General features: G+C 43.8%; 49 protein-coding genes. 25 read left to right on the plus strand and 24 right to left on the minus strand.

Going from position 1 to position 46,294, the window contains the following annotated elements; translation table 11 throughout:
* The first annotated feature begins 226 nt into the window (after positions 1-226).
* The 3 genes from ACTHRG_RS21525 (at position 227) to ACTHRG_RS21535 (ending at position 2,843) form a co-directional block, all read left to right on the plus strand.
* Positions 227-688, plus strand: a complete 462-nt coding sequence (locus ACTHRG_RS21525) for an Imm30 family immunity protein (RefSeq protein WP_076261445.1) — start codon at positions 227-229, stop codon at positions 686-688.
* 122 nt (positions 689-810) lie between these two features.
* Positions 811-2,274: a T7SS effector LXG polymorphic toxin gene (locus ACTHRG_RS21530; protein WP_440231960.1), complete on the plus strand. Its 1,464-nt coding sequence runs from the start codon at positions 811-813 to the stop codon at positions 2,272-2,274.
* Between the two features lie 5 nt (positions 2,275-2,279).
* Positions 2,280-2,843: an SMI1/KNR4 family protein gene (locus ACTHRG_RS21535; RefSeq protein WP_076261444.1), complete on the plus strand. Its 564-nt coding sequence runs from the start codon at positions 2,280-2,282 to the stop codon at positions 2,841-2,843.
* Positions 2,844-3,206: 363 nt separating this feature from the next.
* On the opposite strand, the gene ACTHRG_RS21540 is transcribed toward ACTHRG_RS21535, so the two are convergent.
* From ACTHRG_RS21540 to ACTHRG_RS21565, 6 genes are all read right to left on the minus strand, one after another.
* A complete protein-coding gene (locus tag ACTHRG_RS21540; RefSeq protein ID WP_440231962.1) occupies positions 3,207-3,956 on the minus strand; it encodes an ABC transporter permease in 750 nt (249 codons plus the stop codon).
* On the minus strand, positions 3,957-4,718 hold the full coding sequence (locus ACTHRG_RS21545) for an ABC transporter ATP-binding protein (protein WP_440231963.1): 762 nt from the start codon (positions 4,716-4,718) through the stop codon (positions 3,957-3,959). It lies immediately after the preceding gene.
* 380 nt (positions 4,719-5,098) lie between these two features.
* On the minus strand, positions 5,099-5,431 hold the full coding sequence (locus ACTHRG_RS21550) for a DUF1048 domain-containing protein (protein WP_440231964.1): 333 nt from the start codon (positions 5,429-5,431) through the stop codon (positions 5,099-5,101).
* Complete coding sequence (locus tag ACTHRG_RS21555) at positions 5,428-5,781, minus strand: DUF1048 domain-containing protein (protein WP_440231966.1); 354 nt, start codon at positions 5,779-5,781, stop codon at positions 5,428-5,430. The genes ACTHRG_RS21550 and ACTHRG_RS21555 overlap by 4 nt, the downstream gene beginning before the upstream one ends.
* Positions 5,782-5,816: 35 nt before the next feature.
* Positions 5,817-6,149, minus strand: coding sequence for a DUF1048 domain-containing protein (locus ACTHRG_RS21560; protein WP_440231967.1), 333 nt, complete (start codon positions 6,147-6,149; stop codon positions 5,817-5,819).
* 18 nt (positions 6,150-6,167) lie between these two features.
* On the minus strand, positions 6,168-6,494 hold the full coding sequence (locus ACTHRG_RS21565) for a PadR family transcriptional regulator (protein ID WP_076261434.1): 327 nt from the start codon (positions 6,492-6,494) through the stop codon (positions 6,168-6,170).
* Positions 6,495-6,716: 222 nt separating this feature from the next.
* Here ACTHRG_RS21565 and ACTHRG_RS21570 point away from each other — a divergent pair, with 222 nt between their 5' ends.
* The 3 genes from ACTHRG_RS21570 (at position 6,717) to ACTHRG_RS21580 (ending at position 9,180) form a co-directional block, all read left to right on the plus strand.
* Entirely contained in the window at positions 6,717-7,163 is a 447-nt protein-coding gene (locus ACTHRG_RS21570; protein ID WP_076261432.1) for a DUF4385 domain-containing protein, read from the plus strand.
* A gap of 79 nt (positions 7,164-7,242) precedes the next feature.
* The gene (locus tag ACTHRG_RS21575; protein WP_076261431.1) at positions 7,243-7,791 is read left to right on the plus strand and encodes a DUF488 domain-containing protein; all 549 of its coding nucleotides are present in this window, start codon (positions 7,243-7,245) and stop codon (positions 7,789-7,791) included.
* Between the two features lie 174 nt (positions 7,792-7,965).
* The gene (locus ACTHRG_RS21580) at positions 7,966-9,180 is read left to right on the plus strand and encodes a TerD family protein (protein ID WP_440231968.1); all 1,215 of its coding nucleotides are present in this window, start codon (positions 7,966-7,968) and stop codon (positions 9,178-9,180) included.
* A gap of 105 nt (positions 9,181-9,285) precedes the next feature.
* On the opposite strand, the gene ACTHRG_RS21585 is transcribed toward ACTHRG_RS21580, so the two are convergent.
* The 3 genes from ACTHRG_RS21585 to ACTHRG_RS21595 form a co-directional block, all read right to left on the minus strand.
* Positions 9,286-9,633: a hypothetical protein gene (locus ACTHRG_RS21585; protein WP_440231969.1), complete on the minus strand. Its 348-nt coding sequence runs from the start codon at positions 9,631-9,633 to the stop codon at positions 9,286-9,288.
* 48 nt (positions 9,634-9,681) lie between these two features.
* A complete protein-coding gene (locus ACTHRG_RS21590; RefSeq protein ID WP_222500645.1) occupies positions 9,682-9,996 on the minus strand; it encodes a YciI family protein in 315 nt (104 codons plus the stop codon).
* Between the two features lie 120 nt (positions 9,997-10,116).
* Positions 10,117-10,668 carry a GNAT family N-acetyltransferase gene (locus ACTHRG_RS21595; RefSeq protein WP_440231970.1) on the minus strand — a complete coding sequence of 184 codons (552 nt, stop codon included), beginning with the start codon at positions 10,666-10,668 and terminating at the stop codon, positions 10,117-10,119.
* Between the two features lie 305 nt (positions 10,669-10,973).
* Here ACTHRG_RS21595 and ACTHRG_RS21600 point away from each other — a divergent pair, with 305 nt between their 5' ends.
* Positions 10,974-12,182, plus strand: a complete 1,209-nt coding sequence (locus tag ACTHRG_RS21600) for an ATP-binding protein (RefSeq protein ID WP_440231971.1) — start codon at positions 10,974-10,976, stop codon at positions 12,180-12,182.
* A 64-nt stretch (positions 12,183-12,246) separates the two neighbouring features.
* Here ACTHRG_RS21600 and ACTHRG_RS21605 read toward each other — a convergent pair whose 3' ends face one another.
* The gene (locus ACTHRG_RS21605) at positions 12,247-12,726 is read right to left on the minus strand and encodes a GyrI-like domain-containing protein (protein ID WP_335688628.1); all 480 of its coding nucleotides are present in this window, start codon (positions 12,724-12,726) and stop codon (positions 12,247-12,249) included.
* 105 nt (positions 12,727-12,831) lie between these two features.
* Between ACTHRG_RS21605 and ACTHRG_RS21610 the strand changes: the two genes are divergently transcribed.
* A complete protein-coding gene (locus ACTHRG_RS21610) occupies positions 12,832-13,794 on the plus strand; it encodes a helix-turn-helix transcriptional regulator (RefSeq protein WP_335688627.1) in 963 nt (320 codons plus the stop codon).
* A gap of 66 nt (positions 13,795-13,860) precedes the next feature.
* Here the strand turns inward: ACTHRG_RS21610 and gdhA are convergent, their stop codons facing one another.
* Complete coding sequence (gene gdhA, locus ACTHRG_RS21615) at positions 13,861-15,240, minus strand: NADP-specific glutamate dehydrogenase (RefSeq protein WP_076261413.1); 1,380 nt, start codon at positions 15,238-15,240, stop codon at positions 13,861-13,863.
* Between the two features lie 172 nt (positions 15,241-15,412).
* Between gdhA and ACTHRG_RS21620 the strand changes: the two genes are divergently transcribed.
* The 3 genes from ACTHRG_RS21620 (at position 15,413) to ACTHRG_RS21630 (ending at position 17,131) form a co-directional block, all read left to right on the plus strand.
* Positions 15,413-16,315, plus strand: a complete 903-nt coding sequence (locus ACTHRG_RS21620) for a LysR family transcriptional regulator (protein ID WP_076261411.1) — start codon at positions 15,413-15,415, stop codon at positions 16,313-16,315.
* A 192-nt stretch (positions 16,316-16,507) separates the two neighbouring features.
* Entirely contained in the window at positions 16,508-16,942 is a 435-nt protein-coding gene (locus tag ACTHRG_RS21625; RefSeq protein ID WP_076261409.1) for a GNAT family N-acetyltransferase, read from the plus strand.
* Between the two features lie 48 nt (positions 16,943-16,990).
* On the plus strand, positions 16,991-17,131 hold the full coding sequence (locus ACTHRG_RS21630; protein ID WP_175609149.1) for a hypothetical protein: 141 nt from the start codon (positions 16,991-16,993) through the stop codon (positions 17,129-17,131).
* A 3-nt stretch (positions 17,132-17,134) separates the two neighbouring features.
* On the opposite strand, the gene ACTHRG_RS21635 is transcribed toward ACTHRG_RS21630, so the two are convergent.
* A complete protein-coding gene (locus ACTHRG_RS21635) occupies positions 17,135-18,034 on the minus strand; it encodes an EamA family transporter (protein ID WP_076261407.1) in 900 nt (299 codons plus the stop codon).
* Between the two features lie 72 nt (positions 18,035-18,106).
* Positions 18,107-19,285 (minus strand): MFS transporter, encoded by a 1,179-nt coding sequence (locus ACTHRG_RS21640; protein WP_076261405.1) that lies wholly within the window; start codon positions 19,283-19,285, stop codon positions 18,107-18,109.
* A gap of 78 nt (positions 19,286-19,363) precedes the next feature.
* Between ACTHRG_RS21640 and yeiL the strand changes: the two genes are divergently transcribed.
* Positions 19,364-20,050: a transcriptional regulator YeiL gene (yeiL, locus tag ACTHRG_RS21645; RefSeq protein ID WP_076261403.1), complete on the plus strand. Its 687-nt coding sequence runs from the start codon at positions 19,364-19,366 to the stop codon at positions 20,048-20,050.
* A 219-nt stretch (positions 20,051-20,269) separates the two neighbouring features.
* Positions 20,270-21,700, plus strand: coding sequence for an aspartate ammonia-lyase (aspA, locus tag ACTHRG_RS21650; RefSeq protein WP_076261401.1), 1,431 nt, complete (start codon positions 20,270-20,272; stop codon positions 21,698-21,700).
* A gap of 54 nt (positions 21,701-21,754) precedes the next feature.
* Here aspA and gnd read toward each other — a convergent pair whose 3' ends face one another.
* From gnd to ACTHRG_RS21675, 5 genes are all read right to left on the minus strand, one after another.
* On the minus strand, positions 21,755-23,161 hold the full coding sequence (gene gnd / locus ACTHRG_RS21655) for a decarboxylating NADP(+)-dependent phosphogluconate dehydrogenase (RefSeq protein WP_076261463.1): 1,407 nt from the start codon (positions 23,159-23,161) through the stop codon (positions 21,755-21,757).
* A gap of 75 nt (positions 23,162-23,236) precedes the next feature.
* Complete coding sequence (locus ACTHRG_RS21660; protein ID WP_076261399.1) at positions 23,237-24,583, minus strand: GntP family permease; 1,347 nt, start codon at positions 24,581-24,583, stop codon at positions 23,237-23,239.
* A gap of 12 nt (positions 24,584-24,595) precedes the next feature.
* Complete coding sequence (gene gntK, locus ACTHRG_RS21665; RefSeq protein ID WP_076261397.1) at positions 24,596-26,137, minus strand: gluconokinase; 1,542 nt, start codon at positions 26,135-26,137, stop codon at positions 24,596-24,598.
* Positions 26,130-26,861 carry a GntR family transcriptional regulator gene (locus tag ACTHRG_RS21670; protein ID WP_076261395.1) on the minus strand — a complete coding sequence of 244 codons (732 nt, stop codon included), beginning with the start codon at positions 26,859-26,861 and terminating at the stop codon, positions 26,130-26,132. Before ACTHRG_RS21670 ends, gntK begins: the two co-directional genes overlap by 8 nt.
* 784 nt (positions 26,862-27,645) lie before the next feature.
* Entirely contained in the window at positions 27,646-28,551 is a 906-nt protein-coding gene (locus tag ACTHRG_RS21675; RefSeq protein ID WP_076261393.1) for a nuclease-related domain-containing protein, read from the minus strand.
* Positions 28,552-28,792: 241 nt separating this feature from the next.
* On the opposite strand from ACTHRG_RS21675, the gene ACTHRG_RS21680 reads away from it, so the two are divergent.
* The 11 genes from ACTHRG_RS21680 (at position 28,793) to ACTHRG_RS21730 (ending at position 42,242) form a co-directional block, all read left to right on the plus strand.
* Positions 28,793-29,734 carry a hypothetical protein gene (locus tag ACTHRG_RS21680; RefSeq protein WP_440231973.1) on the plus strand — a complete coding sequence of 314 codons (942 nt, stop codon included), beginning with the start codon at positions 28,793-28,795 and terminating at the stop codon, positions 29,732-29,734.
* Between the two features lie 86 nt (positions 29,735-29,820).
* A complete protein-coding gene (locus tag ACTHRG_RS21685) occupies positions 29,821-30,810 on the plus strand; it encodes a LacI family DNA-binding transcriptional regulator (protein WP_076261389.1) in 990 nt (329 codons plus the stop codon).
* 148 nt (positions 30,811-30,958) lie between these two features.
* Positions 30,959-32,368 (plus strand): sucrose-specific PTS transporter subunit IIBC, encoded by a 1,410-nt coding sequence (locus ACTHRG_RS21690; RefSeq protein ID WP_076261387.1) that lies wholly within the window; start codon positions 30,959-30,961, stop codon positions 32,366-32,368.
* 30 nt (positions 32,369-32,398) lie between these two features.
* The gene (locus ACTHRG_RS21695; protein WP_076261385.1) at positions 32,399-33,847 is read left to right on the plus strand and encodes a glycoside hydrolase family 32 protein; all 1,449 of its coding nucleotides are present in this window, start codon (positions 32,399-32,401) and stop codon (positions 33,845-33,847) included.
* Positions 33,848-33,859: 12 nt separating this feature from the next.
* Positions 33,860-34,801, plus strand: a complete 942-nt coding sequence (locus tag ACTHRG_RS21700; protein WP_440231975.1) for an aminoimidazole riboside kinase — start codon at positions 33,860-33,862, stop codon at positions 34,799-34,801.
* 274 nt (positions 34,802-35,075) lie between these two features.
* Positions 35,076-36,587, plus strand: a complete 1,512-nt coding sequence (locus ACTHRG_RS21705) for a malate:quinone oxidoreductase (protein ID WP_440231976.1) — start codon at positions 35,076-35,078, stop codon at positions 36,585-36,587.
* A 198-nt stretch (positions 36,588-36,785) separates the two neighbouring features.
* Positions 36,786-37,634: an iron uptake system protein EfeO gene (gene efeO / locus ACTHRG_RS21710; RefSeq protein ID WP_076261461.1), complete on the plus strand. Its 849-nt coding sequence runs from the start codon at positions 36,786-36,788 to the stop codon at positions 37,632-37,634.
* Between the two features lie 5 nt (positions 37,635-37,639).
* Positions 37,640-38,911, plus strand: a complete 1,272-nt coding sequence (gene efeB / locus ACTHRG_RS21715) for an iron uptake transporter deferrochelatase/peroxidase subunit (RefSeq protein WP_076261379.1) — start codon at positions 37,640-37,642, stop codon at positions 38,909-38,911.
* Positions 38,912-38,923: 12 nt separating this feature from the next.
* Positions 38,924-40,672 (plus strand): FTR1 family protein, encoded by a 1,749-nt coding sequence (locus ACTHRG_RS21720; RefSeq protein WP_076261377.1) that lies wholly within the window; start codon positions 38,924-38,926, stop codon positions 40,670-40,672.
* Positions 40,673-40,836: 164 nt separating this feature from the next.
* Positions 40,837-41,286, plus strand: coding sequence for a helix-turn-helix domain-containing protein (locus ACTHRG_RS21725; protein ID WP_076261375.1), 450 nt, complete (start codon positions 40,837-40,839; stop codon positions 41,284-41,286).
* A gap of 83 nt (positions 41,287-41,369) precedes the next feature.
* A complete protein-coding gene (locus ACTHRG_RS21730; RefSeq protein ID WP_076261373.1) occupies positions 41,370-42,242 on the plus strand; it encodes an AraC family transcriptional regulator in 873 nt (290 codons plus the stop codon).
* 34 nt (positions 42,243-42,276) lie between these two features.
* Here the strand turns inward: ACTHRG_RS21730 and ACTHRG_RS21735 are convergent, their stop codons facing one another.
* The 6 genes from ACTHRG_RS21735 to ACTHRG_RS21760 all read right to left on the minus strand — a co-directional run bounded on the left by ACTHRG_RS21735 (position 42,277) and on the right by ACTHRG_RS21760 (position 45,793).
* Positions 42,277-42,414, minus strand: coding sequence for a YvrJ family protein (locus tag ACTHRG_RS21735; protein ID WP_048010265.1), 138 nt, complete (start codon positions 42,412-42,414; stop codon positions 42,277-42,279).
* 222 nt (positions 42,415-42,636) lie between these two features.
* Positions 42,637-42,855, minus strand: coding sequence for a DUF2922 domain-containing protein (locus ACTHRG_RS21740; protein WP_076261371.1), 219 nt, complete (start codon positions 42,853-42,855; stop codon positions 42,637-42,639).
* 37 nt (positions 42,856-42,892) lie between these two features.
* A complete protein-coding gene (locus ACTHRG_RS21745; protein WP_076261368.1) occupies positions 42,893-43,111 on the minus strand; it encodes a DUF1659 domain-containing protein in 219 nt (72 codons plus the stop codon).
* Positions 43,112-43,182: 71 nt separating this feature from the next.
* On the minus strand, positions 43,183-43,992 hold the full coding sequence (locus tag ACTHRG_RS21750; protein ID WP_440231978.1) for a hypothetical protein: 810 nt from the start codon (positions 43,990-43,992) through the stop codon (positions 43,183-43,185).
* Positions 43,993-44,084: 92 nt separating this feature from the next.
* The gene (locus ACTHRG_RS21755) at positions 44,085-45,071 is read right to left on the minus strand and encodes a DUF3231 family protein (protein WP_076261362.1); all 987 of its coding nucleotides are present in this window, start codon (positions 45,069-45,071) and stop codon (positions 44,085-44,087) included.
* Between the two features lie 17 nt (positions 45,072-45,088).
* A complete protein-coding gene (locus ACTHRG_RS21760; protein WP_440231980.1) occupies positions 45,089-45,793 on the minus strand; it encodes a DUF421 domain-containing protein in 705 nt (234 codons plus the stop codon).
* A 162-nt stretch (positions 45,794-45,955) separates the two neighbouring features.
* Here ACTHRG_RS21760 and ACTHRG_RS21765 point away from each other — a divergent pair, with 162 nt between their 5' ends.
* Positions 45,956-46,105, plus strand: a complete 150-nt coding sequence (locus ACTHRG_RS21765) for a hypothetical protein (protein ID WP_175609151.1) — start codon at positions 45,956-45,958, stop codon at positions 46,103-46,105.
* Positions 46,106-46,294: the final 189 nt, after the last annotated feature.

Below are 46,294 nucleotides of genomic sequence, written 5' to 3' on the forward strand. Positions count from 1 at the left end.
CTCTATGGTAATATTATACATAATAAATAGAATTTTAAGTATATTCATATATTTAACCAATGAAATTGGATGAACCGTCATAAGTAGGTATGGTTATTTAATTTGATTTCAGTTAAGCCGGGGTACATGAAGGATGGTGTATATACACCTGAAATACTTCTACATACTATTAGAAAGAATAGGGATTTATATCCTGAGCTATTCAATAAGTGAGTGGGTGGAATGTATGGACATAAAATTGGAATTAACAAAGATTTACACAAATAGATTTCTTCAATCTCAAAAAGAAATATCTAATTTTGAAGGAGCGCTAAGCAATCTAATTGGCTTAGGAGATACGTCAGTAATTACCGACTTATGTATGGGATTTGACGATGATACTGAACAATATGAAATAATGTTTGGCTTAGTGCATGGGATAGAACATCTATATAAAGAAAATATTGAAGAAGGTTTATACTTTATAGCAAAAGCAGTCCCAAGTGTTATTGATAGAGCAAGAGAATGGATGGAAATTTTACATTACAGAATTCTAAATAATGACCAAGTAAGAAGTTTATACGGAGAAACACTATCTAAAGTAGATATCAAGACAAAAGAAACAATAATAAACTTATTGAATGATATAAAAAAGGAAGATCCAAACATCTTTGGCAATTCTGTAGATGAAGTATTAAAAGAAATATGATTATAACCTCAGCCTCAAGTAGTTTAATTTAAATTAATTGTATTTAAAGATCTGTATTATAAAAACACAGGTGCCTGCCCCCGACTAACGCTAGAGTGTAGGGGGTCAGGCACTTTTTTTACTTGCAATTCCTTGAATCCTGGATTGACGAGTATCAATCCTATTTAAAAAGTTTTATAGGTTCATTGAAAGCTCTTGAACCCTCTCCATCAGGCTTTATCCACCAGGAATTCCTGGAGCATGAACTCAAACAAGGACTGAAAAACACTCTTCAGGTCACTGCTGAGCTGACAGAGGAAGCGAATGGGATCATGAAGTCCGTTAGCGATATTGTTGCGCTTCCGCGGCTGGAGGATGGCCGCTTTATCCAGGCAACAAAGACCGCCGAGGACTCAAGCCGCGAAACCGCTGAGAAACTGGAGGACTTCGACCATCGGGAAACGGCTGCACTGGATCCTCTCCTGCAAGATCTATCCCACATGAACCAATACATCTTAAAAATCGCGGGCATGTTCCAAAGCGGCAGCTTATCTCTGGCTCAATATCAGCCAAAAACTCTTGCCTGGAAGGATATCCAGGAGGAAATATCGAATCCCAATCCAGAAGGCGGGCAAAGTATTTTTCAGGATATAGCTGAAGGAGCTATTGAAGGGGCATCCAAAGCCGTAGGGGATACATGGGATGGACTGAAGTCGACGTACGAGCTGGGCAGAACCATCATGGGGCCGTTCAGTCCACTGTTTTTGGGCAGTGAATTGCTGTTTAACCGTGACCAGCTGCTCGAAAACCAAAGGAAGCACCAGGAATTTTATTTGGGCATAGTAAATGACCCCATAGGAAAAGTGCGCCGGGCTGTGGATATGCCGAAATATATATGGTCCGCTGTCACCTGCGCCTGGGAGCGGGATGTCGTAAATGGAGACGCCAAGAGCCGGACAGCCTTCTTTACCTATGGCCTGACTTCCCTTGGAATTGGCATTCTGGGGGATAAGGGGATTGGGAAAGCTGGAACCATTGCCAAGACGGTTCGCCAGGCTGGTAAAGGGAAGAAGTCGATTTATACGCCAGTTCAGACACCTGCTCTGGCAGGAGGTGGACTTGCTCAGGGGCCGGTGCCTTATAATGTTCTATATGATCCGTTGACGAAGATCAAGATGTTAACGGAGAAAGCATTTGGAGTTAAGGGTTTAGGTAAGCCCAAAACAAGGGTGCCTAGAACAAATGGAAAATGGGTAGGAGAACCTGGAAATGGAACATGGTATTCAGATAAGCCAGAAGTTAATAAGGTAACTAATGGTGAGGGTGTAGAATTCCTTGATGGTAGACCTAATTTCACGCCATGGAGTAAAGGATCCATAAAATTTAAAGAAGGTATGTTAGATGGGTCAAAAAATGACTTTAATTTGGTTTATGAAAAAATTATGCAATTGAAAGGATATAAATCAATGAATCAGGCAAAGGTTTGGTTAAAAGAAAAAGGATTAACCCCTCATCATAAAAGTACTACTGAAATTGAATTAATCCCAACAGATTTGCATGGAAATATACCTCATATTGGTTCAGCGTCTGATTTAAGAGGAGGATAATAAAAATGAATCAAAAATTAAAGAGCGCACTAACTAAAATAATAGACACAGAAATAGCAGTTTCCCAAAAGAAAGATGCCTATAAATCTATTCATATGATTGAAAATTTGTATGGTGTAGATTTACCATCAGATTATAAAGAGTTTTTACTTGAATATGGAGGAAGTTTTATAAAAGATAATATAATGTATAAGCCAATTGAAATTACGCCCGTCACTCACAAGGATGGTTTTGATTCCATTGGTGGTTTTTATGGTATTACAGATGATAACTATAATATTGAATCGGTTATTAAAACCTACAAAGATGTTTTAGGGAAAGAATTGATGCCTATTGCAGATGCAGATGGGGGAGATTTATTATGTATAGGAATAAATGGTCGATATAGAGGTAAAATTTACTATTGGTATCATGAAGGAGAAGTTTCTAAAGATGGAAAAGAATATGTTTATCTCATAGCAAATTCTTTTGAAGAATTCATATTAAAATTTACCCCTCATCACCGAGAGCAAAATGTAAATTTAGATGATATCGAATTATTTTTAGATGAAGATTTACTAAAAGACTAAATTGTAATGAGAATACTTTATACCTGGGCTTAGCATTACTGCCATTAAGTTGACGAAATTATACGCAAATAAATAACAGCACCCTCTAAAGTTATAGAGTACAACCGGTGCCTGACCCCAACTAGAATACCGCTTTAAAGTGCCTGGGGTCAGGCACTATTTTTTAGTGACTTAATTTTTTGGAATGATGAGGACTTTTCTCCAGAGGAAGTAGTGGAGATTGCCTTAGCGTATAAGGAACAAAAATAATTTTATCTAGAGATCAATATCAACAGACCTTGTATGGCTATCTGCCATTCAAGGTCTATTTTGTGTGTAGCTCCATAGCGAATAACCTTTACTTAATCATAGATAATTGTGTACTTACCCTAATTGGCGTTTAAATGCTTTAGTGGCGAAGAAGTAACCGATGACCATGATGCCGATGCACCAGGAAAGCGCGATCCAGATATCATTGCCAACAGACCCTTCATACAAGAGGGTACGAATTGCATTCACGATTGAAGTCACGGGCTGGTTCTCAGCAAACGCACGAACAATTTTGGGCATGGTATCGGTAGGGACAAAGGCCGAACTGATAAACGGCAGGAAAATCAGCGGGTACGAGTAGGCAGTCGCCCCTTCCATAGATTTTGCTGTCAATCCAGGAATGACCGCAATCCACGTCAGTGCCAGCGTAAACAGCCCGAGTATCCCGGCTACGGCAAGCCAATCAAGGATATCAGCATTGGAACGGAAGCCCATCAAGAGGGCAACAAGGATAACCACCACGACAGTAAGCGCATTGGAAACAAGCGAAGTCAACACGTGAGCCCACAATACCGATGAGCGCTTGATAGGCATGGTAATGAAACGAGCCATCAGCCCGTTCTTTACATCGTTAAACAGCCGCAATGAAGTGTAAGCGACGCCGGATGCAATAGCCATCAGTAAAATTCCCGGCAATAAATAATTGACGTAGTTGTCAGTGCCTGTTTCTATGGAGCCTCCAAATACATAAACAAACAGCAGCATCATCATAATCGGCGTAATCGCCACCGTAATCATTGTATCCGGACTGCGCATAATATTGCGCATTAAACGCCCCAGTAATACCCCTGTCTTGCTTTTCATTTACATTTCCTCCTTTTTGCCGATGATTGCGAGGAAAATTTCCTCCAATGTCGGCTGCTTCTCGATATACTCCACTTTCGCTGGCGGGAACATCTCTTTAAGTTCGGAAAGGGTACCGGTCGTAATGATTTTTCCGCCATGCAGGATGGCGATACGGTCCGCCAGTTGCTCGGCTTCCTCCAGGTACTGGGTCGTCAGCAGGATGGTCGTGCCGCTGCCAGCAAGTTCCTTTATGGTATTCCAGACTTCAATACGCGCTTCGGGGTCAAGTCCTGTCGTCGGTTCATCAAGAAAAATAACGGCTGGCGTCCCGATCAGGCTCATGGCAATGTCAATCCGGCGCTTCATCCCGCCGGAATATTGGTCCGCCCGTCGGTTGGCCGCATCGGTAAGGCTGAATTTTGCAAGCAGATTGTCGGCGACTTGAGCGGGATTGGAAACTCCGCGAAGCTTGGCGATCATCATCAGATTTTCTCTTCCTGTCAGCATGCCGTCTAAGCTTGAGAATTGTCCTGTCAGGCTGATGCTCTGGCGAACATGATCCGGTTGATGCCGGGAGTCAAAGCCGCAAATAGCTGCTTCGCCGCTATCGGGCCTCATCAGCGTCGAGAGGATGTTGACCGTCGTTGTCTTGCCTGCTCCATTTGAGCCCAGCAATGCGAAAATTTCGCCACGCCACACTTCAAAATCCACCCCCTTTAAGACTTCCTTGTCTTTAAAGGATTTTTTCAGCCCTTTTACAGAAATCGCTGCATTACTCATACTTTTTTCCTCCTTATAAAAATGATGGGAGCTTGATTGCCTAAAATACCATCTACTTAGTATCACTGATAATCTGTATTACTTACTACTGGGATAAAAACATAACTGAATAGTGAAGGTGGCACCACATTTGTAACCAGCTATTCAGTCCGACTATTTATTAAAGTTACTTTTTTTAAAATAGATCTCATTCAAATCTTCACAATACTTGTCGATAAAGTTATTAGCGTTTGCCACTAGTACGCTGGCAAAGGACGTCAAGTCGAACCTGGGATGTCCAGGAGTTGTCTGTCTTCTACCGCACCGGATTCGAACAACTCAATTTATTCGTATCTATTTAATGGAAGAAGGAACGAGATAACATGTTTATTAAATTCCTTCTATTTTTTCATAGCCTTATCGACTTTTTGATTGATCGATTCTTGATAGAGATCAGCATAAGTTTTTGAATCATCAATAAGTGCATCACAGAAAGCAGCAACGTCAGTTCCTGTGACTTCAAGCACACCTTTCCCAGCTGCTGCCCCTTCTTCAAAGAAGCTGAGAATGTCAGAAAGCAGTCCGATACCGTTGTTTAGCTCAACAGGACCGACTTTGAAGAGATATTTTTGGATCTCTTTATAAACAATTTGGTAATCTTGTGGAAGCGCTTTGACACGTGAAACATGGGCTCTCCATTCTTTTTTGCCTTCAATGATTTTTTTGATGCTCATTTTAGTCCTCCTAATTTTCTTGCGACGTTCTTGTTGAGTTGGTCACGCCATTTATCTCGATAAGATTTTGCTCCCTCGCCACCAACAAGCGCTGCACAGAAGCCGCTGATATCATCTCCTAGTACTTCTTCGATGCTCTGGCCGTCTGCTGATGTAACTTCAAGCAGTTCAAGAGTACTGTCAAGGATGGGCATCAGACTACGACCGGTGATATCTCCATGAACCCAGAGATTACTTTTAATTTCTTGCCAGGAACTTTGATATTCAGCTGGCAAGACTTTTGCCCGCGCTTCAAAATCTTTCATTGCTTTCGTCATATCGCTGCCGGTTATTTTTTCTAAAAAGTTCATTGCAGTCTCCTTTAAGATACTAAAGTAAAGTTCTATTATTTAATCGTATCGTTGAGTTTTTGCCGTTGCTTATCAACCCATGATTTTGCATCAATGGCAAGATCATCACAGAAGGCTGCTACATCATTGCCAGTAACTTCTTTAACGCGCTTGCCATCGGCTGCGGCCTCTTCAAGAAGGTCGATGATGTGATTAAAGACGAATTTTGTTTCTTGCCAATCCATCACGCCGCCAGTGTTCCAGAGATATTTTTGCATTGCTTTGTAGGCTTTCCAGTAGTCTTCAGGTAAGGATTTTGCACGGTTTTCCATTTCACGCCATGCTTTCTTTTCGCTAAAATCGCCAAAGATTTTTTCAAAAATACTCATCATATTACTTCTCCTTTTTTATTTTATTTTCGTTTTGAGTTCGTCAATTTTGCCCGAGACGAAATCCCATTTTTTCCAAAAAATTTCAAGATGCTCTTGACCTGCTGCGTTAAGTGTGTAAAATTTTCTCGGAGGTCCCATAGTGGATGGCTTTTTCTCGATGTTCACCAGATTGTTTTTCTCAAGTCGCATGGTAATTGTATAAACAGTCCCTTCAACCACATCAGTGAAGCCAAGTTCCCGCAGCTGTTGCGTGATTTCATAGCCATAAGTTTCTCCGCGGCTGATGATCTCAAGCACACAACCCTCAAGCACCCCTTTCAGCATTTCTGTGATGTTTTCCAAATTCTTCATCTCCATTTTACCGGTATTCTGTGTTACTTATTACTAGTATATAGTATGACTAAATAGCTGAATTGTCAATAAAACTTTTCGTTAAAAAAGCCCGTTTTTATGTGTACAATGAACACCAGTACCACCCCATTGCTTCCTGAAAGCACTAAATAACCCTACTCTGCATACAAAAAGCCTGCCAAGGGTAAACCCAATATAAAAAGGGTGGCAGATATGGCTTTCGATTACGATTTGGATTTTGACACAATAGATTTTCGCAAGAATCCTGAACTGTATAGGGTTGGCAGGGGAGAACAGGGTGTGCTGCTGGTGGAGCCTTATAAGAGTGAAATCCTGAAGCATTGGCGATTTAAGACTCCGGTAATCGCTGAGGAGTCATCCGATAAAATTTATCAGATGTTTCTTGATTATAAGGAGAAAGAAGATTTTGTCGGGATGGACATGGCGAGGAAATTTCTGCAGATGGGATATACAAGAGCCCGCAGGTATACGAATTACAAAGGCGGGAAGAAATATGATGAGAATGGCAAGGTAAACGAAAGGCAGAATGATCCGGAGAAGGCAGAATCGGCTTCCATCTTTATGGAAAAATGGAAGCTCGCGCGGGAGGATCCGGATTATCTTAAGCGAAAAAAAGAGCATCAGAAGAAATATGGCTGAAGCAGCATGCCCTTTGCAATCAGCGTAAAGGATACAGCAACCTGAGCAACAGAGTCTTTGTTTTAAGGGGAAGATAATCTTGAAAGTCTATACGATTGGACATTATAACCATTCGATCGAACAGTTTTTAAAGCTGCTGGGAGCAGCTGAAGTTAGTTTTGTGGCAGATGTCCGGGCATTTCCTGCAAGCCGCAGGAATTCACACTTTAAAAAAGAAAACATGATCCAGTGGCTGAAAGAAGCGGGGATACATTATCGCCATTTTCCCGGTCTTGGCGGAAGAAGGAGAATGTCTGGCCAGGTAGGGGAGCAATTGAACGAAGGGTGGAATAACCGTTCGTTTCACAACTATGCGGATTATACACTGACAGATGATTTTCAGTCTGCTTTGGAGCAGCTCAAGGAACAGGCCGCAGAAACGACGCTCGTCTATATGTGTTCGGAATATCATCCGGCAAGATGCCACCGCCTTCTCATCAGCAACTGGCTGAAGGCAAATGGATGGGATGTGTGCCATCTCATTCCTGATGCTAAGGGAAATCCGAAGATCATCCCACATGAATTGGGGAAGTGGGGAGCCATGCCAATCATTGAAGAAGATGGGACTGTCGTGTATCCGAAGCTATAGAAGGAAACGCAGGGGCACAGGTGCCTGGCCCCCTTTTTGAAGCAGCTGCTGTATTGTGGCTGCTTTTTAATTTGCAGTAGTTTTCATCTATATGGTTTCAATAAAATGGTATAATTTACAGTGAGATTATCATTTTAATATAAAGAATCAAATAGAGAAACAGGAGTGGTTGAATTGAATTCAATGCTGCAAATGGGGGGAAATACAGTATTAAGTTCCCCAAAAGGTTATGTGACCGTTAGCTACGATATGTCTCATTTGATCGATATTTCCTTAACTGCTTTCCTTTTAACAGATTCAGATAAGGTACAAGGGGACAGCGGGATTATTTTTTATAATCAGCCAAAGAGCCCTTCCGGTGCAGCAGCCCTATTGCCGGCTGAAACTAAAGGGACCAGGAAAGTACATACTATTCAATTTGATATGAGTAAAGTTCCTGCAGGCATTCATAAAATAGCGATTACTCTGACAGAGGATAATCACATGGGGTTCTCGAATGTAAAGAATTTAAAAGCCGAGATATGTACGGGGCATACCACTATCGAATTAACGCCATCGAGTTTTACAAAGGAAAATGGGATTGTGGTTTTAGAATTATATGTAAGGAATGGACAGATAAAGGCAAAATCAATCTGGCGCGGATTTGAATCCGGGCTTGAAGGGTTATGTAAAAATTACGGTGTAGAAGTGGATTCCACTGAGGAAAATATGCCTGCTGAAACTAAGACCGTTCAGCCTCTTCCTGCTGCTGCCGAAAGCAAACAATTTCAAAACACGATCACCCTTGAAAAGGTGAAGGGCATAATCAGTCTCGACAAAGGTCAAAAGCCGGTGATCATTGAAAAAACACCACAGATTACGGCAACGGTATCATGGAAAACAGGAACGGATTATGATATCTATGCTCTGGTTTATACAAAGGATGGCAGGCAAATCGATGTCGCCATGTTTGGTGCAAGCGGCACACCGCCACTTAGAAGTTATGCAAACGGAGCAGTTGAACATATGGGGGATGTCAGAAGAGATTACAGTTCAACGAAGACAGAAGTAATTAAATTGAGACTGAATAATGATATCCTGGCAGTCGTGCCTGTCGTTTACTCTGCCCAGTCTAATGGAACGGGTTCTTTCTACAGATACAAAGTGTCCATGAGTATTGATAATCATAGCGGCACCTCCGTTACGATCTCAGCTAAAAATGCCAACAATGATGACCGCATTTATACCTGTGTGCCCGGAATCCTCCATAATACGCCAGATGGAGTAATCATAAGTCCATTGGAGCTGTACAGTTCACCGGATTCTGAGTATAGACCTAAACTCAGAATGGGGCCTGCCAATATGGTAGAGGTTGTAATGGATGCAGGTCCCAGAAATGATTACAAATAAAAGAAGAGATCGAAAAACATGTGTGCCTGTCCCCAACTGCCATTACGCTTTAAAGTGCCGGGGTCAGGCACCTTTTGGCTGTTTATTAAAATTCATCATAATCTGCTAAAGAAAAATCGTCTTGAGTGATGGGAGCGTTTTTTTCAGCTTAGATTCCTCAATTTTGGTTATAAAATTGTTAAGAATGGATTCAAGTGCGGCTTGTTCGTTCTTGCCATATCCAATGGCCCCTTCATATACTCCAACTGTGTCCTTTATTTTTAAGTTCATATAACTTAGATATCCATTTTGGTCGTCTTGAGTTTCATAGATTCTTACTTTAAATCCGGCATAAGGTATTACTTCACCTTCCTCAAACACATCACCCAGCAAACTAAAAGCAGAAACCTCAAATTCACTGACTAACTTTTCGATAGAATTAATCCCGGTTACTTTAACATTTTTCCAGCTCAATATTCATCCTTCCATTATTGTGTAGCTATTCGATCGTCCGGAGACCTTTTACCTCGACTTTCCTTCCCGCATCAATGCTACCCGATAAGGGAATAATTCCCCTTCCATCATACCCTCTGAAATTGCAGGATCATCTTTCATGAATTGTTCGGCACTCGTTTCATTTTCAGCTTCAAAGATAACAATTCCAAATCCGGTATCATCGTCATTCAGTGTTCGTCCTGCCAATATTACTTTTCCCTCTTCAGTATTTTCTTTGAGTTTTAAGAAGTGGCGGCTGATAATCTCTTCTTCCGTTTGCGTCCAACTTTCCCTTTTTAAGAAATGTGCTTTTAATCTTAATTTATATAAATATTGTTCCATGGAACTATCACCTCATTATTAATTCGAGAACGATTGTTTTAGCTAAATTTAAATCCAAGTGCCTAACCCCAACTGCATTACTGCTTTAAAGTGGAGGGGGCAGGTCCCTTTATTTAGTTTTCAGTGCATTAAAGGCTGGAATTCTTCTTTCAGCAGCCCCATCATGATGGTGTCATGAAATTCATGGTGATAATAGTGGTTTTTCCGCTTTATTCCTTCCTGCTTAAAGCCCAGCTTTTCGTATGCCTTAATGGCGCGCAGATTATAGGAATACACTTCAAGATCGAAGCGGTGAAGATTGTAGACACCGAAACCATAATCCAGCAGCAGCTTCATAGCTTCTGTTCCAAAGCCTTTTGAAAGGTAATTCCCATTTGAAATCTGGATGCGGATATTGGCTGAGCGGTTCATCCAGTCGATATCGTTTATCTCCACATCCCCTATCAGCTCATCATTTTCTTTGTCAGCTATAACAAGGAAAATTCTGCTGTCATCACTGCTGATTTTGGCAAAATACTCCCCCATGAACTCTTTCGAATAAACCTTTTTCAGCCCGGTGAGCGTCCTCGTATCAAAAATGTACAGCCCATTATAGAAGAAGTCCAAATCTTCAGGGTGGTAAGGTCTAAGGTACACCTTGTCGCCTTCTAAGAATCGTTCGTACTTTTTCATGTTCATGCCCCTTATGTTTTTTCTTTCATCATACCTGCGGATTTGCAAAGTAAGCATTGAAAATCGCTTCTCAAATCCTGATATAAGGTAATTATATACAGAATATTAACATAGTTACATCTGTAGAATTGGATCTGCCCTCCAAAAAATCACTAAATGCACTGCCTGACCGCGGCAAATGCTTAGATTCTTGCTGCGGTTTCACCCTTATGTTTAATGGAATACAAAATAATCCCATTTTCCCATCACAGCCCAAACCATGGTATATTTTAATAGGTACGATATAGATAACCAAAGGGGCATGTATGAAGGAGTTTAATAATAAAACCAATAAGAAAATCTATCATATTGTGGCGTTTATTATGATCGCCATTATGATCATGGGGCTTGTGGCGGGTAATCCGCGGATGGGTGACTTCGGGGCTGGCTATATGCTGAATCTGGTGCTGGTCCTCATTCTGTCGGCATGTCTGCTGCTGTATCCAAGGGTTGATACGTTTGTACATAGAGTGATAATCACGATTGTTTCGTCTGTTTACTTTTATACGCTGTTCTTTTTATATCCCGAGACCTGGTCGAACTTTATTTTTCTGTGTTTGATTCCTGCCCTTTCAATCTTGTTTTTTGATTCCAGGATTTTTTATTTTTCGCTGGTTCTCAATTGTATTGGATCGGTGCTTTTGTTTGGCTATATTGCGGCTGTGGACCACGGACTTCAATATGCCTATATACAGCAGGATTTAATAGGGAATGTAATTAACTTTTTTGCAAGCCAGGTTGTTGTTTTTTTTATTTTTTTCTTAACGAATGGGCGGATGAAAAAACAGCAGCTCTATTATGAACAAATTCAGCAGTCGGGGCGCTTGAAGGTAACGGGCCAGCTGGCAGCTGCGGTTGCACATGAAGTCAGGAATCCTCTGACCGTTGTGAAGGGTTTTCTGCAGTTATTTGAACAGGATACTTCCTTTTCTTCCAGTCGAAAGGGACAGATTTCGCTGATGGTTGATGAATTAAATACAGCTGAGCAGGTGATTTCTCAATTTCTGTCTGTTGCGAAACCAGAAAAAGAGATTGCATCTGAAACAGTGGAGGTCAAGGCTGTTCTGCAGAGTGTGGCGGATCTACTGTATTCGTATGGGCTGCTGCATGATAACCGGATTGAAGTAAATGTTCCGGATGATTGTCATATCGCCGTGAACCGCCTGGAGTTTAAACAATTGCTGATCAATATTATTAAAAATGCGATTGAGGCATCGGAGCTTGGGGATATCGTTCAGATCACGGCTGCAAGGGAAAAAGACTTTGTTGCCATAAAGGTTACCGATCAAGGCAGAGGGATGACCGAATCAGAAGTTGCCTCACTCGGAACGCCTTTTTATTCGCTGAAAAGCAAAGGCACCGGACTGGGTATGATGATTTGCTTTGCGATAGTGGAAAAATATAAAGGGACCATTCATTTCAAGACTGCTTTAGGGCACGGAACAACCGTCTTGATACGTTTTCCAGCCATTTAAATACAGGCGCCTGACCCCAGCTAAACTGCAAGTGCCGAGGGTCAGGCCCCTTTTGTTATATCCCCTATTTCTTTACAACAGGAATCCACATCTCACCGAATACCATTCCGTTTCGCTGCCCCATTTCAACAGAGGCATTGGGCCCGCCGACATAGGCGTAATCCGTTGCTTCCGGCAATGCTTGACCAAAGGCAATCCCCGTAAGCATATTGCTCAATTCCTCAGATGTCCCGGCTTCCCCTTTCACAACGAGGTATTCTCCCTCAGGAAACTGAATCAATCTGGTTGCTTCCGGAAGAGATGCCTCTGTCATGACGCCTGCATAATGCATCATCTTGTTATTTACGGCTTCGTTTACGACAAAAATGTATTCATTTGTGGATACGGCCTTTAATTTGTCCAGCCTTCCATCCTGTTTGACTGCCTGCCAAAAGTCAGCTTTCTCCTTATTTATGCCTGCATAATCTGTGTAATTGCTCTTCAATTCAGTTCCAATGCCTAAAACAGTAAAGCTTTCTTTTTCTTCCAGAGTATAATTCGCCATTTTCAAAACCAGCCTTTTTTAATTATTTCAAATGATTTGCCCATTTGATAAGTTTATAATAACGTTAAAACATGTCAAAAAATGATACTGTTTAGGGAGGCAGCAATGAAAAAAGTGGAACGGATCAATGTGATGATGCGGTATATCAACAACCGTGCACACTTTACTATCTCTGAAATCATGCGGGAATTTAACATTTCCCGTTCAACAGCGATTCGGGATATTCGTGAAATAGAAGCCATGGGGATGCCGCTTGTCGCTGAGGTCGGAAGGGATGGCGGTTATTTTGTCATGAATAATTCCGTCCTGCCCACTGTCCGCTTTACCGATAATGAGATCAAAGCTCTGTTTATTGCCTTTATGGCTACAAGAAATCTGCAGCTTCCCTATTTAAAGAGCCGTCAGTCTTTAGCTGAAAAACTGCTCGGCCTGATATCGGAAGCCCAGCAGGAAGACCTGGTTCTTTTAAATCAAATCCTGCTGTTTGAAGGTACCAACCCTAATAATCCCGATTTGCTTGATCTATCAGACCTCCCCCATCCGATGCTGGAAAAACTCATTGAATCTCTTATTTTGGATCGCTATTTAGTGATTACCGTAATAGAAGAGAAGGAAATCAGGTCTTATCCCATTTATCTTTTGCACCTTTATCGTGAAAAAAACATTTGGAAGGTGGAAGCCTTTGACTTAAAAGAAGAAAAGATACAAATTTTCCCCGTGGATAATCTAATCGATGTTGAAGAGTATCCTGTGAAAAAAAGAGTAAGCAGGAAAAATATTTTAGAAAAACTAAGCATGAAGGACGAGGCTATCAATCTTGTCTTAGAACTCGGTCCGCAGGCGATTGCCCAGTTCAAAAAATACCATCCGATTAAGGCTTCCATTGCCTATACAAATCCTTACCAGACCACAGCCATTCTAAAGACTTTTATCAATGTAAATAATTCGGAAGAGCTGACCGAAATAATCAATTGGCTGCTTTTCCTGGGTGAGGATATCCATGTCAGGGAAATGCCTGAAGAAGTTTTAGAAGGCCTGCAGGATAGATTAAGATTGTTCAGTCCATAAGAAGATAACTGTGTATCTAAATAGAAAAGGATGATGCTTTCTTAATAGCATCACCCTTTTTCATGGTTATATTACTCCTTGTGCGATCATGGCATCGGCTACTTTTATAAATCCTGCGATATTAGCGCCTGCCACCAGATTGCCTGGATAGCCATAATCCTCGGCAGCTTTGACGGTGCTCCGGTATATATTCGTCATAATTTGCTGCAGTTTTTCATCCACTTCTTCAAATGTCCAGGATATTCTTGAGCTGTTTTGGGCCATTTCTAATGCAGAAACGGCAACACCGCCTGCATTGGCTGCTTTTGCAGGCCCAAAGAGAACGCTGTTTCTCAGAAACTCATGGATGGCCCCTGAAGTGCATGGCATATTTGCTCCTTCACCAATGGCTCTAACTCCATTGGCAACAAGGATTTCTGCTGCGGCCTCATCGATTTCATTTTGTGTCGCACATGGCAAAGCGATATCACAGGGGATGGACCAGATGCCGGAGCATCCCTCAAAGTATTGGGCATGAGGATGTTCCTTCACATATTCCCGGATCCTTTCTCTCTCAACTTCCTTCAGCCTTTTTACTGTATCAAGGCTGATGCCGTTTGGATCATAAATATAGCCGTCAGAATCGCTGCAGGCCACAACCTTCGCGCCTAACTGTGCCGCTTTTTCAATCGCATAAGTAGAGACATTTCCTGAACCGGAGACAACGACAGTGCTTCCTTTAAAGGAAAGCCCTATTTCCTTCAGCATTTCCTGTACAAAGTAAACCGTACCGTAACCTGTCGCTTCAGTGCGGGTTAAGCTTCCGCCATACCCGATACCTTTCCCTGTCAGGACTCCAGCTTCATAGCCTCCACGGATTCTCTTATATTGTCCAAACAGATAGCCTATTTCCCTGGCGCCGACTCCGATATCTCCGGCAGGAACGTCTAAATCCGGCCCGATATGCCTGCTTAGTTCCAGCATGAAGCTTTGGGTGAATCTCATTATCTCCCCAACAGATTTCCCCTTAGGATCAAAATCAGCTCCGCCTTTTCCTCCTCCGATCGGCAGACCTGTAAGGGCATTTTTGAAAATTTGTTCAAAGCCCAGAAATTTGATGATGCTGGCATTTACAGAAGGATGGAATCGCAAGCCGCCCTTGTAGGGACCGATTGCGCTATTGAATTGTACCCGGAAGCCGCGATTCACCTGTACTTTTCCCTGATCATCCACCCAGGGGACTCTAAAGGTGATCACTCTTTCAGGTTCCGCTATTCTTTCAAGAATACTTTGCTCCATGTATACGGGGTTTTTCTCAAATACTGGAACGAGTGAATCAAACACTTCTTTAACGACCTGATGAAATTCACTTTCATTAGGATTGCGCTTTTTAACTGTTTCGAATACCGCCTGAACATAATCCTCCGCCTGTATTCGCTTCTCATTAATTTCTGTTAGTGCAGTCATGCTGCCAATGGACCTCCCTTAAGTCAAAATTAAATACTTCAATAAATTTCCAACTATTCAAAAATTGTATGATTCTCTCATTTTATAGTTGTAAATCAATCTAAACAATATGAAAATTAGATAATATTGATGCCGAAATTAGATGATTGGCAGAAGGGAGGGAAAAAATCACATGGAATTAAGGCAGATTAAATACTTTATTGAAGTGGCGAAAAGAGAACATGTAACCGATGCGGCTTTAGCTTTACATGTGGCACAATCTGCTGTGAGCAGACAGATTTTCAACCTTGAATCAGAGCTGGGGGTTAGTTTGTTTATCCGTGAAGGAAGGAATGTGAAATTGACGCCGATCGGCAAACTATTTTTAGAACAGATGGAAGAAGCCATAAAGGTAATCGATAATGCCAAACGGCAAGTCAAAGAGTATCTGGATCCGGAGCATGGCAGAATACGTTTCGGCTTCCCAAGCAGTCTGGCACTTTATACGCTGCCTTCCATCATATCTGCTTTCCGCGGGCGCTATCCTCATGTGAAGTTTGAGCTCAAACAGAGTGCTTATCATGATTTAATCAGCGGAGTGGCGGAAGGGGAAATCGATATGGCATTGATTGGCCCTCTCCCTAAGAAAGAGAAAAAGGTTAAAGGGGATATTTTATTCACCGAGAAAATGGTCGCTCTGGTTCCTGCTGCCCACCCTTTAGCAGACAAATCTTTATTGAATCTAAACCACCTGAAAGATGAATCCTTTATCTTGTTTCCTAAGGGTTATGTCTTGCGAGAATTATTCGATGATGCTTGCAGTCAGCATGGCTTTCAGCCTAAAGTGTCATTTGAAGGGGATGATATTGATACGATTAAAGGTTTGGTCTCAGCAGGTCTGGGGCTGACGCTTATTCCGGAATCTACATTGGTGGACAGCCTGCCGCGTTCCACAGTAAGGCTGCCTGTCATGCCACAGATTACCCGTGCGGTAGGAATCATTATTCCAAGTGAACGCCAGCTGCTGCCCACGGAGAAAATATTCTATCAATTCATTCGTGATTTCTTTGCCGTTTTGGACCAATTTCAAAACTGACAAAGGTCTAACAGGAGAAGAATGTCAAAAGGTATAGCCCTATGAGATTCTTTTTCTGGCCTTCATATATTTAATATATTCAATAAGAGGATTTCCCTGATGAATTAGCGAATTTGACCTCGATAGTGAAATGGCAGGCATGTTCCTGGAAAAAGGCCGGGGAGCTGCCTTTCCAAAGAGAAGGGGGCTAATATGATTGATTTTAGAGAGATAGACCGCCACAATTTTTTTGATGTCATTGATTTGCGTGTAGCGGAAGAACAGAAGGCATTTGTGGCGCCGAATGTGTTTTCGCTTGCGCAGGCTAAGGCGTTTCCGGAGTGTGAGTGCTTAGCGATTTATCATGATGATGTGTTAGTGGGTTTTACGATGTACTGCATGGATGATGACGATAAGGAATATTGGATTTACCGCCTGATGGTTGATGAGAAGCATCAGTCAAAAGGGTATGGGAAAGCAGCCATGGAAAAGCTGATTGAGCGGATTAAGCTGAATCAGGAGCATAAGGTGATTTATTTGAGTTTTGAGCCTGAGAACCATCTCGCGAAGGGGCTATATGAAAAACTCGGCTTTAAAGCCGATGGCAGGGTGATTGATGGGGAAATCGTATATAAACTGGCGTATTAATCAAAAGAGCTCCTGCTGAGGGAGCTCTTATTCATGGAGGTGAACCCATTGCTAAAAAAGAATAGCAGATGGATTGCAGTTTTCTTAATCCTAATTCTTTTGATTGCCGGCCTGCTTGATCTTAAGTATCAAGGGCTGTTTTTTCAGCTGCTGCCGGAGTCCGTTCAATCAAAACTGACAGGTGTCTGATCCTCAGGCACTTTCGTTTCGACGCCGGAAAAGGCCTGTCCCCAGTTCATTAAAAGCAATGGCAGCCAGTATAATCGCCGTGCCCAGCCACTGCATCGGGGTTACCGTTTCTGACAAGATTATGCTGGCTGACAGGATGGCAATTGGCAATTCAATGGAGGTTAGTATATTGGCAATTCCACCTGAAACCAAAGGCGCACCAGCCGCGAAAAACAGCGGAGGAAGGACTGCGCCAAATAGCGAAACCCCGGCGGCAATCGTCAGCAGATTTTCCTCCAAAGGCAGAACAGACGGGATATCACGCATGAACAGGATCAGCACCAGGATGGCTGATCCCGTCACCATCAATGAACTCCTTATCCAGGGATCCACATTCACAGCGACCTTGCCGCTGAAGAAAATGAAACCGGCATAAGTGATCGCGGAGAGGATTCCCAAAATAAAACCTTTAACTGGAAGGCCCTGTATGTCGCCATTTACAATGTTAGAAGCGAAAAAGACCCCGATTAATATCAAAATGATCGAAAGCACGGTGACAGGCGCCGGTTTTATTTTGCTGAAAACCCATTCTAAAAGGATCCCGATCCAGACAAACTGGAACATTAAAATGATGGCCAATGATGCAGGAAGATACTGCATGGAGCCATAATAGAAAATACTGGTTAAGCCGACAAAACAGCCGGTCATCATGATTTGCAGCACGTTTTTCGTATGGAGCCCTTTGAAACTGGAGCGTTTTATCAATGTGAAGGACCATAGCAAAATGAAGGAAATAACCATCTGCGCAATCGTAATCTGTCCCAGCGAGTAGCCATAACTAAACCCCAACTTTGCAAAAATCGGTGTAAATCCGAAAAAGGAAGCACCGAGCAGTATATATAAAATTCCTTTATTGATTTTCAATTTGAAACCTCCTTGATGCAAACGTAAAAAAGGTGCTACACATGTATCACCTTTTTTAACTTTATTGTGACATTAAACTGCCAAATGTCTGGTTTCCGCCTCTTTCTTCCCTTCCAATCTCCGGTAAATAAACGCAAGCAGCGCCGCGGGGATCGTACATACTACCATTCCGATAAAGGCAAACCTTGGTTCCATTTCATAAAGATACCCGCCGAAAATGGTGAAAAGGGCTGTGCTCCAGCTGAGGGCGAGTGCCGAGTAGACCCCTTGAGTAACGGGCACCTGTTCATGAGGAACATATTTAATTAAATATTTCATGAAGGCGTAATGTGCCATGGCAAATGAGAAGGCATGCAATGTCTGGCTAATGCTGAACATAATGACATGCGGGAAGGCAAATACGAGAACCCAGCGTGCAGTGGAGCCCAGTGCTGCCAGTGCCAGTAATGAACCGATTGAAAACTTCCGGAAAGTCCTTTCCGCAATGAAAAAGAAAAAAATTTCTGCAATCACGCCTATATTAATAATGGCGCCGATTAAATATTTTGGTGCTTGAATTTCCTGTAAGTAGATATAACCATAATTGTAATAGGAAGCATGCGCTGCCTGCAGCAGAATCACAATGATGAGCACAAGGCCGAAGTGTCTGATGCTGAATAATTTCCTTATGGCTCCTTTGGTCTGGCCGGGTTTCGGCTTTTCAGATAGTACTGCAGGTGTATTCATGAAGCCGAGACAAAGGACTACAAGCATGCCGAGTAATAACGCCCAGAAAATGGCCTCATCTCCGAACCCTCCTGTAAAGAAGGTCAGAATCATACCGGACACAACGAATCCGATCGATCCCCAGGAGCGGCTTTTTCCGTAATTCTTTAATTGTTTGTTTTGGACAAGAATGCCCGCAGCACTATCCAGTGCAGGCATCAGTGCCGGATAAAAGAAATGCAATAGCAGCGTTACCAGCAGCAGGCTGGCAAAAGAGTCGGCCGGAATATAGCAGAGAATGGCGATCAGGGTACCGGCTGACATCCCGTTCAGCAGGGTTCTGCTGCTGAATTTTCCTGATAGATAGGGAAAAGCAAAAAGTGTGGCAAGTCCCCGTACCGCCAGGCCTAAGCTCATGATCAAACTTGCCTGTGAAACCGTCATTCCTTTTATATGGATCATCCACCCTGTCCAATAAGGCAGGAAAATGCCCCAGGTCATAAAAAAGCTGAAAAACTGCCTGCTCATCCAGCTTTGTGTCTTCATAAAAATCCCTCCGATATTTGCATGATATCAGGAAGCTTCGTACAATAATATGAGATATCTCATATTTTGGGGTGGATGATGGAAACATACAAAGGGAAAAAAAGACAGCATTACCTGGAGAAGCACTCTATATCCCATTTATTTTCTTTTCCAATTGAGGAGTTTATAGAAGTTCGCGAATATAAGCGGGATGAGTGGATTATACGCGAGGGCATGAGGCCGGATTATTTGTATTATGTCATCGAGGGAAAAGCCAAGATTTACGTGACGTATCAAAATGGAAAGGTATCTTTGATTAATTTTATCAATGCCCATGATTATATCGGGGAGATGGAGCTTTTGCATGAAGTGTACTATACAAAGGGGATCCAAGCCTCAGCAAAGACAGTCTGTTTTGCGATTCCCCTGCACCACTGCCGCAAAAATCTGCTTGAAGACACCACCTTCCTCCGCGAGCTCACCAAGTTTTTAAGTGTGAAAGCAACCAAGATGGCTGAAAAGTATTCCCAGAGCCTATCCTTCCCGCTTGAAAACCGGCTGGCCGATTTCATCCTGCAAACCGCTGATGGGGATGTGTATAAAGAGAAACATGTGACCGTCTGTGACTTTTTAGGAGTGTCCTACCGTCATCTCCTGCATGTTCTTGTGCAATTTTGCGAAAAAGGCTATTTGCAGAAGGAAGGACGCCATTACCTTATTCGGCAGCCGGACGATCTGCACCGGCTTGCAGATGTGCTGAAAAATGGGTTGGAGACGGGCGGCTGAACCGGATATAAAGCAATGAAAATTCCCACTTAAAGGTAAGCGGTTTCATTCACTGAAATTACCAGCTTCCCAAGCATTCAGGCATACCGGGAAAAAGGTCTTTTTTATTGTGCCATAACCATTGCCAATTCATCCTTTCAGGCTTATAGTGAATACGAAGGATAAGCTATTACAAAACCTATATATATCTGAAAGGTTTATATAAAGGAGAAGAAGTCAATGTTAGCAGCAAAGAACAGCTACAGAATCGAAAAAGATTTTCTAGGCTCTAAGGAAGTACCGGCTGATGCCTATTATGGCGTTCAGACGCTTCGTGCGGTTGAGAACTTTCCGATTACAGGCTACCGGATTCATCCGGAGTTAATCAAGGCAATGGCCATCGTGAAAAAGGCAGCGGCCATGGCGAATATGGAAGTTAAGCGCCTTTACTCAGGCATCGGAGACCCGATTGTACAGGCAGCCGATGAAATGATTGAAGGATTATGGCATGATCAGGTGATTGTGGACCCGATCCAGGGCGGTGCCGGAACATCCATTAATATGAATATTAATGAAATCCTTGCGAACCGCGCGATTGAAATCATGGGCCATGAAAAGGGCGATTATTCCCATTGCAGCCCTAATACCCATGTTAATATGTCGCAGTCGACGAATGATGCGTTCCCGACAGCTATGCACATCTCAGTATTAAATCTGCTGGATCAATTAATCCTGACAATGGAAAATATGCACTCTGTTTTCCTTGAAAAATCAAAGGAATTCAGCCATGTGATTAAAATGGGCCGGACCCATTTGCAGGATGCTGTTCCAATCAGGCTTGGGCAGGAATTTGAAGCCTACAGCCGCGTCATTGCTCGCGACATCAAGCGCATTCAGCAATCCAAACAGCACTTATATGAGCTGAACATGGGCGCAACGGCAGTTGGAACAGGTCTGAATGCCATCCCGAAATACATTGACTTAGTGGTGAAGCATATTGCCGATATCAGCGGCCTGCCATTTAAAGGGGCAGAACATCTTGTAGACGCCACTCAGAATACGGATTCTTACACTGAGGTTTCCGGAGCACTGAAAATCTGCATGACCAATATGTCCAAAATCGCAAATGACCTGCGCCTGATGGCTTCTGGCCCAAGAGCGGGTCTTGGTGAAATTTCTCTTCCGGCAAGACAGCCGGGCTCATCCATTATGCCTGGTAAAGTAAACCCTGTTCTTCCGGAACTGATCAATCAGGTTGCCTTCCAGGTCATCGGGAACGACAACACGATCTCCCTTGCTTCAGAAGCGGGACAGCTGGAACTGAACGTCATGGAGCCAGTCCTGATCTTTAACCTTCTGCAATCGATCAGCATTATGAACAATGCGTTCAATACGTTTACAGAGCATTGTGTAAAAGGAATTGAAGCCAATGAAGAAAGAATGAGGGACTATGTTGAAAAGAGTGTCGGCATCATTACTGCCGTCAACCCTCACCTTGGCTATGAAGTCGTATCCAGAATTGCACGGGAAGCGATTTTAACAGGCCGTTCCATCAGGGAGCTGTGCCTGAAATATGATGTTCTGACAGAAGAAGAACTCGATTTAATCCTCGATCCATATGAAATGACGGATCCTGGCATTGCAGGCGCTGCGCTGCTTGAAAGAGATTAAGGTAAACAAAAAAAACGCTTGTCCCCGCAATAGGGGGGCAAGCGTTTTTGCTATCTATTCATTCCAATTAGTATGGAAAGTCCCTTCTAAATCAGTCCGCTCATACGTATGGGCACCGAAGTAATCACGCTGTGCCTGCAGCAGGCTGGCATTTGATCTTCCATTCCTGTAGCTGTCGTAATAGGAAAGAGAAGAGCTCAAGCATGGCAATGCGATGCCGGATTGAATGCCTTCGCAGACAATTTTGCGCAAGCCTGTCTGGTAGTCCCTGATTCTCTCTGCAAAGTAAGGGGAGACAAGGAGGTTTGCCAGGTTCGGCTGCTCCTGGTAGGCTTCGCTGATGACATTTAAGAATTCCGCACGAATGATGCAGCCGTCGCGGAAAATCAGAGCGATATCCTTTAAAGGCAGATTCCAGTCATTTTGCTCAGATGACATTTTATATTGTGTAAATCCTTGTGCATAGGCACACACTTTCCCCATATATAAAGCCTGTCTGATGTATTCAATCCAGACGTCTTTTTCAAGGATTATCTGATCCTTCTCAGGACCTGTTAAAAGTGTTTCTGCCGCCACACGCTCATCCTTTAGAGCAGAAATATAGCGTGCGAATAAAGATTCTGTAATGATCGAGGTTGGGATCCCATTATCGATCGCCTGCAGGCTGGTCCATTTTCCGGTTCCCTTTTGTCCGGCTTTATCAAGGATGACATCGATTTGCGGCAGCCCTGTGCGCTCATCTTTTTTCCTTAAAATAGCTGCTGTGATCTCGATTAAATAGCTCTTCAGCTCGCCTTGATTCCATGTTTCAAAGATATCCGCTATTTCCTCAACAGATAATCCCAGCTTTTCTCTTAAGAATATATAGGCCTCAGCAATCAGCTGCATATCTGCATACTCGATTCCGTTATGTACCATTTTGACAAAGTGGCCTGCCCCTTTAGGTCCGATGTAAACACAGCAAGGCATCCCGTCAACCTTTGCAGCGATCTTCGTAAGAATTGGAGCCGCTTTTTCATAGACATCCTGATCACCGCCAGGCATGATGGAAGGCCCTGTTAATGCTCCCACTTCACCGCCTGAAATGCCGATACCCAGATAGCCGATTCCTTTTGCTTTCAGATCATCATATCTTTTTTCCGTATCTTTGAAATGGGAGTTGCCCCCGTCCATGATAACGTCGCCCTCTTCAAGGAAAGGAAGTAAGCTTGCGATAACAGAATCAATGGCTTTTCCAGCCGTCACCATTAAAAAGATCTTTCTCGGTGTTTCCAGAGACTGGACAAAATCCTCTACTTCGTAATAAGGGCTTATGGCTTGCCCTTCAAGCTTTTGTACAAGCTGATCGGTTAAATCCCTTGTGTAATTATATACAGCTACCTTCTCGCCGTTGTTGGCCATATTTAAAGCGATATTGCTCCCCATTACGCCGAGACCAATAACACCAATTGTATTTTTCATAGTTCCTGCTCCTTCATTCAGAATAATAGGCAATGAAACCCTCTTATAAAGTAGGGTTTCATTGCCATAAAGTGTTTATACAAATAAGCTTAACAATAAAATAAATCCTAATCCAGCAACAGATATTATTGTTTCAAGCAAAGTCCATGTTGCAAACGTTTCCTTCATGCTCAAACCAAAGTATTCCTTGAACATCCAGAAGCCGGCATCATTGACGTGAGAAGCGATTAAGCTTCCCGCACCTGTTGCAAGCACCACTAAGGCAAGATTTGCATCCGTTTGGCCCAGCAGGGGAATGACTAATCCAGCTGTCGTTAATGCAGCCACTGTGGCAGATCCTAATGAAATCCTCAGGATAGCCGCGATAATCCATGCCAGTAAAATCGGAGACAGGCTTGTCCCTTTGAAAAGCTCGGCCACATAGTCACCGACACCGCCATCAATTAATACCTGTTTGAAGGCGCCGCCTCCTCCGATAATCAAAAGCATCATCCCGATATGGCTGATGGCCGTTGTGCAGGAATCCATCACATTTTTGATTGGGATTTTTCTTGCCAATCCCATGGTATAGATGGCAACCAATAAGGAGATCAGCATCGAAGTGCCGGCATCTCCAATAAAGCGGATGGCAGCAAGTAAGCTATTATCTTCAAATCCCATTGTTTTTTGAAGCAAAGTAATAATCGTTGCGATTGACATTAAAATAACAGGAAGCAAAGCCGTAAATACACTGATTCCAAAAGCTGGTGTGTCTTCAAGCTTAAAGGTTTTCTGCTCTCCCAGAGAAGCGATGTTTCCGCTTTTTGTGAATGAATCCGGAACGAGCTTTTTAGCGATTTTCGTAAAGACCGGTCCAGCTAAAATAACGGTTGGAATCGCAATGATGAAACCATAAAGCAATACTTCACCAATGTTTGCACCATATTCACCGGCAATAACAGTCGGACCCGGGTGAGGCGGCAGGAATCCGTGTGTGACAGATAAAGCCGCTGTCATCGGGATACCAAGATACAAAATAGAAATCTTTAATTCTCTTGAAATAGCAAATACGATCGGAATTAATAGAACAAGTCCCACTTCAAAGAATAAGGCAACACCAATAATAAAGGATGCAGCCACTACGGCCCATTGGATATTCTTTTCACCGAATTTATTGACAAGAGTCATGGCAATTCGCTGGGCGCCGCCAGAGTCGGCGATCAGCTTGCCCAGCATGGCGCCAAGTCCGAAGATGAGTGCCAGGTGGCCAAGTGTTCCGCCTAATCCGGCTTCAATGGTTTTGACAATTTGGTCGAGCGGCATTCCGAGTGCCAGCGCAACGCCAAATGAAACGATAATTAAAGAAATAAAGGTATTTAATTTTAAGCCCATTATCAGAATTAATAAGGCAACGATTCCAATTGCTACTATTAACAGCGGCATTGTTATTTCCCCCTAGTTATGGTGTATTAAGCTTCTTTGATAGTTGGCGATCGAAGTATATTCATCCTCAAGCGCTCTGGATAATTGGATGAAGATCGGCAGCAGCTGTCTGTATTCTCTTGCAGCCTCTTCCTTCGGTGTATGCTTGTAGGTATCGCCCACCATATCCGAAACGGCATCAAACGAGTCAATTTTTCCTGTGGCATACAATCCTAAAATACAGGCACCGAGACAGGAGCTTTCATAGCTTTCAGGTATGACGACTTCCGATTCAAAAATATCGGACATCATTTGCCGCCAAACCTCAGATCTGGCAAAGCCTCCTGTTGCCTGAATCCGGGTTACCGGACCGTCCATGCATTCCACTAATGCCAGGTACACGGTGTACAGATTATAAATGACGCCTTCAAGCGCTGCCCGAATCATATGCTCCTTCTTATGGGACATCGTTAATCCGAAGAAGGATCCGCGGACGTCCGGGTTCCATAAAGGAGCACGTTCACCTGCGAGGTATGGATGGAACAGCAGGCCATCAGCGCCCGGCCTGACGCGTTCGGCGATTTTTGTTAATACTTCGTACGGATCAATGCCTAATCTCTTGGCCGTTTCGATTTCAGATGAGGCAAATTCATCCCGGATCCAGCGGAGGACCATTCCTCCATTGTTCACCGGTCCGCCAATCACCCAATGATTTTCTGTTAAGGCGTAACAGAAAATTCTCCCTTTTTCATCGGTCTGGGGTTTATCAATAATGGTCCGTATCGCACCGCTTGTCCCGATGGTGATGGCGATCTCACCTTTTCTGATCGCATTCACACCCAGGTTCGAAAGCACACCATCACTTGCGCCGATCACAAAAGGTGTCTCTGGATCGATGCCCATTTGTTTGGCTAAAATAGGATGGCAGTTTTGGAACATCTTTGTCGTAGGAACGAGTTTGGATAGCTGAGAGCGGTTGATGCCCGCAATCGCTAATGCCTCTTCATCCCAGTCCAATGTCTTGAGATTCATCATGCCCATGCAGGAAGCAAGTGAATAATCGACAGCATATTCATCAAAAAGCTTTTTGAAGATATATTCTTTAATGCCGATATATCTTTTTGTCCTGTTGGCAATCTCCGGACGCTCATTCACAAGCCAGGTGATCTTGCTTAATGGGGACATAGGATGAATCGGTGTGCCGGTCCGTTTATAGACCTCATGTCCATTCCAGTCTTCTTTAATTTTGCGTGCCCAGGCTTCACTGCGGTTATCGGCCCAGGTAATGACCGGCGTAAGCGGCAGGTCATTCTCGTCCATCGCGATCACACTGTGCATCGCACTGCTGAAGGACACAAAGGACAGTTTTTTATCATGATGGTTTTTCGTAATATTCGCTATGGCTTGAACGACAGCAGAGAAAATCTCATCAGGATCCTGTTCTGCTGTGGAGATATCAGGAGTGTACAGCGGATATCCGATGTTTTCCTGCTGAATCACATCTCCTTTTTCACTGAATAACACGGCTTTTGTACTGGTGGTTCCAATATCAATCCCTAACATATAGCTAGTCATCTTGTTGTTTAACCCCTTTTGACAGCATTTGCTGTGACCTCCATAAATCGTCCACTTTCCCTTGAACATCATCAAAATTTTCGTGCAGCGACTGAATCATGAGGTCTCTGTCTTTTGTTTTAATTGCATCAATATATAGTTCATGATTTTTCACAATCCGATTAAGATCTTCATAATTTTCCTTAAAGCGCACGCGCATGGATAAAAGAATGAAGCCTTCCATCACGGGCTTTAAATTATTCCAGATCAGCTGGATATAAGAATGGCCAATAGATCCAATGATGATTTCGTGGAACAGAAGATCCTGATACGCAAACTCATCCGCATCCCGGTACTTGACAGCCACCTTCATCATCTCCAGCACCTTGCTGAGCTCCATCGCCAATTCATTTGTGTCCATGCTGATAAGACGTTCAAACACGAATGTCTCAATCATCAGACGGACATCGTATATTTCTTCTATTTCTTTTTCAGTTAACCCGGCAACCACCGCACCCGTTCTTTCCAGGCGGATGATATTTTCAGATGCCAGTGTCCTTAAAGCTTCACGAACCGGTGAACGGCTTACAGAAAAATCAGCGGCCAATTTATTTTCAGAAAGCGTGGTACCGCTTTCAATCAAACCGGCAATAATGCGCATCCTAAGCTCATACGCGACACGATCGCCAGAGGAAGCCTTAGACAGCCATTTTTGCGGATATAGAAATTCAGCAGAATCGTTCATGACATCACCTTTATGAAATGACATTTTGAGTATACGTGTATACTCGTATACAAGTATTATAATCCAAATGAAATAAAATGCAAACGCTTTAAATTTAAAATTGATTGGAATTATTGTTTGAATATGGGTTTGTTTATGGGTGGTGGAGCTGGGGGCGGGTGCATTCCCGAAACGGATCGGCTTCGGACAGAGGAAGTAGGCTTCCGGGAATTGGAGTCTGATGCTGGATCAACTTCGGTCACTTATAAATGGTCAAGATTTAGGTTAAACTGATATTGAGTCAAAATTAATTCCTCCACAATGATTTTTCGTCGTTGATAACCATTGTGACCATTAGGAATTAATTTGACTCCTTTTCTTTTTACACAATTATATGGGCTTAATCTAGAATTGAGGATTCAGAGTCGGAACCTAGGCTAACTTCGGACACAGAAAGAAGAAATCTGGGATCCAGAGTCAGAACCTGGTCCAACTTCGGACACAAAAAGGTAGAATCGAGGATTCAGAGTCAGAACCCGGCCCAACTTCGGACACAAAAAGGTAGAATTGAGGATTCAGAGTCAGAACCTGGTCCAACTTCGGACACAGAAAGGTAGAATCGAGTATCCATAGTCAGAACCTGGGCCAACTTCGGACACAGAAAGGTAAAATCGAGGATTCAGAGTCAGAACCTGGTTCAACTTCGGACACAGAAAGGTAGAATCGAGGATCCAGAGTCAGAACCCGGGTACACCACCGGACATAAGAACCCCGTACCCGCGTCACCTCCTCCCATCAACAACACTCACTCATAATAGGTATTACTGGTGCTGCCGCGCGCTGTAAAGTTTTTCTTTAATACCCTGGAGAAAGTTCTTTTGTTTATATTGGCATTACACCATTCATGGATGCCTTGGGTTGTCAGCTTTCGCTCGGGAAAGAGATGCTTGAACTCTTTTATATTCCGCAAAATACCCTGATCTATTTTTTCATGCCCGCCGCATTTTTTGCATACCAGATTCTTGTGTACAGGAGTAAGAAGAGAATGACAATCCATGCAATACATCCCTTTTTTCAGCTGGTCAAAGTGATAATCGGGCAAAATAGTATAGGGATTTTTGGTTTGATGGAGTGACAGTAATTGCTGGGCCAGTTTTCTGTGACCCTCATTTAGTTTGGACGGGGGATGATTCAAGTCTTTCAGGAATCGGTTTATTTGGGTTGGCAGGATAATGGGCTGGTCCATGGGAGCTTGGTATAAGGTGAATTCAGGGTTGATAAAAATAACGGAGGCTTCAACGGGAATGGTTTGCTTGAGGATTTGAAGCAGCTGGCGGAATAGGGCGGCACTTCTTTTTAATTGGTATACAGGATTCTTATATTCCCGGCCGGTAGTTACGGCAAATAGCTTGTCAGATTCCAGGTGCCAGTCTCCCTGGAAATTTTTTATTTCTATTAGATGGATCATTCTTTCTGAAATGATCAAGGTGTCAATTTGAAAATAGGAGTTGTTCACTTCCAGTAACAGATCATGAATCACCACCCTTACTTCGGTCAATTTTTCAGTCAGAAGGTCAAATTTCACCTCTCCTTCATAGCCTTTTTCAAGGTTGGCCCAGTGCTGCTTTTCTTTTTCGGTTAACTCCATTCGGGTGTTCAAATATCTCATATACCATAATTCATCTGACGGAAATCTTCTTTTTAATAACATTTTCCACTTCCTTTCTTTACCTCTAAATCTATTTTAAAATAAATCCTAAAAATTACAAATTCTATTCCAAGGCTTTCTTACCATTTGCCGATTTTCATGAAGCAGGAAACATAAAGATCAAATAAAGGAATACAATTCCAATGTTACTGGAATAAACGGGAGGGATCACTTTGGATATGGTTCTTTTAAAAAGAAAGCCAGATATAAATAACATTTTCATTCTGGCAGACGGGGTAAGAGTATGGCAATAAAGACAGCCGAACGATTGATGAAAATGCGCAAAGTCTGTGGTTATGGCGCTGCGATAGCGGTGACTCCTTATCTAATGATCAAAATCGCCTGGACGTTTGGCTTCTTTCTTCCGACTGAGCAAATGGGAGAAGCCAGCTGGCGGGGGATTAATGCAGCTACAGCGGTTATCGCTGCGGTCGGCATCCTGCTGGCAATGGCATTCTGCAGGCCTTGGGGTGAACGGCTGCCCGCCTGGATGGTGGCCCTGCCCGTGTGGCTCGGTACCGGTCTTCTAGTTCCACTGCTGCTGCTGGCACCTGTCCTTGGCCCAGCGGCCATGGCTCAGGATCAGGAGGCAGGTGCCGCCGGCTTCTGGATTTACGAGCAAATCTTCGTTATGGTCTCTCTCGTCGGAGTCGGGATATGCCTTCCTCTGGCTTTAGCAGGATATGCTATGATGCGGTGGCCTGAGGCGCTTGGCGGTCCGACCGATTGCGGGGAGATGCCGGGACACACTCGGCAGCTGCAGACCACATTGGGGAGGATCGCCGCGGCAGGCTGCATGATTCTCGGTGCCATAAAGATATTTTGGGCAGCAGGCGGAACCCTTGGCATCAACCCGGATATGCTGGAGTCCCGTGATTTGTGGTGGCACCTTCTGACGCTAAGTACAGGAGGGTGGGCTCTAGTGGGTGCATGGGGCCTCCTGGTGCTGATTACCCGCCGCGGCTCCCGGAGTTTTTTGCCGCCAATGGCTGCTGCATGGATTTCGTCAGGCATGCTGTTTTCTTATAACCTCTTTTCCATCATTCGCCCGGATTTTCAGTCCAGTCCGGAGTACCCGCTGGCCCGTGTGCTGACCACGGAGATGGGTATTGTATTAGGTATGATAATGGGAATCATCCTTCTCCTGGTTCTGCATGATCGGCGGCGAGCGCTAAGGCAGGAGTAATATTCGTTCTTGCTTATGCAGGCTATTTCCTTTTCCTTTCATTTGTGTAAAATGATAATAGACTATTTTAGCCCGGGGGGATTTAGATGATTACCATAAAGGAAATAGCAGAAAGGGCGAATGTGTCTCGGACGACTGTTTCGAGGGTTTTGAATAATTCCGGTTATGTGAGTGAGGACGCAAGGAAAAGGGTTCTGCACGTAATCGAGGAGACAGGTTATGTCCCAAGTGCCCATGCCAAGTCACTCCGCACGAAAAAAACAAAGGTCATTGGTGTTATTCTCCCGAAGATCAGCACTGAAACGTCCAGCCGTCTGGTTAATGGGATTGACGACGTATTGGCCGGCGAAGGCTATCAAATTCTCCTTGCTAATACAAATCTTCATGCTGAAAAAGAGATAGAATATATACGGCTTCTCAAAAGCAGAAATGTGGACGGCATGATTCTGTCAGCTACAAACGTGCAGCAGGAATTGATCCAGGAAATCCGTCAGCTGAAAATCCCATTTATCATGGTAGGGCAGTATGCGGAAGAGTTGACCAGTGTAATATTTGATGAATATCAGGCTGCTAGGGATATGGCTTGCCTGCTAATCAAAAAGGGATATAAAAAAATTGCTTTTATAGGCGTGGATGAGGCTGACCGTGCGGTGGGCTACCTCCGGAAAAAAGGATACCTCGATGCAATGAAGGAACATCAGCTCCCGGTTGAAGCGAGCTGGCTGCAAAAAGGGATGTTCGATATAGACTCCGGGTCTGATTGCATGAGGAGCATCATGGAATCTGCTGAAGATAAACCGCAGGCAGTCCTTGCTGTGACAGACCGTCTGGCGATTGGTGCTTTACAGTATCTCAGGCAAAATGGATTTTCTGTTCCCGGTGATGTTGCGATAGCAGGCATGGGCGGATCGGAGCTTTCTAAATATATCACCCCAGCCTTAACAACCATCGATTTTTCGTTTGAAGATGCAGGACGGGAGGCGGCTTTATTAATCCTTCAAAAGATTAAGGGGGAGCATGAACAGAAAATAAACAGAAAAATTAGATATAGACTTGTAGAAAGAGAAAGTATATAATGGTTGTGTAATCGATTTCATAAGAAGGTTTAATCGATTACACTTTTATTTTTGCTTTTATGGAATCGATTTCACAAAGGAACGTTCCATTATTTTTTGTCTGATGTGGAATCGATTCCACATAAATATAAAAATAGGGGTGAAGAGAATGTCGGAGTATCGTAAAATTGCGGAAGAATTAATTGACGCTGTCGGGGGTAGGGACAATGTTCAATCAGTAGCCCACTGTGCGACCAGGCTGCGGATCATGGTGAATGATAAGGAGAAAATTGATCAGGAAAAGGTTGAAAGCATCAATAAGGTTAAAGGCGCTTTCTTCAATTCAGGCCAATATCAGATCATTCTTGGGACGGGAACGGTTAATAAAGTCTATGAAGAAGTATCCGGCCTGGACATTGAATCCATGTCAGCATCGGAGCAGAAAAAAGAAGCGGTTAAAAGCGGTTCTGCTTTCCAAAGGGCGATCCGGAAATTCGGGGATGTATTTGTGCCGATCATTCCAGTCCTTGTGGCGACAGGGCTCTTTATGGGATTGCGCGGACTGGTGATGCAGGAGGAAGTTCTCGCTTTATTTGGCATGACAGCATCTGATGTGTCGGAAAATTTCATTTTATTCACTCAGGTACTGACGGATACGGCATTTATATTCCTCCCGGCTCTTGTCGCCTGGTCAACTTTTAGAGTGTTTGGCGGGACTCCGATCATTGGTTTAATTCTAGGGTTGATGCTTGTGAGTCCTTCCCTGCCAAATGCATGGGATGTGGCAGGCGGAAATGTTGAACCGATTTACTTTTTTGGATTTATTCCGGTTGTCGGCTATCAGGCTTCTGTCCTTCCAGCCTTTATTGCCGGGATTATTGGGGCAAAATTGGAAAGGGTCATTCGAAAACGGGTGCCGGATGCATTGGATTTAATTATTACCCCGTTCTTAACCCTTCTGATCATGATTGGATTATCACTTCTGGTCATTGGGCCGTTATTTCATATGGTGGAGCAAGGCATCCTGGATGTTACCACAACTGTGCTCTCATGGCCGTTCGGAATCAGCGGCATCCTTATCGGGGGTCTTAATCAGCTTATCGTTATCACCGGTGTTCATCATATTTTCAACATGCTGGAGATCCAGCTATTGGCTCAATATAAAAGCAATCCGTACAACGCAATTGTTACATGTGCCGTTGCAGCACAAGGCGGTGCAACCTTAGCAGTTGCTTTAAAAACACAATCAGCCAAATTAAAGGCCCTGGCTTTCCCATCAGCCTTATCCGCGTTTTTGGGAATAACCGAGCCGGCATTGTTCGGTGTCAATTTGCGCTACGGCAAGCCGTTTGTCATGGGATTGATTGGCGGAGCTGCCGGCGGGTTCGCTGCCTCCCTGCTTCAGCTGAAAGCGACTGGAATGGCCGTTACCGTTATTCCTGGCACACTTCTTTACTTAAACGGCCAGGTTCTGCAGTACATTTTAGTTAATGTGATTGCCATCGCAGTGGCCTTTGCCCTGACCTGGATGTTTGGATATTCGGATAAGGCAAAGAAAGAAGTGGAACAGGGACAGTAACAGAAATTTCAACAGCAAGGATGTTCTAAGATGACTAAAATAGATTTATTCAAGAAGGCTCGCGGAGAAGCAGAAAGAAACAGACATTTGGTTAGCCAGGATCCATACCGGTTGAAGTATCATCTCATGCCGCCTGTCGGCTTGCTGAATGATCCTAATGGCTTAATCCAATTCAAGGGTGTTTATCATGTGTTTTATCAATGGAACCCGTTTGACACTGCCCATGGTGCCAAGTATTGGGGACATTACTCATCCAGGGATCTCATCCATTGGAAGGAGGAGCCAATCGCGCTCGCTCCTGATCAGTGGTATGACCGGAATGGCTGCTATTCAGGAAGTGCGATTGATCATGATGGAAAGATGTATCTTTTTTATACAGGAAATGTGAAGAGGGAGGATGGCAAGCGCGAGACTTATCAATGTCTTGCCATATCAGAGGATGGCATCCATTTTGCCAAAAAAGGCCCTGTCCTGGAGCTGCCGAAAGGGTATACTGCTCATTTCAGGGATCCGAAAGTCTGGGAAAAGGACGGGAGCTTCTATATGATTGTTGGCGCTCAGACTCCTAATCAGAAGGGGGCTGCTGTTCTATTTGCTTCGAAGGATTTATACCATTGGGAGGAAAAAGGGAAGATTGCCGGTGCATGGATGAATGGTCTGGAAGACTTCGGCTATATGTGGGAATGTCCGGATCTATTTGAGCTGGGTGGCCAGGAGATATTACTTGTTTCACCGCAGGGGCTAGAGCCGAGCGGGTATGAATACCATAACCTTTTTCAATCAGGGTATTTTGCCGGAAAGCTTGATTATGAAAAAGCGAAGTTTAAACATGGTTCCTTTGCAGAGCTTGACCGCGGCTTTGATTTTTATGCACCGCAAACGTTTAAAGACGATTCAGGCAGGCGGATTCTTTATGGATGGATGGGCATTACAGATGAAGCCGAATCGAGCCAGCCGACTGTCCATTACCGCTGGATCCACGCATTGACCATGCCAAGAGTGCTTGATATGAAAAACGGAAGGCTTATACAGATTCCTGTGGAAGAATTCAAAAAGCTCCGCAAAGATAAAACGGAATTCCATGATGTGAAGATAAATGGAGCAAACCTGCAGCTGGACGGATTAAGTGGAAAAACGGCCGAACTGATGCTGGAATCCTTTAAGAATGTTAAGGGAATTTTCAAAATGGATTTTCGGAATGAGGCTTCTCTTACTTATAATCCTGGTCAAAAGGAAATCCAGCTGCAAAGAAGAAATGTAAAATCAGGAATGCAGGAGTCAAGAATCTGCGAAATTTCAAATCTATCCAAACTGCATGTGTTTATGGATCAGTCTTCACTGGAAATTTTTATAAATGGCGGAGAGGAAGTGTTCACTGCACGATATTTTCCTGATCCTGAAAATGAGACGATCCTTTTTAGCGGGGATGCAGGCTTTTCGGCATCCATGTGGAATCTTGAGGAAAAATATCTTTTTTAAAGGAGGTGTACTATGAAAGGAGTTCTATGTTTTGGGGAAGCTCTGATAGATTTTATTCCCCTGGATCCTGATAATTCTACCTATCAAAAGGCTCCGGGCGGGGCGCCGGCTAATGTTTCGGTTGGAGTCTCGCGGCTTGGAGGGAAGGCCGCCTTTGTTGGGAAAGTCGGCAACGATGTGCTTGGGAACTTTCTTAAGGATACCTTGGAGGGATACGGGGTTCATACACAATATATGAAACTGACGGATGAAGCGCGGACAGGTATTACGTTTGTGACGTTAGAACCCTCTGGTGAACGGGATTTTAGTTTTTACATTAATCCAAGTGCAGATCGTTTCCTGAATAAAGATGAGATAGACTGGTCCATTTTTGAAGAATACAAGATTTTTCACTTTGGCTCGATTTCACTGATTCATGAGCCTTCGAGAACTGCAGCTTTTCAAGCGGTGAAGAGGGCCCGGGAGATGGATATGCTTATTTCCTATGATCCAAATCTCCGCTTGGGTTTGTGGGATTCCGAGGAAAGGGCAAAAGCAGAAATTATGGCGGCTCTTCCCTATGCCGATATTGTAAAAATTTCGGAGGAGGAGCTCACCTTTTTAACCGGATGCAGTGATATGGAAGAAGGAATTTCCCGGCTGACTGAAAATAAGCTGACAATCGTTACATTGGGCGGTGATGGCTGCATCTTCCGCTATAAAGATGAGATCGGGAAAATTCCTGCATTGCCATACAAGGTGGTGGATACCACCGGTGCCGGAGATGCATTCGTTTCCGGACTCCTTTATTGCATAAATGAATCACCTAAAGCCTTGGAGGAGCATGAGCATGACGAAATGGCCTCGATGATTCGCTTCGCAAATGTGTCAGGAGGTCTGGCCGTCACCAGGAAAGGCGCTATGACCGGCCTTCCCTGCCTGGAGGAAGTGCAGGAGATCCTTAAAAAGGCATAAATTTACCAAGCAGCAGACAAACCTTCCAATACTGGAACTGTTTTGTCTGCTGTTTTGGTTCTCAAAATCCCTGTCCTCTTTCTAATTTGTCTAAAATAGTATATAATTATCAGATAATGCTAGCTATATTACCTTATCAATCATTATAATAGAATAGAATGTGTATTTTGTGTGACGGAAAAGGCGCGTCCTTGGGTGATGTCTTTCTAGTGGTGATGCCTGAGCAAAGCGCCTGCAGTTTTTGGCAAATTTCTGGGATAAGGAAGGGTTTAAAATGAGCAGCGTACAGAACAAAACAGACGTTATCTTAATTGGTGCCGGAATCATGAGCGCGACTTTGGGATCTTTACTGAAAGAGTTAGCACCTGAATGGGAAATCAAAGTGTTTGAGAAGCTCGCCAGCGCAGGAGAAGAAAGCTCTAACGAATGGAATAATGCAGGGACGGGACATGCTGCATTGTGCGAGCTTAACTATACATCTGAAAAATCCGATGGATCAATAGATATCGCTAAAGCGATTAATGTAAATGAACAGTTTCAGCTTTCCAGACAGTTTTGGTCTTATCTTGTAGAAAACAGCCTGATTACCAATCCGCAGGACTTTATTATGCCAATCCCTCATATGAGCTTTGTTCAGGGGGAAAAAAATGTGTCGTTTTTGAAAAAACGTTTGGAAGCGCTGTCAGCTAATCCGCTGTTTCAGGGCATGGAATTTTCCGATGATCCTGAGAAGCTGAAGGAGTGGATTCCGGTGATGATGGAAGGCCGTATATCGGATGAGCCGATTGCAGCCACAAAAATTGACTCTGGAACGGATGTCAACTTCGGTGCGTTAACGCGCATGCTGTTTGATCATTTAAAGAGCAAAAATGTCGATGTTCATTATCAGCACAGCGTTGAGGATTTGAAGCGTGCCGGCGATGGATCATGGAATGTAAAAGTGCGGAATATGGAAAGCGGAACAATCGAAAACCATCAGGCAAAGTTTGTCTTTATCGGCGGCGGCGGCGGAAGCCTGCATTTGCTGCAGAAGACGGGCATTCCTGAATCGAAACATATTGGCGGATTCCCGGTAAGCGGATTGTTCCTTGTCTGCAACAACCCGGAAATCGTTGAGAAGCACCATGCGAAGGTGTACGGAAAAGCCAAAGTGGGTGCTCCTCCAATGTCCGTGCCGCATCTGGATACAAGGTTTATTGACAACAAGAAATCCCTGCTGTTCGGCCCATTTGCCGGCTTTTCGCCGAAGTTCCTGAAAACAGGTTCCAATATGGACCTGATCAAGTCCGTTAAGCCGAACAATGTTATTACCATGCTGGCTGCGGGTGCAAAGGAAATGGCGCTGACAAAGTATCTGATTCAGCAGGTTATGCTGTCCCATGAACAGCGTGTTGAAGAACTGCGTGAGTTCATTCCAAACGCAAAGAGCGAAGACTGGAGTGTCGTAGTGGCCGGCCAGCGTGTGCAGGTCATCAAGGATACACCTGCCGGAAAAGGAACCCTGCAATTCGGCACAGAAGTAGTCAGTGCGTCTGACGGCTCGGTTGCTGCCCTGCTCGGTGCTTCACCGGGTGCTTCAACAGCCGTTAATGTCATGCTTGAAGTATTGCAGAAGTGCTTCCCTGAGCAAATGGACGAATGGCATTTTAAAATTAAGAAAATGATTCCGTCCTACGGTATGTCACTATCTGAAAATCCTGAGTTGTTCCGTGAGATTCACGAATCCACAGCGCAGGTGCTTGGCCTCAGTGAAAAGGAAAAACAGCAGGAGCTTGCTTATAACTGATTAAAATAGGAACCCTCAGGCCGAATTCGGTTTGGGGGTTCTTTTTTTGCAAAATCATTTAGGAAACCGCTTCCAGTGCTGGCATTAGATTAATTTTACATTGACAGAAATTGTGTTGACTACATCGATGATAATGATTATCATTGTTGACAGGACTACTAGTTTGATATTATTGGAGGCTTACATATGAACAGGTTTATGAAAGTAACAGGCATCTTGATGCTGTCAGGCAGCATTTTAGCTGGCTGCGGTGAGGATGTTTCACATGAAACAACAGAAAAAGAAGCGAGTGCCGGTACGGAAGCAAGCAATACAGAAAAGGAAGTTAGTGCCTATAAGCAATTTGCCATAGAGCAGCTGGATGAATTCGTGAAGGCTACTGAAGGGTTTACAGAAGCAGTGAAGGCCGGAGACGTGGAAAAGGCAAAGGAGCTATATGCACCAGCACGGATGTATTTTGAGCGTTCAGAGCCGATTGCCGAGAGCTTTGGCGACCTTGATCCGCGAATTGATGCCCGTCTGGCTGATATCCAGGCAGAAGGACAGGGAGAAGAAGAATGGACCGGCTATCATAAGCTTGAGTACGGACTATGGGAAGAAGGCACAACAGAGGGCTATGAGGAGACAGCTGATCAGCTGCTGAAGGATGTAAAAGAGCTGCGGGCGAAAGTGGAAACTGTAGAAGTGACTCCTGATTTAATGATTACAGGGGCAGTGGATCTTTTAAACGAAGTATCCACTTCCAAAATAACAGGTGAAGAAGAAATTTACTCTCATACCGACTTGTATGATTTTAAAGCCAACGTGGAAGGCGCAGAGAAGATCTTTGAAATCTTCAAAGAGAAGCTGACAGAAAAAGATGCCGGCCTTGTAAAGCAGCTGGATGAAAACTTTGCCGTATTGGATGAGCTGCTCGCTAAGTACGAGGATGGAAACGGCGGATATGTATCCTACGAAAAATTGACACAGGAAGATACAAAGGCATTGTCAGCAGCAGTTGATAATTTAGGAGAACCTTTAAGTCAAATGGCCATAGTTGTGGAGTGATCAATATGAGTACGAAAAAGGAAAAATCTCTTTTTGAAAAAGGGTTTTCCCGTCGTGAGATGCTGAAAACAGCCGGGATCGGAAGTGCGGGGATGATTCTGGGAGCTACAGGATTCTCTGGAATCTTAACCGCCTTTGGGGAATCTCCGTTTGTGGATGGTAACCAGGAATCCAGGAACAAAGTGAATTTCTACGGCAAGCATCAATCAGGCATCCTGACGAAAAATCCTGAACATGCTTACTTTGTGTCCCTGAATTGTACAGCCAAATCGAAAGCTGAACTAAAAGAAATGTTCCAGCTTTGGACCCGTTATAGTGTACAGCTCATGAATGGGCAGATGGTTGAACCCGATTCAGCGAACAAGCTGCTTCCTTCTCCGGATACAGGAGAGGCTGTCGGGCTTGATGCCTCACATTTGACTTTAACCTTTGGCGTGGGTCCGAGTTTGTTTGAGAAAAAGGAGCTTGGACTGGAACATATGAAGCCGGAGGAACTAAAGGATTTGCCGCATTTTCCAAAGGATCAGCTCGATCCGCGGTATGTCGGCGGAGATATCTGCATTCAGGCATGTGCCGACGACCCGCAGGTTGCTTTCCATGCGGTGCGGAATTTAATCCGTGCGGCGAGGGGACTTGTGACGATGAGATGGTCACAGACCGGCTTTAATTCTTATGGAATGAAAGATAAAGAAAAAATGACGCCCCGAAATCTGTTTGCCTTTAAAGACGGCACAGGCAACCCGAATGTGGATGATCCCAAAGAGATGGATGATGTCGTATGGGTGCAGCCGGGTGAATCAAAGAGCTGGATGACCGGAGGGTCCTATTTGGCATTTAGACGGATTCAAATGCACCTTGAAACCTGGGATCGGACCGCTTTGCGCGAACAGGAAGCGACCTTTGGCCGGCATCGCGACACAGGGGCGCCTATTGGGAAGAGCGATGAGTTTTCAGAAATGGAAATCGAGCGGAAAGAGAATGGAAAGTCAGTCGTTCCTGAAAATTCGCATGTGTTTTTGGCAAGACAGGTGAAAGACCGCATGCTGAGGCGTTCTTTTTCCTACTCGGATGGAATTAACTCTGACACTGGCTCTTTTGATGCCGGATTGCTGTTTATCTCGTTCCAGAAGAACCCGCAGCAATTCATCAACATTCAGAATAGTTTCGGACGTATGGATAAGTTAAATGAATATATAACCCATCGCGGCAGCGCGCTATTTGCTTGCTTTCCTGGTGTGAAAAAAGGAAGCTATCTTGGCGCCGGGCTGTTTGAATAGGGAGATGCTGAAATGAAGAAACTGGTTTTACTCGTATTATGCTTATTTATGTTTTTCCCGCCATTCGCTGACGCCGAAGAGGATTACAGCGATCTGTTTATTTTAGTCGGGGATGCCATTATGAAAGTGAAGGCTGATGACTGGGAATCAGCAGAGAAACTTGCTTCAGAGCTGGATCAATCCTGGCAGCAAGTGGAGAAAACGGACAGCAAGGAAGCAAAAAAGGTCGGCCGGACGATTTCTGAGTTAACGGGTGCTCTTGATGAGCATCAGAAAGAGGAGACGCTGCAGGCACTGTCGAACGTATCCCATGCTCTGGTTGATTTTGAAAAAAAACAAAATCCTGTAGACAAAGAGAAGCAGCGGGAAGAAGTGAAAAATGCCTTTAACCCTATTCTCGAGGATTTATCTGCAGCCATTACGGAAGAAAATGCAGAAGAAGTCAGCAATCAATATAAGAACCTTTTAGCGATGTGGAACCGGAAGGAAAAAATTGTCCGTGACCAAAGCATTCCTCATTACGGAAAAATCGAAACACAAATGGGCTTTTTGCGGATCGCCTTAACACAGGACGAGAAGGATTTTGCCCAAATGAAGGGCATCAGTGATTCCCTATCTGCTGCTTTCAGTGAGTTTGTATCGGGAAAAGAAGTCAAAGCAGAGAAAAACAATTATTCCCTGCAGACGCTGGCAGGTATCCTGGAAGAAGTTTCACAGGCAGTTGAAAGCGGCCGAACAGACGAAGCGGTTGCCGGCCTGGAGCAGTTTCTGACAGTCTGGCCTTCTGTAGAAGGCGATGTGCGGACAAGAAATGGATCCTTATATACAACACTGGAAAGTGAAATTCCGGTTCTTGCCGGAGAACTGTCTTCCTCAGGGGCGAATCTGGATGCCATTCAAAAGAAAATCCTGGATCATAAGCAGTCAATCGAACTGCTTCAGGAAAAACAAAATTACACATTCTGGGATGCAGCTTTAATCATGCTCCGCGAAGGTATGGAGGCATTGCTTATTGTAGCGGCGCTAATCGCCTTTTTAAACAAAGCGAATGCCCGTGACCAGCAAAAGTGGATTTGGGCTGGTGCGGCAGGCGGAATCATCATGAGCATCGCGGCTGCTGTTTCCATCAGCCAGGTATTTTCCTCTGCCACAGCTGGAGCGAACCGGGAAGTAATTGAAGGTGTAACAGGCATTATTGCCGTGGTAATGATGATTGGTGTCGGCATCTGGCTTCACCAGAAATCGAGTATGAAAGCATGGAACCGATACATCGAAAAACAGCTTGGGTCTGCTTTATCAAAGGGAAGCATTATTTCCATGTCTCTCGTCAGCTTCCTGTCCATTTTTAGAGAAGGAGCAGAGACCATCATCTTTTATGCCGGAATGGCCCCTTCGATCAGCACAGGAAACCTGCTGGCAGGGATTGGCGCTGCCGTTGTGATTTTGAGCTTATTTGCCTTCTTATTTATCCGCTACAGCAAAAGAATCGCTTTTGGCATTTATTTTAAGATAGCAACGGCTCTGATTTACTTCCTGGCCTTTAAGATCCTGGGGGTAAGCATACATGCCCTGCAGATCACCGATAAGCTGGAAACCACCCAGATCAGCAGCCTGCCGATCATCAACTGGCTGGGCTTTTATCCGACCTGGGAATCTCTCATACCTCAGCTGGTGCTGATTCTCATCTTTATCATTACGAGTGTTATCCTTAATAGACAGAACAATAATTCGGATATGAAGGGAAGCTTTTCGAAAGCGTAACAGCCCTTTACCCCAGTCTCTATGGCTGGGGTTTTTTGCTGTAAAAACACGTGAGGGCCCCTGCAACCCCTGCGTGCGCCCTCCTGCAACCATTCCTATCTTTACTTTTGATCCGAAAAATTACCATAATGAGATGATCGATTTAGAGAAAGGTGATTGCGATTATGATTTTTGCCGAAAAGCTTAAGAAGGAGAGGAAAGAGAAAGGATGGTCACAGGAGGAACTGGCTGAAAAGCTGTATGTGAGCCGCCAGTCTGTTTCTAAATGGGAAAATGGCCAGAACTATCCCAGCATTGAAATCATTATTAAACTGAGTGATCTGTTTGGGGTTACGATTGATGAATTGTTAAGGAGTGACGGGGAATTGACAGAGAAAGTGATAAAGGACAGCAGGCAATTGGCATATCCAAGAATGAAAGTGTTCTTTGAAATTTTATTTTTAATCGGACTGGCTATGCTGCTCATTAAACTTGGCATTTTAGGCCTAAATAAATTTACAGATATGGAACTCTCTCTTCGCGGATCATTTTTCTGGAACTTTGGTCCGCTGGTACTAATGGTGGGCGGGGGAATTGTGTCAGATGCGTTAAAAAAGAAATATAAAAAGGAGTAGCGCAATCCTGCATTTCTGTGCATGGATTGTCGGGTTCACACCAGCAGCTCCTGCTATTCTTTAGATACAAGGAGGTCATCAATATGGATTTGCTGCAGAATATGAATCGGGCGATGAATTATATTGAAGAGCATTTAGCGGAAGAGGTTGATTTCAAAGAAGCGGCTAAACTTTCTTATTGCTCGGAGTACCATTTTAAACGAATGTTTTCCTTTCTGGCCGGGGTATCGCTTTCCGAGTACATCCGCAGAAGACGGCTGACCTTGGCTGCCTTTGACCTGAAGGACCAGAGTGCTAAGGTCATTGAGGTAGCCATGAAATATGGGTACAGCTCGCCTGACTCGTTTACCAGGGCGTTCCAGCAGCTTCATGGCATCACTCCATCAGAAGCAAGAAGCTATGGCCACGCCCTTAAGGCTTATCCGCCGATGACCTTCCATCTATCTATTAAGGGAGGAACTGAAATGAACTATCGTATTGAGGAAAAAGAGGCGTTTCGAATTGTGGGCTTAAAGAAGCGGGTGCCGATTATTTTTAACGGAGTGAATCCGGAGATTGCCGCCATGTGGAAGAGCCTGAATGAAGAAAAGATTATGAAGCTCAAGAGTTTATCTGACACAGAGCCATTCGGCCTGATCAGTGCATCAGCCAATTTTTCTGAAGGAAGAATGGAAGAAAAGGGTGAGCTTGACCATTATATCGGAGCTGCCACTACAAAGGAATGCCCTGAGGGGATGGAATCTCTTGAAATTCCGGCCACATCATGGGCAGTATTTGAAGCAGTGGGGCCGTTTCCGGAAACGCTTCAGAATGTATGGGGACGTATTTACTCAGAATGGTTCCCTTCCTCTTCCTATCAGCAAATAGAAGGGCCGGAAATTCTCTGGAATGAAAGCAAAGATACGGCTTCACCGGCATTCCGCAGTGAAATCTGGATTCCGGTTGCAAAAAAATAGGACTCCTAAGCCATAGCTAATGGAGTCCCGTCTATTATTCCCTCAGCCGATCCGGCAATCCCTGGATTGAGGACACAACGACATCCAGCTTGGCTTCGATCCGGTTCAGCAGAAAAAGTGTGACCACAATCGGGAAGCCGAGTTCGCTGATCAGGGTGACCATCTGTTCCATCTTGCATGCTCCTTTCTATTAATCTATAAAGTGAAACTTCAATCAGTGGGGGGGTTCCTTATCCCCCACTGATTGTTAGTTGAACCAATCGGGCCTTTACGGGCAGTTTGTTTGACTCCCACTTATCCTCCTTTGATTCCTCTGAGTCTTGAAGTGGGGGTCTTACTGCCCGTTAGACTGCGATAAAAAAGGCCGGGTTCTAAAGAATCCGGCCTCTTTTCCTTACATTAATTCATAATCTGTGACATTGCGCTCTACTAATCTGGCGCCTTTAGCAGCAACAAGGTCACCGCCGTTGCCGTCAAATGCATTGGCCGCAATGATCTGTTCCATCACTGCCTTCACAGCTGCCGGATCAATCGGCTCCTTAGGGCTGTCGACCGATAGTTTGGTTTGCTTGCCCATTTCTGTTTCAAATGTCATCTCAAGTGATTTAGCCATGTTTTTCACCTCCTGATTTGTTTATTTTTCTCAGATATTAGCCTAAGATATCGAAGCTGTCATTTCTGTTCAGCTCAGTCAGCGGGTAGCTTGATAATCCAGCGATTGCCTGTCCCACTGTGAAAAGCTGGTCCGCTGAAGCGGATTGCTTCACGCCGCTAAAGGTTTTGGATTTGTAAACCGGCTTGCCCTGGCCGTTAAGGCCTGTTTCAAAAACCAGGCGAAGTTTGGAATCAGTGATAATTGCTTGTGCCATCTCGAACACCTCCTTTCACCCTTTATATACGTTTTGGAGGGGTAAAAGGACAGGGTGAATTTTCAAAGGCATCATTTATTTTTATAAAAGAAATCTAGAGAGAAGTCATTTTCTTCGGCAGAAAACCCCATTTCATGCAGTTCTTCAAAGTATTTTTCTTCAAATTTCTTATTCAGGATTCCGTAGAAATAAGCAGCGGGCTTAGCAATGACGCTGGTTTTCATTTTTCGGATCAGCTGTTTAAAGGAAAGGATGGCGGTTTCTTGAATAGTGTTCAACTCACAATTATTTTTATAGGCTGCAATGGCTGTCATTTTCCAAAACTCCTCAATCTGCCTTGCTTCCGGAAAAAAGTATTTTACTGTGCTGATAAATGATTGTGGTACATGGTCACTTGTAAAAGTGTGATCGAGGACGGTTTCGTTACGTTTAGTAATCTTTTGATTTTTATTAGTTTTAGAAAGATTGATAGTTTTATTAGGGTGGTCCATTTTTTGCTTCTTAGGTGGTTCACTCTTGGGAAAACGATTAAAAACATACAAGTTGCTGGACTGGGAACCGTTTTTTCTTTCTGTTTCATGAACAGTAAAAATACCGATTTCTGTCGCTTTGGCAATCATTCTTTTAAAAGTAGATCGGGAGATGCCATTGCCGCTGTATTCAGCATGAATGGCTTTTAAAATGGTCCCGATCTTGGCATTGGAAACACCGGGTAACTTCGCGGCAAACCGGACAAGCCGTTTCAGCCCAACAAGTTCTCCCTTTGAAAAATCATTCTTATGTATGGCAAGCCACATTTCCAGATGGGCATTAAATTCCTGAAGATCTTTAAACTGAGAAAACTGTTCAAACTGGTCCACACGTCCTGATTTAAGATTCATATCTTTGCACCGCCCTTTCATCTCTTATAATCGAAATGAAAGGGAGAAAAAGACAGGGTGGTTGGAGAAAGCTGTGACGGAATGGTGAAAATCTATCTCTCCGCAGCCTGTGGCGGCTGTTCAAGCCATTTTTGCTTTATGGCAATCATCAGGCCTTTTCCGTAATAAAGGGACATATTTTTGCTGATGCTAAGCAGTTTTATGATTATATCGGATCTTAGGCTGGAGGTCATGGCCTGGCTGATCATGGTGAAGCAGAAGATTCCGATACATGTGTTAACAAAGAACAGCATCATTTTCTCTGAAAAAGGAGGAATATCCACGTCAAATTGGGTAAGCTCTTTGGCAGAGGAAACCGGAATATTTTCCTTGTTCATTACTTCCTGAAGGGATCGCAGCACGTCCTCGGCCATAGCCCTTCCTTTGCTGAAATGGTCTTTCATTTCGTTTCTTTGAGAAATATGGCTGAAGGTTGCAAAGATATTTCTCGAGAATTGGGCCCTATGAATCAATCTGGATAGATTTGCAATTTCAGGGGCATTAAGCGCACGGGATCCACCCCTAAACCCATTAAGGTATATTATGCTCCGGGCAAAATCGATCCGGTCATCAAGCTTGATTTTGGGCGGCTTTGGGTAAATGTCCTTGGATAACATCAAATCCACAATTTCATTTTGGATCTTTAACGTGAACTTAAGTGTGATCTCAAAATAATCCCGGATATCTTTACGGGTGCTTTCACCCAGGGCGCTTGGATATGTACTCAATGAAAGCTGGGTAATATCATGGCAAAAAAATAAAATGAAATGATCGGAGAATACTTTTCCGGCATTTATATTTATATCCTCATCAGTGAAACCGAGGGGCACGGAAATGCTCTCTTTATGAAAAAAATCCTGGAGCTGCTTTAGGTTTTTCCCGGACTGATGCAGCAGCCTTCCAACAATCTTTCTGACTTTGCGATCCTCTGCTGTTTGAAAAAAATAGGTGAAAAACTGAAGCTCCATGCTGTTTTTTAAATAAGATGACCACATATTCGAGACCTCAGAGACCGTCAGCTCCTTAGAACGCACTGCCATCACTCCTTTTAGTCAAATTAGTGATATAAAAATATCTTCAAGGCTCCTTTGCTGTCCATGGTAGCTAACAAAACATTATTAATTTCTGTCTGATAGAAACGTTCTAAATGGGCGATTAGCCATCTTTCGTCCTTTTGTATGGTTTGCAGCACTTTTTTATCCACTTTGCCTTCCTTAATAATCGTTCTTGGCATATCGAATGGTTCTGCATCTCTTTGCAGGAAAGCAGGTGTAATAGGTTCATATTTGGGATCCAAAAAGAAGGAAATGCTTCCGTTTGCTTCCCATAGAGCAAGCGCCACCTTTTTTACATCTTCTACTTTTTTCTCGCGTAATTCCTCCAGCAGCACATCAATGGAAATCCTTGCTTTATTTAAGCCTTTATAGATGATTTCTCCATTCTGTACGAGGGGGATGGGCTTGCTGTTTACCATTCTTCTAACCGCTGGCCATTTCAGGATGCTGAATAGACTGATCAGGTAAAGAACGACAAGTACAATGGTTGTAACAATGGAACCTTTTAGTCCCAGCTCCTCATCTGATAAGGGATGGGCAATAATATTGCCAATCACTAAAGCCATTACTAAATCCAGGAGTCTTAATTGGGAAATGGCACGCTGCCCCAGCACTTTGGCGACAATGACTAAGAAGAAATAAGCGATGACAGCCCTGAGTCCCCACTCCAAAGCAGAAAGTGAGTGCTGACTCTGTAAAAAATCCATCTCTGGCACATCCTTTTATCTGCGTAAAAAGTAAAGTGCAGCTTTATACAAGTGTTTTCCTATCCAGCTGCAAATATTCAAAGGGAAGGAATATTTGTAAATTATTAACAATACATATATGATTTGTCTTTTTGAAAAACTAAGCGAAAGGAGGTTATCTATATGAAAAAATTCTTATTGATGCTTTTTCTATCTCTATCCTTCGTAACGTTAACGGGCTGCGGAAACGATGAAAAGCCTGAGGAAGACGAACAGGTTGAAGATGTGGAAGAAGAGGATGAAATAGGCGACGGAGAAGTGGATGATGAGTAATTAAGCTGGTTGGGTTTTGGGAAGAGGGGGAGGCGGCTCGGACTGAAAAGGAGGGAAGCCCGGGTTAGAGTCAGGACCTAGAGGCAACTTCAGACACAAAAAGCATGGGAGCGAGTCAAGTCCTGGTTATTGTGTAAAATCAATGGCAAGTGTTTTCAACCAAACCCTTTTATTTTTTTAGCGAAGCTT

The organism is Cytobacillus sp. SAFR-174, from assembly GCF_051964675.1.
In the GTDB taxonomy this organism is placed as follows: Bacteria; Bacillota; Bacilli; order Bacillales; family Cytobacillaceae; genus Cytobacillus.

Excerpts from the sequence above, each read along its gene's own strand:
- ACTHRG_RS21555 (WP_440231966.1), bottom strand. The coding sequence starts at position 5,781 with ATGAACTTTTTAGAAAAAATAACCGGCAGCGATATGACGAAAGCAATG.
- ACTHRG_RS21675 (WP_076261393.1), bottom strand. The coding sequence starts at position 28,551 with ATGTTATTAAAAAGAAGATTTCCGTCAGATGAATTATGGTATATGAGA.
- ACTHRG_RS21755 (WP_076261362.1), bottom strand. The coding sequence starts at position 45,071 with ATGGCAGTGCGTTCTAAGGAGCTGACGGTCTCTGAGGTCTCGAATATG.
- ACTHRG_RS21695 (WP_076261385.1), top strand. The coding sequence starts at position 32,399 with ATGACTAAAATAGATTTATTCAAGAAGGCTCGCGGAGAAGCAGAAAGA.
- ACTHRG_RS21735 (WP_048010265.1), bottom strand. The coding sequence starts at position 42,414 with ATGGAACAGATGGTCACCCTGATCAGCGAACTCGGCTTCCCGATTGTG.
- ACTHRG_RS21705 (WP_440231976.1), top strand. The coding sequence starts at position 35,076 with ATGAGCAGCGTACAGAACAAAACAGACGTTATCTTAATTGGTGCCGGA.
- ACTHRG_RS21560 (WP_440231967.1), bottom strand. The coding sequence starts at position 6,149 with ATGAGTATTTTTGAAAAAATCTTTGGCGATTTTAGCGAAAAGAAAGCA.
- ACTHRG_RS21745 (WP_076261368.1), bottom strand. The coding sequence starts at position 43,111 with ATGGCACAAGCAATTATCACTGATTCCAAACTTCGCCTGGTTTTTGAA.
- ACTHRG_RS21620 (WP_076261411.1), top strand. The coding sequence starts at position 15,413 with ATGGAATTAAGGCAGATTAAATACTTTATTGAAGTGGCGAAAAGAGAA.
- ACTHRG_RS21660 (WP_076261399.1), bottom strand. The coding sequence starts at position 24,583 with ATGCCGCTGTTAATAGTAGCAATTGGAATCGTTGCCTTATTAATTCTG.
- gnd (WP_076261463.1), bottom strand. The coding sequence starts at position 23,161 with ATGAAAAATACAATTGGTGTTATTGGTCTCGGCGTAATGGGGAGCAAT.
- ACTHRG_RS21570 (WP_076261432.1), top strand. The coding sequence starts at position 6,717 with ATGGCTTTCGATTACGATTTGGATTTTGACACAATAGATTTTCGCAAG.
- ACTHRG_RS21535 (WP_076261444.1), top strand. The coding sequence starts at position 2,280 with ATGAATCAAAAATTAAAGAGCGCACTAACTAAAATAATAGACACAGAA.
- ACTHRG_RS21670 (WP_076261395.1), bottom strand. The coding sequence starts at position 26,861 with ATGAACGATTCTGCTGAATTTCTATATCCGCAAAAATGGCTGTCTAAG.
- ACTHRG_RS21600 (WP_440231971.1), top strand. The coding sequence starts at position 10,974 with ATGAAGGAGTTTAATAATAAAACCAATAAGAAAATCTATCATATTGTG.
- ACTHRG_RS21720 (WP_076261377.1), top strand. The coding sequence starts at position 38,924 with ATGAAGAAACTGGTTTTACTCGTATTATGCTTATTTATGTTTTTCCCG.
- ACTHRG_RS21690 (WP_076261387.1), top strand. The coding sequence starts at position 30,959 with ATGTCGGAGTATCGTAAAATTGCGGAAGAATTAATTGACGCTGTCGGG.
- ACTHRG_RS21590 (WP_222500645.1), bottom strand. The coding sequence starts at position 9,996 with ATGGAACAATATTTATATAAATTAAGATTAAAAGCACATTTCTTAAAA.
- ACTHRG_RS21595 (WP_440231970.1), bottom strand. The coding sequence starts at position 10,668 with ATGAAAAAGTACGAACGATTCTTAGAAGGCGACAAGGTGTACCTTAGA.
- ACTHRG_RS21525 (WP_076261445.1), top strand. The coding sequence starts at position 227 with ATGGACATAAAATTGGAATTAACAAAGATTTACACAAATAGATTTCTT.
- ACTHRG_RS21760 (WP_440231980.1), bottom strand. The coding sequence starts at position 45,793 with ATGGATTTTTTACAGAGTCAGCACTCACTTTCTGCTTTGGAGTGGGGA.
- gntK (WP_076261397.1), bottom strand. The coding sequence starts at position 26,137 with ATGACTAGCTATATGTTAGGGATTGATATTGGAACCACCAGTACAAAA.
- ACTHRG_RS21610 (WP_335688627.1), top strand. The coding sequence starts at position 12,832 with ATGAAAAAAGTGGAACGGATCAATGTGATGATGCGGTATATCAACAAC.
- ACTHRG_RS21550 (WP_440231964.1), bottom strand. The coding sequence starts at position 5,431 with ATGAGCATCAAAAAAATCATTGAAGGCAAAAAAGAATGGAGAGCCCAT.
- yeiL (WP_076261403.1), top strand. The coding sequence starts at position 19,364 with ATGGAAACATACAAAGGGAAAAAAAGACAGCATTACCTGGAGAAGCAC.
- ACTHRG_RS21640 (WP_076261405.1), bottom strand. The coding sequence starts at position 19,285 with ATGAAGACACAAAGCTGGATGAGCAGGCAGTTTTTCAGCTTTTTTATG.
- gdhA (WP_076261413.1), bottom strand. The coding sequence starts at position 15,240 with ATGACTGCACTAACAGAAATTAATGAGAAGCGAATACAGGCGGAGGAT.
- ACTHRG_RS21725 (WP_076261375.1), top strand. The coding sequence starts at position 40,837 with ATGATTTTTGCCGAAAAGCTTAAGAAGGAGAGGAAAGAGAAAGGATGG.
- ACTHRG_RS21540 (WP_440231962.1), bottom strand. The coding sequence starts at position 3,956 with ATGAAAAGCAAGACAGGGGTATTACTGGGGCGTTTAATGCGCAATATT.
- efeO (WP_076261461.1), top strand. The coding sequence starts at position 36,786 with ATGAAAGTAACAGGCATCTTGATGCTGTCAGGCAGCATTTTAGCTGGC.
- ACTHRG_RS21730 (WP_076261373.1), top strand. The coding sequence starts at position 41,370 with ATGGATTTGCTGCAGAATATGAATCGGGCGATGAATTATATTGAAGAG.
- ACTHRG_RS21605 (WP_335688628.1), bottom strand. The coding sequence starts at position 12,726 with ATGGCGAATTATACTCTGGAAGAAAAAGAAAGCTTTACTGTTTTAGGC.
- ACTHRG_RS21545 (WP_440231963.1), bottom strand. The coding sequence starts at position 4,718 with ATGAGTAATGCAGCGATTTCTGTAAAAGGGCTGAAAAAATCCTTTAAA.
- ACTHRG_RS21625 (WP_076261409.1), top strand. The coding sequence starts at position 16,508 with ATGATTGATTTTAGAGAGATAGACCGCCACAATTTTTTTGATGTCATT.
- ACTHRG_RS21750 (WP_440231978.1), bottom strand. The coding sequence starts at position 43,992 with ATGAATCTTAAATCAGGACGTGTGGACCAGTTTGAACAGTTTTCTCAG.
- ACTHRG_RS21685 (WP_076261389.1), top strand. The coding sequence starts at position 29,821 with ATGATTACCATAAAGGAAATAGCAGAAAGGGCGAATGTGTCTCGGACG.
- ACTHRG_RS21740 (WP_076261371.1), bottom strand. The coding sequence starts at position 42,855 with ATGGCTAAATCACTTGAGATGACATTTGAAACAGAAATGGGCAAGCAA.
- ACTHRG_RS21765 (WP_175609151.1), top strand. The coding sequence starts at position 45,956 with ATGAAAAAATTCTTATTGATGCTTTTTCTATCTCTATCCTTCGTAACG.
- ACTHRG_RS21700 (WP_440231975.1), top strand. The coding sequence starts at position 33,860 with ATGAAAGGAGTTCTATGTTTTGGGGAAGCTCTGATAGATTTTATTCCC.
- efeB (WP_076261379.1), top strand. The coding sequence starts at position 37,640 with ATGAGTACGAAAAAGGAAAAATCTCTTTTTGAAAAAGGGTTTTCCCGT.
- aspA (WP_076261401.1), top strand. The coding sequence starts at position 20,270 with ATGTTAGCAGCAAAGAACAGCTACAGAATCGAAAAAGATTTTCTAGGC.
- ACTHRG_RS21680 (WP_440231973.1), top strand. The coding sequence starts at position 28,793 with ATGGCAATAAAGACAGCCGAACGATTGATGAAAATGCGCAAAGTCTGT.